The organism is Asanoa iriomotensis, from assembly GCF_016862515.1.
GTDB lineage: Bacteria > Actinomycetota > Actinomycetes > Mycobacteriales > Micromonosporaceae > Asanoa > Asanoa iriomotensis.
In genome coordinates this window covers 57,475-115,145 of the sequence record NZ_BONC01000016.1, presented here as the reverse complement: position 1 = coordinate 115,145, position 57,671 = coordinate 57,475, and the positions used below count along the sequence as shown (strand labels likewise).

The following is a 57,671-nucleotide window of genomic DNA, read 5'->3' as shown; positions in this document are numbered from 1 at the left end:
GCCGGAACACCCGGGTCGAGCTCGCGAACGCGATCTTCGAGTGCACCGAGGGCTTCCACAACCGCCGCCGGCGACACTCCGCCCTCGGCTGGCAAACTCCCATTAGAGTTCGAGAACGACCCACCTGCGCGGCAGCCGACTCTTCACATCCCTGTCCAAACGACCGGGGGATGATCAAGGTGTCCGGGAAAGCGAGTCAAGCTCATCCTGGTGAGTGGATCGAGCGCAGGTTCATGCCCCAACCTAGACGCGGCTTCACGACCCGAAACGCGGCCCCAGACGCGCCGAGGCACAGGTCCTGAGCTGGGCGGACACCGCCGAGGCGCAGGTTGATCTCGACGGCGGGATACATCCCACAACTGCGCACCCACCGGGCGGTTATCCCTGGTCACGGACGTCTACGTCGGCGATTGACCACGCCGAAGGGGTTGCTGAGGCGCCAGCTGGTGCGGGGACCTGCGCATGTGGGCGGCGTGGGGTGGATCATGGTTGCATCGCACCCGTCTGGACCCGGCCCCTTGGGTGCGATCATTCGCAGATTCGAGCCCCTCGGGGGGTCACGCCAAGCATGGGAACGGGATCCGATCAACGCTGACCTGGCGATCGTGACCGCGTCGTGGCGTTTACCCAGCTAGCGGTGCTGCCGGTGCCTTAACTGCGGGCTTAGGCTGCCCAGGCATCGAGATCGACGCGATCCGTCGCTTTGAGGCCGCCGCTGAGGACCCGGCGGGGCTGGGGAAGGCGCTCGTCCGGTTCCAGGCGACGCACAGGCTCTCGTCCGACGCCTCGGCGACCCCCGACGCGGTTACGCAACGTGGCCCCGACCCTCGACGCGCTGCGTGCGCTGGCCGGCGCGCTGGTATTGCCCGGGCTGCCGTCGATGTCGTCGTCAGTTGCGGTCGACGGTGCCTTGGCCGATGTGCTCCGCGGCCCCTACGACACAGAGGCGCGGTTGCGGGGCCGCTGGCTGGGGGCTGCGCGCCCGTTTGGTGGTTAGCTCGCTGCAACTGGAGCTCGGCACGCGTACGATCGCCAGTCCCTCGGCAATGGACAGCCGGACACAATGACCTCAGCTACCGGACGGAAGGAGGGCACGATGGATGCTCCTCAGACCGAGCAGGACAAGCGTCGCGCCGACGTCAGGGCCGCAATGAACGTGATGGACTCCCCAGTGGGCCTTGGCTTGACGGTTGACTTTGAGGACACGTACCTGCTGTCTGACGCGATTCGCTGCTATATCAATACTGCGGATGCAGGCACGATCTTTTGTGTACATGCGAGTTGCGAACGGGACCTCGCAGCCATGGTTCAGGCGTCCGGCTTCGCCCCCGCTGGGTCGCAACGCTGGGGGCTCGGTGCCCTTGTCGCGTACTGCGAGCACCACGAGCAAATGCCTCCAGACTTGCTTGACAACCTGCGCATCCTCAACGACCACCGCAAGACGCTGTATCACTACGGGCACTCGGAGTCTGATAACGCTCTGCGCCGGCGGACGTCCGACCTCATACAGGAAGTCGGATCGTCGAAGCTCCGCGAGGATTTCAAGGAACAGCGTGGCTTCGAGGGAGACAACAAGGAGGTCTATGTCTTCGCCATGGATCGCGTTCTGCAACGGAACGCTCTCGCGGCACTCACCACTGGTTTCATGCTGCGTTCTTGGCTCGGAGTCCAGCAGAGGTGACGCGCGGTCCGCGGCCGATGAGTGCTCGATCGCGGGCGTCGGGGCAGTTCGTGTCGCTGGCCTGCCGGACCCGGCTCATCCACGTGCCCTCTCTATCGGCACTCCTCCGGCGACGAGAAGCCCGGCGCGCACAAGGTCCTGCACGCAGGGTTGACTCTCGCGCCAACCGGCTCGCCACAGCGTGGGAGTATTCGTACCCGTCGTCGCCATCAAGGCAGCGCACCCCAGCGGCAGTTGTGAGAATCAGCGCGTGGGCGAGAGCGTCGGTGCTAGCCGTGACGAGGCCCTGGCGAAGTTGGCGAGCCTGCGCCAGCATCAGCGCGATGGACGGCGCTCGCCAAACAAGTGTTGGGTGTTGCCGCCGTTGCCGAGGTTGATCTGCACGCCTTGGGCGTGCCGGACATCGATCGGGCCACGGTCGGGGGCCGATGCGGTGTCGGCAGACGCGGGGGCGGCCGACACTGCTTCGGTTGGTGTGGAGCTGTGCGAGGCCGGCTGGTTGGTCGAGCGCGGGGCGTCGCGTTGGGGCGGTTCTGCCTTGTCGGTGCTTGGGCTGCGGCGGGCTAAAACCGGTCCGAGGAGCGCGGCGATCAGCGACGCTATCCCGGCCAACCAAGACAGCACCTCGATGCCCTGCAAGCCGACGATCAGCGCGACGGCCGCGAGCACCGCGGCGGCTCCTCCACACACGGCGATGATCACCCAGCGTTGTTTCGCGGTCACCTGCCCATCGTGGTGACCTGGGCTCGTCGCGTCCATCCACCGATCACCCATCCGAGAACCCGCGATGGAATCCACAGTGGCGTCAGGCGGTCCTACGAGCACCACAAGATGATCGTGAACCGGGCCGCCACACAAAAGCCGCGGAACGCGCTCCGAACCGCATTGCGCTCCGGTGCTCTGAACTGCGTAAACCTCCCTGGCACAGGTATCTGGGGTGTCGAGTAGTCATGCGCAGGTTCGAACCCCACCTCGACGGCCGAAACGCGCCCCCAAGCGCACCGAGGCGAGCCTTCTGACCTGCACAAATAGCGTCGAACGCGCAGGTCTATCTCGGCGGCGGGATACAGCCCACAACTGCGCACCGTCCGGGCGGTTGTCCCTGGTCACGGACGTGTACGTGGGGGAATGACCGCAGCGCTGGGTTCGTCGGGCTGGGCAAGCGGTGTAGGTACCTGCGCACGTGGGCGGGGTGAGGTGTCGATCATGGCCGGCGGCCTGGGTGGGGTCGGTGCCCTCAGACGACAGCATCCGCTTCTGCCGAATTGAGGGCGTCTCGACGGTCACCAGCAGGGGGCAGAGGAAGCATGCCTGCGCTGGGGTCGCGGCCGATCTGGCGGTCATGCTCGCCCACGGCGGTGAGGCGATCTCGGACCTGGCCGTCCTGCGGGTTCAGGCGGCGCTGTTCGGGCCGGTCGCGTCCGACCCGCCCGCGTAGCGACTGCTGTCCACACTGGACGGCTCGGCCCTGGACCGGTTGCTCGCCGGAGAAGGGTGCCGCACTGATACTTACCGGGCCAACCGTTCATCGAGCACCTGGTTAAACAGGAAACAGAGTTCGGCGCACTCGGCGTCGTACACCGCCATCTCCGCATCGGCGAGGACGGCAGCGTGGAACTCGCGCCCGAGCGCCACGATGAACCCCCGACGGTACAGAAAGCCATCGTACGAGCCTTCGACCACCTCGTGAATCTCGGGGCGGTCGAGGTCTGCGAGCTTGAGTTCAAGCATCTGGTCCAGGTCCCGCAGTTGCTCGTCCGACAACGTGTCGCAGTCGCCGCAGAGCAGGTCCAGGAGCGGGTCCAGCCATCGCTCAACGGCAGCGTAGTCGGGATCCTCGTCGGGATCCGGGGTGCGCCGGATCAACGCGGTTCGGTCTGCTGCCGCCTGCGAGCCGAGCCGTGCCCAAGCCGCTTCGATCATCGACCACAACCGGTCCTCGGCATTCACCCGATGATCGTAACGCCGCATACACGCACGCTTTTGCCGCTTACAGGTCGGGTCAAGCGTGCGTGCGACGCCGTGCAGCCCTGTCCGTTGTGGACCCGTCCCACTCCGGCTGGATTGAGCGAAGATGTCCGACAGGAGGCATACAAGGATGGCGCCGCCTTGACTCAGTCGTCCGGAAACGGACGCCGTCCTGCATACCAGGCTGCGAGAGCTTCCTCGGTATTGGGAAGGTTGCACTCTCCGATCGCTCGTTGGATCATCATGCCTTGCTTCAGCATGTTCGAATGAAGGACGACGCGGACGATCTCCTGCTGGGGCTCTGAGAGATCAGTGAACGCGGCGCCGTCCGGGAGTGGCCCGTCGGGGAAGGTCAGCCCGAGCAGCAGACGGAGTGCCAGGAAGTCCGCTCGATCCGGATCTGGAACCCGCATTCGGTCGAGCAGCAGATCTGCGAGCTGCGGCACAGACTCCCCGGTGATGCCGCTGAAAGCCCAAGCGGCCGCGTTGGCCATAGTGTCGGCAAGTGATTGCCACTCCTTTTGCTCCGGGTCTAGCAGGCAGTCGCTGAGTTCTGCCAAAAGCGCGGTGTCGGGTGCGGGAAGGAGGCGCACCAGTCCGATCAGTGCCGCCCGGTGAACGACGCGATCGGCGTTGCCACGCCACCGGCGCACCGCATCCACGATGCTCCCTTGGGAGGGTTCGCCGGCACGTCCGACCGCGATGCACATCGCCGTGGCTACGGCCAGGTCCGTCTCCACCAAGAGCTGCTGAGCCAGTACCGGTGACATGATCGACCAATCCTGCGGGAAGCGCCCAAGCAAATCTGCCATGCCGAGTCGAAGCTCCGGGTCGCGATCTCGCAGAACCCGCAGGTACGTGGGGACGCCAGCGTGCACCGCCTCGTACGCAGCCGCGTGGCAGGCGCTGGTCACTGGCCGTCGGTACCCGCCGTGCCTGCGCCACTCGGGCGATCTCGCCAACCACCACTCCGAGCGCTGGTCCGCCAGATCGTCCAGCGTCGGGACCACCGCCCGCCTCGGCGACTCGTACAGCTCGACACCGTCGACGATCGTCCGTAGAAGGCGGTAGGCCACCAGCCGGTCCGGCACATTCCGGTTCGCGAGTAGGTCGATCAAGTGCGGCGCGACGGCAATGCTCGGCTCATACACCAAACCCTGATGCTGGAGATGATCCTCAAGCTTTCTTTCCGCTTCCCTTCGCGCCGCCGAGTCAGGATTCCGAAGTGCGCGCAGCAGGTCTGGAACATCGGAGGCCGATCCGTATGGGCCGTGCAGCGATTGCCAGTCCACTGCTCGCAAGTGGTCATCCACGGCCGGGAAGGTAGCATCATCCGCCATCAACTCCACTCGTCGAGGGCCTTCTCCGCCCGGACGCACCGAAACCGGTACAGCTGGCGACCCAACGACGTAGTTTCCCTCGTCTCGCAGGCATCCTCTTCTGCAGCTGACCGTGCGCGCGACTCGGCGGGCAGGTCATGCGTCGCAGCGGACCCTGTCAGATGCGAACGGTCCCAACTCGCCAAGCAGCGCGCTGTCGATGCTGTGAACGTGGTCCGGAGAACCTCGTCCCGGCAATCTCGGACATGCTGAGCTCGGCAGTTACGGATGGAGCGCCCTACTTGATTGCGGCCGTCGAGGTTGCTGGGCAGGCCCGCGGCCATCGCTCTGTCGATTTCGTCGTGCGCAGGTTCGAGCCCCACCCCGACGCGCCGAGACGCGCCCCTAAGCGCATCAAGACGTACCCACTGAGCTGGGGAAACGCGATGGACGCGCAGGTCTATCTCGATGGCGGGATACAGCCCACAACTGCGCACCGTCCGGACGGTTGTCCCTGGTCACGGACGTCTACGTCGGCGATTGAACGCACTGTAGGGGGTTCTGGGTGGGCAGTTGGCGCGCGGACCTGCGCATGTTAGCGGCGTGAGGTTGGGGATCATGGCAGGCGGCCTTGGCCGAGGCCCCGAGATGTCCGTTGGCCACATCCGAGTCTGTCGACGAGAGTGCGCCCAAATTACGCGCGGCGCCGCCGGCTACACCGACCCGACCCTGGCCACGCGACCTCGACGCGGCGGCCGCCCCGGCGTGCGACAAGGCCTTTGTCCGCGCCAGCAGGGCCACGACGATCTCCTGCGGCCGGCCTACCCGTAGGGACCGACGGACATCGATGATCACACCGGCAGGTACGACACTCTTAGCCAGGTGGCACCCGTCTGTGCGCGCTCATACCTGCGGCGCGGAGGCCCGCCGACGAGCGAGCCGGGTGTATGAGCCTGCCGTTCTCCGGGCCGAGGTGAGCCGTGGCGCCAGTCGCTTGCGGCGGCGCCGGTTCGAATCGTCCAGCCAAGGCAGGCGTCGCCGACACCCGCACGGGGTATGCAACACGGCCAATACCCCGATGACGAGTTCCCTTATCCAGCTAGCTGATGCACGCCGGCCGGGATCAGCCGAAGCACTACCGACATCGCCGCCGACGCGAAACCGGCGAGCAGGGGTCGTAGCCGCACGGAGCCTCGTACCGCTTCACATCGGTCTCACGGTGCAAACGACCCGCGGACCCGGAGCGGCGGGCGGGTGCCATCCGGCCGGTCGGAGGGCACCCGCCCTTTGTCCGCCATCGTGCGCTTCGCCTGCCGCGACAGGGGTCAGTCTTCAGCCCTGGTCGACACATCCGCTGTCAACGACCGGCCTCCCGTCCCCTCAACGGTCGCCGTTGCGGCGACAGTCACGCGGACGAGTGAAACAGGGCCTATGCCAACTGGCTGGGCTTGTAAGCGCGCCATCCTCTGGCGCGTCGAGTGGCGAGGCCCCGATCGCTCGCGGCCCAATGAAGATCGGAACGGATAGGTCGTGAATGATGATCGACTACGTCGGGCCAAGATCGAGGTCTATCTGAAATCAGGTGCCGAGGGGTTACGTCGAAGCGACCGGCGCGATACCCTCCGTCGAGCCTGACATGCCTGGTGACCCTGTTGAGACTGGCTTGTGGGCAGCCCTGACTGGACACCCGGAGTTGCCATGACACCAAGCAATCGCACACGAAAACTGGAGCGATTGACGGGATTTCTTCAGGAAACAGATCGTTGGGCCCCCAGGATCGTTCGGTTGGGAGCCATCCAAGCCGTAATGTGGGGCCTTGTAGAAATGCTCGATCGCTTCGAGCTCACTACTTTCTCGAAATCTATTAACGGCCTGTTCGCATTTTCCCTCGTTGGGTTGATCATCTTCCAAAGTTTCGAGCTTTTCCTATTGTCGCGGAGCCGGCTGCAGCTAGTGCAACAGAAGAGCGCACAGCACCCCGCTGCCGTCTTCGCGGCAAGCCTAATTTCTTACGCTCGTTCGCTAAGTGAGAGCGAACCTCCGAAAGATCAAGCGATCCTTGAACTCCGCAGCTGGTCTAGTCGTCTCCTGCACCTTATGGGCGCGACGACTGAGCGAACCGAGCTCGGCCAGATCGCGCTAGCCGCTGCGGCGGCACTCCAGGAGCGTGACACCCAGATCGACATTCTCATTGATGACCTAGGCTGGTCGCTCTTTGAGCACGGTGATCCGGACACGGCCATTTCTAACATCGGTGAGGCATTGAGAATGATTGAGAACCGGTTGGTCAGTTCTCCTGGAGACGTCGTAGCACTAGGTGCAAAGGTGAAAGCCCTGAGACACCTTGCAAACATCGAGAGTCGCAATAAGGACCTTCCTTCGGCACGTGCCGACATCGGCACGGCCCGTGCAGCAGCCTCAAACCTATCGGGTGCTGAAAGGGACTTGCATCTAGCTCAACTCGACCATAGCGAGGCCGAAATAATCCTCACTGCCATCAACAAATCCGTCGGACCGACCGGCCAAGTCGATCCCTCCGGGACCCAGTCCGCCTTGCTCAACGAGGCATCCCGGCTCGCAGAATGCGCAGAGACGGTCTTCCACGGCTTAAGTGATCACGAACGAGAGGTCAAAGCGCTCAAGACCAAGGTTGACCTTTTAGTTCACGACACGAGAAAAGAAAAGTTTCGGGAAGCCGATGCGCGACTGCGTCGGCTTCAGAGGGAAGTCGCCCGAGAGTTGCGGTAGGCGGTTGACTTCCGGTAAGGCAAGATGGCCACAACGTCACACTGCACGAGCGATTGGAGATCAGGGTGGCAGAGATGATCGACATCTTTGACGGGAATCACCAGCCGATTGGAACTTTTGAGCGCGTTGCGGCTCATAAGCAAGGGTTGTGGCATCACACGTTTCACTGCTGGATCGTCGGAAGGGCGCCCGCCGAATCCGAGGGGTTTGTAGTTCTGCAACTTCGCTCCCCAAGCAAAAAGAACTACCCCAATATGCTTGACATCACAGCCGCTGGCCATTTGGAAGCCGGCGAGACCCCGGAGGATGGGGTGCGGGAGATTGAGGAGGAATTGGGCGTCGCGGTAGAAAGCGGGTCGCTTCTATATCTCGGGATAAAGCACGACGTCATGGATGAGAATAACGGCGTTCGAAATCGAGAATTTTCCCACGTCTATCTGCTTCGTGATGACCGGCCAATCGACCAGTACAGGCTGTCGGAAGAGGAAGTAAGTGGACTCGTCAGAATCTCCATCGCCGATGGCCTGGCGCTATTTTCCGGCGAGAAAGGCAGCGTGTCATGCCAAGCTATACGGGCTGACAGTGGCGGAACGGCCAACTTTGAGCGCGAGGTTCACGTCGAGGATCTGATTCCGAGAGTCGACAGCTACTACCTAAAGATCTTCGCGATCGCCGATCTTCATCTCAAGGGCTACAAGTACCTCAGTATCTAGGGCCTAGCTATCGGCTACGTCGCGATTGGTCGAGGTGGAGATGGCGGATACAAGCCTAGTTGTGGGGGGGTGCAGGGCAACTCCGGGAGGCTTGCACCTTGGTCACCTGTATGGGACGTTCTACGGCCTTGAGCTCATCGGCCAACCTTTTAATTTCTGTTTTGTAATCAGCGACTGCATCGATCGTGAGCGCGTTAACGCCAATTGCTATCGAGATATTGCTCTCTGCGTTCTGGGTGTTTCTCCGACCGACGTCAGCGTGGTCCGTGAGAGCCGTTTGCGACCCAGTCTCGCAACTTTGACCGACTACATAGAGCGATCGCTTTCATTTCGGCGTTTGCGCGAGGTGCATCCGAGACGCGACCTCTTGAAGGCGTCCACGTTCGAAGGAACTGTCGCTGATTTTGTGTACCCGGTACACCAAGCGTCATATCTGATTGGTCTGGGAGCGGAATGGGCGTCGTATAACGATGACAATGTCAACGTAGTAGGCTTGGCGAGAAGGGCCGCCAGCCAACTCAACCACCACTTCGGGACCTCTTTCCCGAACTCTCCGCGCCTCATTCCGCGCTCGCCCGGTCGATTGAATTCCTGGGATGGCCGTAGGATGGCAAAGTCAAACAACAATACGCTCGGCGTCAACTCGGGGCCGAGCCAAATAGACCGGTTCGTGAAACGCATGGTTGGACGCAGTGCTTCCGGGCCGACTTCGTTTGCGCACTCGCGACCAACCGAAATTGAGCTGGTGTATGCGAGGTTGTTCGAAGCTCCGCCAAATGCGCTCCAAGGTGCTGATGGGTTCGCGCGAATCGAGATTTTGCAACGAGCAGCAAGGGATAGACTGGGAAAGTATCGAGAGCGGATTTCAGAGCTTTCTGATCGCTACAGAGGTCATCGGATAGATGAGTTATTAGCACATTTTGAACGTGGAGCACGCCAAAGAATAGCGGACACCCTCGAAAGCTGCGGTGTGTAATGGCGAAGACGTTACTCTTGATGCGCCACGCAGAGTCGAGCAAGAACATCGAGGACCGTTTCGCGGGCGTCGAAGAGGGCGATGCGCTAACTCACCAAAGTTGGTCGGAAACGGCGGCAGCCGCAGAACATGTGCGTGACTTCATGACTCGGCTCCAGATTCAAGAGCTGCTCGTCCTGTCGTCGGACTCGCCAAGATCGATGCATTCTGGTGAGGTACTGTCGTCTATCCTCCAAGCGGAGCACAGAATCGATAGCCAACTGAGGTCCGTTGTGAATCCGGAGACCGCCGGAGTTTCCTATTCGGAGCTTGTCGCTAAGGATCCACTCATGGCCCAACAGTGGAACCTGTATCGGGGCGGCGTTTTTAATAGCTATGCGATCGGCGATATTGCACGAAACACCCGTCCTTACGAACGAGTTGTGCGGGAAAAGCTAGTCGCGCTAAAGCGTTTGGACGTTGAGCTAGCCCTGGTGGTCGGCCATCGCTCATTCATTACTTCAAGCCTGATCAATGTAGCGCGGGCGCGCCTCGGCTATCCAGCGGGATTTTTTGGATTTGTTCCGCTCGGCCACCTTTCATTGTGCGCGCTACGAAAGACTCGACAGGGGGACTGGACCATCTCCTTCGTTAATGTAGCTCCATCAGACCTTTCGACGCTCGGCGTGGCGCTCCTTCGCGCCGAGGAGCAATAGACACCGATCGCGTATGGCGGCTGCGCCGCCGACGAGCCTTCGACCGCTGCCGGGGCATTGACTCCGCCAGCCCCCGCGGCAGTGTCCGCGTTGACCACGTCCGTGGTTGCGGCAACGCTCGACCCCCGAAGACAGCGTGTCGGCGTGGTCCACCTGGTCGACGACGCGACTGTCGACCCGCGGTCAAGTCGCTCGTGCGCAGGTTCGAGCCCCACCTCGAAGCCTCGAAACGCGCTCGCAAGACGCACTGAGGCCTACCGTTGACCTGCGGAAACATCATCGAGCGGCAGGTCCATCTCGGCGGCGGGATACACGGGACAACTGCGCACCGTCTAGGCGGTTGTCCCTGGTCACGGACGTCTACGTCGGCGATTGACCGCGCCGCACGGGTTCGCCGGGTGGACAGCTGTCGCGGGGACCTGCGCACATGGCGGCGTGGCTGTGGATCATGCCCCAAGTCTTGGGTGAGCCCTCCTGCGGGGCAGTGTCCGCATACGCGGTGACGCGGCGTTGTCGCTCCGGTCGGACTGCGGGATGTCGTCTTTACCGACGTCGCGCCCGGTCCGGCCAACAAGCCTAGAACGGCCGGCGCGCGGGCAATCTGGCCTACTCCGGCTCGCCAGGCCGCAACACCAACCAAGGTGGGCAATGCGGGGCGGCGGAGGCGACGGGCTGCCGCAGCAGCCGATTCGCGCGGGGCGAGGAGCCGAGCGGAGCATCCGAGCTTGATCTCTGAGCGTCGGAGCGGTGCACGGCGCTTCGATGCCCTAGCTGGACGATCGGTCAAAATCAGTCGCCGCACGGCCCATTAACACTTGTGTACACCGCCGGGCGCGAGTGCACGCTGACAAGCATGGCGAGTGTTTATGAGCCCTTGGCGGAGTGGTTGCAGCGCCACGGCGGCGCGACGATCACCCTCGACTTCGGCCAGATCGAGACCATTCTCGGGCGTCGCCTGCCGCCCAGCGCCCACCGCTACGACAGGTGGTGGTCCAACGAGGACGATCCGGCCAGCACCCACAGCCAGAGCCGACGGGGCTGGATGGCCGGCGGATACGCTGTGTCCAGTGTGGATCGGAACTTTTCCAGTGTGACGTTCGTGCGCAACACGGAGTAGGTGAGTGACCATTGAACGACGCGGCCTGCTCGCCTAACCGAGCTGGAGCATCGGCGGCACCGCAGGGCCTGGCAGCCGAGGTCGCCTTTAGTCTGGCCACCGCCGCCACGCAGCCCGGCCACGCCGTCCTCGTCGCACTCGGTGCGTGGACCACGAACGAGAAGCGGCCGCTGCACCGAGCGGGCGTACGCGACCTCGACACGATCGTGGCCGGGCTTCGACCGGAGCCGGGGGCGTTGGCCCGAACGATGGCGCCGCGGAGACCCTTTCGCTTCGACCGAACACGCCCGCCAACCTCGAAGCGCCGAACATGGTCGCGGCCGCAGTCCCACGTCGAGGGTGGATGGATAGCGGCAGGTGATGGTGGCGGGCAGAATCTGTCGTGTGGATCTGCAGCGAGCCCTCGAGGTCGTCTCCCAGCCGTTGACCTACGAGGGTGTCAGCGATCCCCAGCTCTGCGCCCAGGTACAAGCTCTCGCCGACCGCGACCTCGGTATTGGATGCGTCCCTGTGCTGGACGGTCAGGATTCGGTGCGGCCAGTGGATGTTCTACTGCGGCTTGCGGTGGCGACCAAGCCGGAGTACCAGACAGACCTTTATGAAGTGCACCGGCATTGGTCGCTCATGCGATACCTGGGTCTCTTCGACGCCGACTCGAACGGGCGGCTGTGCTTGTCGTCCGCCGGCCGGCGGATCGTCGGGAACCAGCGCAAGGTCACGTCGGAGGAACTTGGTATCGGGTTCGCCGTGTACCGAGCTGAGCAGTGGGTGGCCAGCCGCTGGCCTAGAACCACGTCGGTCGCCGTGATCGATATCGACGTCGCGCTGACAAGCGGCTATGTCAGGGCCGGCGCGGTCGCCTCGTCGGTTGTGCAGCGTTCGGGACGTCGCCCCGACTATCTCCTGATCGCGGAGAGCCCGGACAGTCAAGACCGATACCGCTACGCGGTGATCGAGTGCAAGGGCACGAAAAGTTGGACGAACGGACTCAAGCAGATGGCGTCCGCGTGTGAGCAGTTGCGGGGCGTGTCCGTCGGAGACGGACAGCCTCCCGGGCTGGCTGTCGGTACGGTCCTCGCAGACCACCGCATACGTTGCCGGGCGCTGGAGCTGGCACCTCGATCACACGGCCGGGACGTCGAGCCGGTGGCGGACTGGGTGGAGCAGCCGCGGGTGTTCGAAGATGTGGCGGAGGTGTACATCGAGCCGGACACGTTCGAGCGGGCCGTCCATGTCGACATCGACGAGAACGTGCCCGTTTCGGCGGAGGAAATGGTGACGGTTGGCATACAGGCTTCGTGGGCGAGCCTGGCCGACTTCGCCGGCAACGACTCCGCCTTTCGGAGATGGGCGCCTCCGGTGTTCCGGGCGAACCTGGAACGGGATGTGCGTGCTCGACCTCAGCGGGTCCGGCGTCAGACGCGTGGGGGCCTGGACGTCGTAGGCGTGCGCAACCTGATCACGTTGCCCGGCGGTGATCTCGAAATTGTGTTCGGTCTGGCAGCAGAGGTCGACGATGCGCTCACCGGCCGAGACCCCGCCGCAGTGATCGACGCGCAAGGCCGGGTAGCCGAACGGGGCGCGTACGAGAACGACCTCCCGCGGCGTGAGGTCAGCGAAGAGGTCACCGCCGTGTCGGACAACGGAGCCGTGCTGATGCTGGCCCCGCGCTAACGAAGGCCCCAGCGCCGAGGGCGGCGATCACCGATTCGAGAACCCGTAACCCAGAACCCAAGAGTCGCGCCTGACGGTCGTAGGAGTCCGATGGCTTATCGAGCACAGGTCTCCGGCCTACCGAAGCCGCGGATCAGGCCCCGAAACACATCGCTTTCCAGTTGCTCTGGACCGCAAACCTCGGTGGCGTACGTGTATCTCGGTGTCGAGTCTTAGTGCGCAGGTTCGAACCCCACCCTCGACAGCCCGAAACGCGCCCCTATGCGCATCAAGACGCATGCTTTGAGCTGGGAAAACACGTTGGACGCGCAGGTCTATCTCGATGGCGGGATACAACCCACAACTGCGCACCGCCCGGGCGGTTGTCCCTGGTCACGGACGTGTACGTGGGAGATTGACCGCTACGACAGCCTCCACGGCCCTGGGAGTCGTCGCCGACGCGGCAGGAGAGACTGGGCCGCGATGACAACAACGTGATCGGCGGCGCCTCATTCAACGCATGCCGCGCTGCGTTCGAGGTTGCTGGCTGTTGCGGCGGAGCATGCACCGGATCACGCCGCGAGGCGACATCCCGGTCGGTCCGGGCGCCAAATAGTCAGTACAGTGCGGCGCGTGAAGAGATATGCCTGACTTCTACCGGGTCATCGTCGATGCAGGCCACGACCTCGCGGCGTCGGCCAGGAACATCGGAGCCTTCAGTACGAACACCTTCGACGCCGCCCGAAACCTCGGACGAGCCGACCTGCTGTCGGCCGACGAGGAGATCGCGAAGCTGCTCAAGCAGGCCAAACTCAAGCACCTAGTGATCGGCTTCGCGGCCGGTGCGGTCGCGGTCGGTGGCACCGTCCTCACGGTCAAGGCCGCGCCCCACATCAAGGGCTGGATCAACGGCCTGAGGTCGAAGCTGAGCGGCGAGGCCGATAACCAGCCGGCCCTGGATAGCAACGTCGAGACGGGCTTTCCGCAGCAGGTGGAGCTGGCGCTAGAGGACTTCCGGGCAGGTGTGAGCAGCGAGGAAGTAAAACGGCGCATCGCGATGATCATGATTGCCGCGGCTTTCATCGCGGACCAGATCCGAGCGCTGTCCCACGCTCGCGTCGAGGACACCGAGGCGCCCCGGGAACTCCGAACCGCACTAGCGAAGCTCTCCGCCGCTGACCTCACGGACACCGTCAACCGGATGCTGGAGGCCAACTCCTCGCTGCTCAGCGACGAGACCTCGGCCGCGCTCATGAAGATCTTCGAGGGCGGCCGGTTCGTCGAGGGCGCGTACGTGCCGCTTCGCAACGACAAGGTCAGGGACGCGTTCCGTCTGACGAACGGCGGCGACTGACCACGGCCCGGCCGGGAGCCACCCCGCTGGATCTTCTCGTCAACACAGCACGCTCCAGGCGCGGGCGACCACGCGACTCGTGGTTACCCAAGGTGGTTGAGGCGGATAGCCCACGCATGATTGCGTTTACGGATCTGGCCGAGATGCCCGGTGTCAGCATCACCAGTATTGTCCTTGGCGTCGTCACGGGCGCGTGCCTTGCGGACGTCGTGCTCGTGGGCTCTGCCCGCCGGCCGACCGCGATGATGGACGGCAGCAACGATCGGCCGAGGTCGCTGAGGGCGTAGTCGCCGCGTGCTGCAGGTGCCGGTCAAGCTCTGCCACCAGCTCGCACGGGGGGCCGGATCACGCCCGGGGTCCTTGTCCCGCGGGCCGCGGACAAACGAGTTTGGCGATACGCGGCTTGTCAGTACGGTGAGTCACCGTGACCGCCAGCGTGGAAGAAGACGAAGAACAGCAGAACCTTCACCAGCTCATGCGAGAGCTTGCGCCCGTACCGGGCTGGGTGGACCGGATCGGGAACGGCACGTTGTCAGCGTCGGCGGGCAGCCCTATGGCGGGCGACGATCGCCGGTCTGCGCCCTTCCACGTCTCACACTCGGTCGCGGCATCCCTGGGCGTCGCGGTCGATCACGCGCACTGCCTGCTTCGTTCGATCGAGGGTTGCACCGAGTGCAGCCCGCACCAGGTGACGCTCCTGATGAATTCGTACTACTCGTTGCTGCGAGCGGCGATGGAGAACGCGGCGCGGGTGGTGTGGATGCTGGCTCCAGACAAGCGCCCGGAGCGGGTGCTGCGGCGGCTGCGCCTGCAGGCCGGCAACGTCATCATGTCCGACGAGCTTTGCGAAGTTGGCGGCTTCCCACCGAAGAAGCCGAAGGCCGAACGGCTCCAGCGGATCAAGGACATCGCGGGGCAAGCCGGCGTCTCCCCGACGGAGGCGATCAAGCCAGCCGGAAACAAGCAGATCATCCGGGCCGCTGGGCAGCACATCGCCGGCGACGCCAACCACGCGGAAGTACTCTGGCGGGCATGCAGCGCCGCCTCCCACGGTGACATCTGGGCGGCACTGAGCCTGCACGAACGCCGAATAACCAGCGAGAACGGCGACGTGTTTACCGCGTACGCGTCCGCGTCGACCCGAGTACTCACGACATTCGTCGTCGAGACCATGGCCGTAATCCGGACCGCGGTCCTGCTGTCCGACGTCCGCAACCAGCCGCCGTACTGAACCTATGCTCCATAACCGGCGCCTCCACCGCCCGCCGTGGGGATGCCAGTGGAACACTCTGGTGCGCCTGTGGATGCATCGCGGCTGGCTGGCGATCTGACGCGCTGGACGACCCGCGCCTCGATCACCATGACGATGCGTAGCCAGGGACCGAGTAGCCGCGCTCGCGAACACGCCGATGAGCGGACAGCTCGGCGGCGCGACATCCCGGAGCCACCGACGGCGCGCCAAAAGGACTCGCCGACATCCGACGTCCAGTCGAACCCTCTCCGCGTCCGTTCCCTACAGCGCCAGGAGGGCGACAACCACTGCGCCCCAGGTGCCTATGAGCGCCAGCATCGCGAGCCAAAACATCCGCCGCTCAGACTTGCGCGACGCGTCCGCTTCCCCTTTGAAGTGCGACATTTGCTGGACGGCGACGTCGCGGTGCTCGACAGAAACACGCACCATCTCCGACATGCGCTCAGAAACCTCCAGCAATGCCTGAAGGGTCTGCTGCGGCGTCTCGTCGATCTCCCACTCTTCGGCTTCGGGCATCTCCAGCACAGTCGGAACAGGGGGACTCACCGGCTCCGCAGCGGTGGGAAATAACTTGACCTTCGGCGCAGTAAACAGATTGCCAAGGTTAGGCTTCAGCGCTGCCGCGAGATTCTCACTGATGCGGCGTAACTGATCCCCGTACACCGAGTTGACGACGCTGCCCAGCCTCTTGTTGATGTCGAGCATGGCAGCCTTCGCCGCCTCATGGTCGGGGTGGTCCGGATCAGCTTCAGCTTCCTCGATCTCATCAAGGGTCATTTGCATGCCGCGGTCGACGAGCGGGTCCCCAGTGGGCACGTACTTGATGTCATCGAGATTGATGACCTTGCGTCGATCCCTGTGGGTGTCTGTCGTCGTAGCTCCTTGCTCGTCGCTCATGCCGAAGATGTTCGCATTGTCGGGGACAGGCCCGACGCTCGGACATGCCGCGACTCGTTCGGCCGGAGAGCGTACGGCGATGACGTTGTCAAGGTGTCGGACCACCTTGGGGGTCGAGCGCGTTTCGCGCCGCTATCCACTGGTCGTGGAACGCGCGGCCGTTGATCGGCGTCAGATGCGGGTCGGCGTCCGGACCAAAGGCCGCCTCGGGCACGACGCCGTACACCCGTTCGTAGGCGCTGACCGCTTCGGTGCCGCCGGTGTCCCGCGCGTTGATGACCGCAGCGGACTCGGCCGCGGCCGTGTAGCGTCCGTCCGGTCCCATCTCGACGTGCCGACTGCACCAGCCGTCCGGTCTGATCTCGTCCCACGCGCTCACGCCTTCGAACTGCCAGGACACGTACCGGTACGCCACACCGACCAACACCTGCCAACGATCGCCGATGGGCTCGGCGTCCCATCGGGCGATACTGGTGTAGTCCTCGGCCCAGGCGACGCCGGTACCCCAGCGTTCGATGTCGGCCAACGTGTCGTCCTGCTGCTCGACGTCCTGATCGACCAGCAGCTCGTCGTTGAACAACCGCAAGACGTTCGGCTCATGCCGCTCAATCCGGTACACCACGGTCGGATGTTAGTTGGTTCAATGCCAGCGCTCTCGAACGCACTCACATGGCGCGGACGGTGCGCCCGGAACGTTGCGGTCCAGGACTCCCGAGGCGTGCTCGCCGCGCAACGGGGAGGCCAGGATCTTGCCCCGGTTGGATCATGTTCGGATGCAGATCGAGGCGTGGCTTAACCAGGAATGGCAGTTCATCCCAGGTCAGGAGATCTTCCGCTCCGAACGTGAGTTCGCGGTGTGGGCGTACACCGTGAGCCACAGCCAGCTTCTGCTGCGCGCTCGGCCTGCCGACGGGCTACCTCGCATCGACATCGTGTTCAAGCCGGTGGAGGCGATGAAGCTCCGTGCAGACTACGACGGGCTGGTCATCCGATGCGCGACCGTTGCCGAACGTGATCAGGTCGCCACCTCGTACATCCGGATCTGCCGCCGTCCGAGCGCACTTGCCCGTCGGTCACCTCGTTGCCGTCCGTGGCGGCTGTCAGGTGCGCCTGGTCAGTCGACCTTGACGGCGAACACCGACGACGCCGGCACCGGTCCGAAACACCGGGAGTCGTTCGACCGGGCGCGGCTGTCGCCCATAACGAACACGGAGTCGGCCGGCACGGTAACCGCGGCGAACCGACGCGGCCCGCAGTAGTTCGGCTTCGGCGGCTCGTCGAGCGACGCGTCCTCAATCACGTACGGCTCGTCCAGCGGCTTACCGTCGACCGTCACCGATCCCGCGGTATCGCAGCAGACGATGGTTTCGCCGCCGACCGCGACGACGCGTTTGAGCAGCGGCACTGTGCGCTCACCCCAAACGCCGCCGGGGGAACGGAACAAGACGACATCGCCGCGCCGTGGCTCATACGTGCCGGTGACCGTCCGTGCGGTGATGACTTGGCCGGCCGTGACTGTCGGCTCCATGCTGACGCCGCCCTGGGTGAACTGTTCGGTGGCCCCCGCCTCGGTCGCGTTACCGTCGCCGCAGCCGGCAACCGTCATCATGAGAAGGAGCATCATCAGCCTGCGCATCCGGCGGATCCTGCCAGAAGCGGCGATGCCGTGCGGTCCGCCGGGCGCGGCGCTACCCGGCGCTACCCCTGCGCCAAGGTCACATGCGCTGTCATGCCGCGACCAGGGCGGTTGCGGCTCGCCAGTGATCGTTACGATCCGTGCGCTCGCTCCGACCGAGCCTCCCACAGGCCGATGCGCGGTTATGTCGATGAGCGGACCGCCCGGTCGGACTCACTCTTGGGGGCGTCTCCCGTTCGCGCCAAGCGCTCGCGACTCAGATACCGAACCGGCTTGCGGAGCGACTCCGCATAGGCGGTCTCCCGTCGGGTTGACTCACCTACGTATCCGCCCGGATCCACGGTGTACACCTCGTCAGTCATGCGAATCTTTGCGGGTGCACGCCGCCGAGCCGCCCTTCAGGTCCGAGTTGTCGACTGCCCAGTCGTAGTCCGGCAGATCGGGAGGCTGAACATTCCGATGCTGATCACGACGCACCCTTCCATCGTGAGCCGCTGGTTGACCTCCGCGAACTCGGCCTCGAATTTGGTCGATCCGCAGAGCGCGATGACCTTCGCCTCACCCTCGGCCGGCTGCGCCGCCTGCTGGTCCCCCCATGAAGTTCATGATCGGTGAACCGACAGGACGCGTCCATCGCCGACCCTAGACGTCCGCTCATGCCGCGGTCAGCACCGTACGCCTTCTCATGCCTCCCGCGGCGCTGCCTGGTCCTCAGCTCCCGGGCGCGGCCAGCTGTGCCAGCAGGTTGAGCAGCTTCGGCCATGCAGTGCATCCAGCCGCCGCAAAGGGCGTCGGGCTTCCAGAGCTGATGCGCGCTGATCGGGTGCGGGCATCGACCACACGTCGTCGGCGGCGACCAAGGCGTCGGAGCTTTGTTCACGAAGCACCTCCATCCGGCGTGCGCCATCCTCTCCTGCCGCGATTCGCTTGCCTGTCTCGGCAGGGCCGGTGCTATGCGGACCTCGTCGGCGTCGACGCTCTCGGGCCGCATGCGAGCGTGTCTAAGGGCTCTGGGCGACGCCGCGGGCCGGTGCGTTCGGTCGATGTAGACACAGCCGAGGATCGCCGTCTCCTCCTTATTCAACAGCGCGTGGACGAAGCCCTTAGGCAGCCAACTCACGAGGGCCGAGGCCACCGGTCGTGACTGTTGGCGAGTCCCCGTCGTGGAGCAGGCAAAGCTCGTGCGCAGGTTCGAGCCCCACCTAGACGGGCCGAAACGCGCCCCCGAGCGCGTCGAGACGCACCCATTGAGCTGGGAAAACGCGATCGAAGCGCAGGTCTATCTCGATGGCGGGATACAGCCCACAACTGCGCACCATCCGGGCGGTTGTCCCTGGTCACGGACGTGTATGTGGGGGAATGACCGCGCGGCGCAGGGGTTCGTTGGCGGGGCAAGTGGTGTAGGCACCTGCGCACGGGGTGCGGTGAGGTGCCGATCATGGCCGGCAAGGACAGCGCTCGGCCTACAGCTCGATGTCGAAGATTGCCACGGAAATCCAGAGGCATCTGAGCGCCTGGGCGGGCGAGTTCGACGCGATCCTCGTCCGCCAAGACCCGACCCGTTCGGTGTTTCCGTCCGCTGAGGCTGAGGCCGTCTTCGTCGCTCGTGGCCGGGCATTGGCTCGCAGATGTGGGTGGAAGCCGGCGGCCGTTACGCGGTCGTCGAGTGCCTTGACGCACTAAATGACGTGCACAGCTTCTGCGGAAGTCGCGCGGCGACGCAGCTCAACGTAGGCCAACTGTGCTTCCGCGGCGTTGACGCCATCGACGAAATGCTCAAGGTTGGCAGTCCGCTGCCTGGCGCTGTTCCTAAACCGCGAGTGCCATCTTCGATCCTTGGTGAGCATCACGCGCTCGGCGACGTCGGTGAACTGGTCGGCAGTTATGTCCAGGATGAGACCGTCACGCTCAAGCCAAGCGTGTGACTGTAAGGGAACGTCTCGTTGGCCGCTGTAGTAGAGCGACTGGCCGAGCCCTTCGTCGACCAGAAACTGGCCGAGTAGTTCGCAGGTGTCGCCACAGGCGCCACGCGGAAACGCTGTCAAACTGACCAGCGGGAGATTCCCCTGTTCGAGAGCAGCGCGGAGCTTACCCGCGACTCTGCGAACAGCCTCCTCGTAGAGGGCGTCGTCATGCAAACCCACACCGCGAGGCTACAGGGAGCGCGTGATGGATGAGAGCAACGTTTCCCCCCGCATGGTAGCGGTGTCCTGCAGCGATCGAGGCCGGCACCGATCGGTGCCCCTAGGGAACATGTACGTGGTTTTCGATGCCGTTGTTGTTGATCCACCATCCAAGGGCGGTGACGCCCGCAAGCTAGATCGGGGACGTCTGCTGCCCGCACCTAGAGCACGCGACAGGACCGAGATGGAGTCGATCGGGTACGCGGATTTAGACTGGGCCAGTCCGGCCGAACTCGAGCTTGGCCAGACCGTGAGGACTCGCAGCATCGAGCTGCTATGTCCCAAGTGCCGCCGCAATCCACAGTTGGCTGCCGAACGGGCCGTCGACCTGTGGCATGGGCTTGAGCTGCTGGAGGTTAACGTGTTGGATATCAGCTCGTTGCCGGTCTAGCTGGTACCGTCCGTCGTGGCAAGTGGCCGTACGTCTGAGGCCTAGTAATCAGGCGCTGCATCACCCGCTCTCCGGTGGGTCACCTTTGTGTACCCGGAAGCAGGGCGATCAACATGCATACGTCGCGACCAGCGACCCGCCAGCATGCACGGTATGCCTTGGGCAGCTTATCCGTCCAAAGTGCTTGGCTGCGCCTTGGAAGTCCGCGGCGCGAGGTACCGCGGTCACGTTTCGAGGTCACGGGACCGACCGGGACGTCGACACGACGACCGAGTCCAGCGACGAGGTCGCGCGGCTGCGGCTGGCGATCGTCTCAGGCGCACAGCTGCTGGATCTGGATCTTGGCGAACGCATTGGAGGACTATCGTTGCGGCGTGCTCTGCTACGCCATCGCTGAACGCCCGCAGGATCTGACGACGATCAGCGCGATCCTGTCTGACTTGGGCATCGAGGTGGTGGAGCCAGCTCAGGCCTTCGATAGAACGTCCCAAAGGGCACGAGGGTGGCTTCCCGAAGTGGACTTCGTGTGTGTGCTCTTCCAGGCTGAAAATGGATGGGAGACGCCAGCCGCCGTGTACCTGGAGATCGGCGAGGCCGTCGGCGCTGGCACTCCGGTCCTCCTGATCGCCGAACCACCTCGACGCTTGGACCCGGCGCTGTCCACGTTGCCGGTCGTCCGCGTTCCTGCCAGCAGCCGTGCTGCGCTGGCTGGTCACATCTCCCTTTTCCTCCAGTCAGTAGGGCGCAAGCCTGCGCGAGCTGCGCCGCCACGTGCTCTGGACAGAACGGAGCTCGATTCCGTTCGGGACGAGTTGCAAAACCTCCGAGTCGAGGTCGAGAACCCTCGCTACCCAGCCCAAAGAAGACTGGAGCAACTCGCGCTGCGACTCTTGCGAGCGACGGGCGCCGAGGCCGAAGAAATCACCGGGACGCCTGGGATCGGAGATTTTGCTGCTTGGGTGCCGGGAACGGAGAGGTTCATCCCCGGCCCCCTACTGGTCGAGCTGAAGATCTTGCAACGAGGCCACATCGATAGGGCCGTTCTTGACCAACTGCAACTGTACGCCTTAACGCGAGATGCTCAGTGGTCGATGTTGATTTACTACCGCTGGGAACGCGAGCAGGAGGTCCACCTGCCAAGAGGCGGGGCGTGGCCCATGGTTATGGTCTTTGACATCGAAGATCTTGCGGGCCGCTTGCAGGGGCAGAGCCTCGCGCAGCTTCTTAACAATGAACGCAACGCGATCGTCCACGGGGTGGAGCGTAGGTGACCCCGATTTTCCAGGCGCGAGTGGGCGCCTACCTCCGCCGAGCCGCAGAACCAAGGCATCCAGCACACCGCCGGGGCAGATACTACGAGAACATGCTGGCATACCTCCTCGAATCTGTTCCAGGATGTTACGTTCAGCGGAATACACTCAATTACTTCGGCACTGAGGAAGTAGATATCACCGTTGCCAACGAGAAGGCCGACGGCGGTTTAAGGATGCTACCCGGGATCTTCCTCGTCGAGTGCAAGAACTGGTCGCAGCCGGTTGACAGCACGACCCTCGGGTACTTCGTCAATGTCGTGGTTGATCGGGGCTGTTCTCTGGGAATTTTGGCAGCCGCAAACGGCATCACCGGGCACCAGGAGCATCGTAGCCGCGCCTACGCAATCGGCGCCGCTGCGCTTGTCCGAGGAATCAGGATCTTGGTGATAACCCGCGACGACCTTCTCGGCCTAGGGAATCCTAATGACCTGGTTTCGCTTCTGCACAAGCGCAATCTTTCCCTGACGGCGCATGGCTCGATACACCTGGGCTAGATTTGCCTGTCGGCCCGGGTGTTTTGGTGGCCGGCGGGTCGGAGCGCATCAGCCTCAGGGCTTCGCCGGGAAGGGCGGGATCCGCCAGCACGCGCCGTTTCCAGACGAACGCGGCAGCGCTCGCCGGCGACCAGAGCCCGGCCGGCGTTGACGAACCGTCTTGACCGAGCGGTTCGCCCTGCCGTTCGATGATGCACGGCTCGGCGAGCTCGACCGTGGCGGCTACACGATCACGGTGCCGTCCTGGTGCACCTCGGCGACCAGCCAGGTCTTCTCGTCGCCGTTATCGGACGGGGAGTATCGGACGATGACTTCAGCCTTTGGGGTTCGGAGGGACACCCGGGCATCGCTCGTGGAAAACGTGCCGTCATTCGAGAAACGGTCCACCGATACCAGGAGTCGCGAGGGGCGGGCGACGCTGACGCTCTCCGGCCCGTAGCCGGTGGTGATGTCCTGATCGAGCCGCGCGAAGGGTGGAGAGTCAAGAGCGCCGGGCATCTCGTAGCTGACGATCGTGGCAGGAGGGCCGCCTACGGCAACATGCAAGTCAAGGTCTGTCGGACGATCCGACCACTCAAGCTTGATCGTTGCCCACGGGCTGCCGGCCTCTGACCTCTCGCTCTCTTGTGCGAAAGCGCCGTTCTGCTGGACCAGGCCGAGTGCGTCACACAGCCAGGAAGAAAATTGCGCCTTTGCAGCCGCCTCGTCGGCACGGAGGTGCGCCACGATCGCGCATCGGGGCCGCTCTACCAGCGCCACGCGATCGAGGATCGACTTCCGGGCCGGGCCGTGGTTGACCAGCAGCACCCGCGCCGTTGGATGGCCCGCGGCGTAGTCCTGGAGGGCGGCGGCGAAGTTTGCGGAACCCGCCCGCCGGCACTGCTTGCACTCGACCACCGCGAGCGCGCTGACAGACTCAGTGACCGGCGCCTTGAGCAGGGTGTAGTCAGGTTGGATGGCGGATTTCCGGCCTTTCCCTACGAGATGCGCCGAGGGCGTGCGCAATTCTGCCCAGACGGCGACAGGCCCGTGATTCGGTGTCGCGATCGTGGCCACATGGCTTCCGCGAAATGAGAAGCTCAACCGGCCATCGGTGGTCGAGTGCAACTTGCAGCGCTTCGGCCCGGCGGCGCCGACGATCTGGGTCAGCACCCATGCGGCATATAGATCGTGGCGCCGGTTCCAGGCGGGCAGGGAAAGCAGCTCGACAAGCACCTTCTCCGGTTGCTCAACCCACGATCTGGTGGTTGGCGCTGACTCAAACACTGCAGACAGTTCGCGCTCCAAGACGACAGTGTCCAGCCCTGGGTCCGTACGCGCGCGGTCGGCGACCCGGTCGAGCGCGTCGACAAGCTCACCCAACCAGCTGTCGCGGTCGACGTTGGCGAGAGTCGCCAAGTCGCCTTCGGCCTCGCCGTCATCCATGCGGCGGCGCGGGTCGAGAGTCACCGGGTCACCTTCCGCCTGGCCGCCACCGGCACGCCGGCGCAGGTCGATCCGGTCGGTCGACATTGCGCGACAGCGCCGAAGCACATCGACGGCAACGGCTCGGGCTCCCCGCAGCAGATCGTCGAGTCCGGCACGGCCCGTCCGGGTGAGCGCCGGAACACTCGCCGGCCAGGCGCCCGCCTGGTACTCCCGGGCCCACTCAGCCGCCGCACGAGTCCGGGTAAGGCTGCCACGGTCAGCGTTCCGCAACGTGGCATTGAGCCGCCAGAGTTGGTCGTCGCTCCAGACCCGCGCCGGCAATGCACGAGTTGCCTTCGCGGTGACAGCAGCCCAACTGCGAAACGTCTCCAGGTCGAACGCGAGCGGCGGTCGCCGCGCGCCGAAGTCGTACTCAACAAGCAGATTCGGATGGTCCGCCCGGCCTGCTGCGGCCGTTTCGTAAAGCGCCAGCAAGTCTCTCACCATGGCGGCGAACGAGGCGAGACAGACCAGCACCGCATGCAGCAGAGCCTCGACGGTCACCCCATGCGTCTTCAACGCCTCGCCCACGTCGCCGGCAGGCAGCCCCAACACGGCCCCGATCTCATCGACCAGTTCGCGGTCGTAACCGGCGGCGTCCAAGCCGTACCTGGACGCCAACGCGCTCCATAGCTCCACCGATGTCCGCGCGATTGCCGACGGCGCTTCCACAGCCGTGCCTCCCGGGTTTTGCAGGTGAATGCCGTGAGATCAGGCAGTGCGATCGGCCGGGCCCGGGTGGCCGCGGCCAGACCGAGCACGACGACCGCCGCAGCGTGAGTGCTAGGGCTCGACGCATCGGGACTCCCGTCCTAGGCAGTCGCCAACCTCAGACCACGCATAATCCCGCAAGGGCATCGAGTCGGGCCATAACCATTCGTGTAAACCTCACGACCAAGCCCGTCACAGACCGGCGTGACATTGCCTGGGGGAAGAGCTCGGCGTGGTTCGAGCGCGCTGCCTTTCGCGCGATCGTGTGCCCAGGTTCGAGCCCCCTCCACGGCCGAAACGCGCCCCCACGCGCATCGAGGCGATGCCTATGACCTGCGCAAATAGCGTCGAGCGCGCAGGTCTATCTCGGCGGCGGGATACAGCCCAGAACTGCGCACCGTCTGGCCGGTTGTCCCTGGTCGCGGACGGGTACGTGGGCGCATGGCCGCGCGTAGGGGATCGCTTGGGGTGGACAGCGGATGTGGAACCTACGCGGATGGACGGAGTGAGGTGTGGATCATGGCCGGCAGCCTTTAGCGGGGTTCTGACCTCGATGGAGAGGGAACAAAAACTGATTTGCAGCTTCCGTCGAGGTGGGCGCGGCGCACGGCTACCGACAACAGGACGCTTCGCTCGCGGACTAGGGGATCGGGTGTGGTCCTCGGGATGCCGCGGATGCGGCCGCCGAGGGCCCGTGGGAGGCTGGTGCCGAGGACGAAGACATCGACGCCCCTGTTGGTCAGGTAGGCGTAGCGGGTGGGGCGTTGGGGAAGGTTTGGCGTTAATCCGCCGCCGCGGCCGCCAGGGGCGAGCGGAAGCGGGACGTTACTCGCCACCTTTGTGGCCCGTCGCCGTCGTCGGCTCGCTCTACGATCCCGAGTTCATCAAGCTTTTGCATCGTGTTGTATACGTTGGGCTGGTCGTACGCAATCAGCCGCGACACCTCGCCGGTTGTTATCCCATGTAGCGTCCAAAGCTTCGACAGCGAAATGATCTGCCTTTGCCTGTGCCCCGTGACCGGGATCGACTCCGGAGCCACGCTTGTCCCTTGCTCGGTCGTCCACTCGTGGGCCGGCTCGACGTCGCCGAGCGGACGGGCAGCGTCCTCCACGGAGACGGGACTGACCTCTACGTCAAAGACTCGTGACCGCTGCAACAAGCTGCGCGGAGTGAGCAGGAACAGGCGTCGGCCACCGCTGAGATCGAAAAACTCCTTGACCATCTCATGACGCGGGCCGATGGCGAAGTTGCGATGTCGCCACCACCAGTCTTCCTTCTCATCCCCGGTGATGATCGCGAGATCCAGGTTCCGGCGGGCAGCCTCGTTGGTCGCCTGTCGGAAGACAAGGAAGTCGCCGGCGGCTCCCTCAGCGTTGGCATCGCCCTTGTCAGCGTCACGATATCCAGGCGGAACCCTAGCTTCGACTCGTCGGTTGCCTTCGGCGATGAGTTCCGCCTCGTCAGCCGGGCAGGCGAGCACGCGCCCATTCAGGATGAGGGAAAGTCGACACAGCACGCGATCCTCCGCAGTTGACGTGTCGGCGCGCACCCGGTTCGGCTCGCCGCGGCCGACCGCTTCGCGAACAACATCAAACGCCTCGTCGACTTTGGTCTGGAGCCGGTCCAACTCTTCGTCGTCCAGCGCGACCTGTTTCGCCCATCGGGCAAGCGCGTCGTGCGAGGACCGCTGGTTCCTCTCTAGCGCAGTCCGCACCTCTTGCGCCGCGCCTGCGGGGTTGCCGATCGCCGCCAGGCGGTTCCTATGAAACTCGCGCATCGCCTGATGAGGGACGACGAGCCGATCCGCGACCCTTTCGAAGATCGTCATTAAGTCCTCGGTAGTGCGCTCGTTATAGCGGTAGAGGTTGAGCAGCACGTTGGCGTCCACCGCGATCAAAGCCGAGACAAGCGCCTGATCCACATCGGAGTCGCTATGGACCAGGTATCCCTCGAAGCCGTCGAAGAGGCCAGGCATCGTTGCAGACTACGCCCCATCTGCCCAGCCGCGTCAGGTCCAAAGATGGAACCCATCGATAAGCCCGACCCGCACCGTCGCAGCCTCGCGACCCGCAGCCGCCCGGACGATCGACTTCCCGCCGTGGGAAGCGGCGCAGGCGCTCTCCCATGTTGGAGCGTGCGAGCCATGCCACACCCACTGACCGACCGGGTGTGCTCGTCTCCCGCCGTGCGGCTGCCGAAGGCGGTGGTCAGCACAATGGTTATCGGAAGAACACTTCGACGTGCCTGATCTCATCCTGGACCACGTCGAGGATGAGGTTGCCCGGCCATGGTTGGTCGAGGCAGACATTTCGGTGGGCGGTGCCGTAGCGTGAAGCGGCTAGAGCGCAGTGTGAAGCTCTGGCCGAAGTTTGTCCCCGCCGCAGGTCTGCGCGACTCGCAGCCGCTCGACCTGCTCGAGCAGCCCTTCCCTGCCCGCTACCGCGGGCGCCGCCGCGAGTGCAGCGGTGAAGACCGGCCACCTGGTGACGGCAACGGCGCGTGCGGCCGATCGCGCTCCACGAGGAGGCAAGCTAGCTGCGCGAGGCTCGATCACAGACTCTATTGCTGCTGACGCGCGTCGCGGACAGCTAGATCAAGGCCAGTCGGTTGAGCGCGGCGGTGTAGTGATCGTGGCTCACCCGGCCGGCGCGTGACGTGTAAACGTCGCTCGGCGCGAGGCTCTGTCTGCCACGACGGTATATCCGGCTGCCATCCAACCAAGGCGGCTTTGACTATGGGTGCTGCCGGGATCATCTTCGTTGTTCCACCACGCGTCATGACGGTATGCACTGGGTGGCAGTCCGCCGGGAACAAGGTCGCTGATCTCCTCAAAGGACATGCGTACCTCAGCCTTGCCGGAGGTGCGAAGCCGGTCACGAAGCGCGGCGTATTTGCTCACCTTCGTAATCTGTCTGACCCCGGTCCGTGAAGCAATGCCTTTGTCGGAGGGCCCTCCCTGGCCACGAAAGCCTGTAACTGTGCTGCCGGTTCCGACGCACTCCTGCCGCGAGGCGGATCCGGAGGCGGACGCGTGACACGGAGCCTGCGTCGATCGGCGCGGTTGGTCGTTTCGAGTCGGGGTTCGTCGGACTGATCCAATCCCGAGAGCAGCCTGCCGGCTACAACCCTAGGTCGCCCGTCCACCGCTGGTGGATCGTGGTGGCCAGGGCAGTGACTGCCTGCTGCCCAAGCTCCACTCGCATAGGTGCGGCGGTGGTGGAGGTCCGGACGGCTAGGGTCGGAGAGCCGGCTGGCCGACGGTAAGAGACGACGGTGGACGGCAAGGTCGCCACAAACCGCCCTTGGGAGGCGGAACGGGTTGCTCCGCGTGCGCTGGGCCTCGACCGCCTCGCGCGCTAAACATCGCCTCCTGACTGCCCATCGCTGGCCAGCCGAGCTGCGGGGTCGGGCCGACGCTATCCGGCGTCCCTCAACAAGCAGAACCGTGTGCGGTAGAAGAAATCGGTGCCCTTATGCCACTGCTATCACGTGATCCGCGTACGGCGCCACTGTTCGTCGAATCAGGCTGCAAGGATTCCGAGAGCCATTACGTCCTGGAGGCGATTGGCCATGCGAAATCGGTGACGGCCCTGGCAAGAGGCCGACAACGCACCGATCCGGTGGCCCTGGTGGTGGCCGACGGGTGGGTTCACGTGGTGTCAGTCGGTTTCCGCGCCAACATGGGACATGCCTTCCGCGGAACGGGACCTGTCCAGCTCAAGGCGTCGGTCGAAACGCTGACGCTCGCCGTCGATCCGACGCCAGCAGGCGCCTACCAATCCCTGCTGCTGCACTCGCGCCAAGAGGTGTTCCGCATCCAACAGGTGCCTGCTCTTGCCGCCGGACGCCTACGGCGTGCTCTTTCGCTTGGTCAAACGACGTACTCGGCGCCGGAACCTGACCGGGGTGGACGGCCTGAACCACCGGCCCACGAGTCCGATCGTGATGTCGCCGGCCCACAGGACCTGCCGTCCGTTGGGCCGTCGGCGATGGACTGGAGACAGGCCGAGCAGTTGGCGGTGTGGCACCTTCGCCACCTCGGCTACCACGACGCACGCGCGACCCAGGCCGGCGCTGACCCCGGAGCGGACGTTAGCGCTACGGGAGCCGTCGCACAGGTGAAGCACTGGGCGCAGCCGGTGGGCCAGCCTCCGCTTCGTGACCTGTTCGGAGTAGCGCAGGCCGCAGGCGCTCGACCGGTCTTCTATAGCCAGTCCGGCTACACCGTCGCCGCGTTGGAGTGGGCATCGGCGACAGGCATAGCGCTGTTCGGTTACTCGACCGACGGGCAGGTCATGGGGCAGAACACAGTCGCACATGACCTCGAGCGAGCCGCGCGACCGGACGCCAGCAAAAAGGCTGGGCTTTTTCGCACGGGCGCGCGCTGACGGATACCGCCAGGAGCAGGAAAACTGCGCCGCCAAATCGAGCGGCTGACGAGGCTGATGCAGAAGCGCACCCAGTCCAGGCGACCCGCGTCCCGGCAAGCCGCAGGTGTGGCTGCGTCCCTCCTCACCGATGCAAGCCGCACCCTCGACGCCGGTGACGTTCTCCCGCCCGCCGACCGCAGGCGAGAGGACACGTACAAGGTGGTGCGGGACGCCCTGACTCAGGTCAGGCGGATGTTGTAACCAACGTCTGGTTCCCAGCACGGATCCAGGGCTGGACTTGGGGCTGTGGCCCAGCAGAGCTAGGCACCACCGGCCGTTGCCGATTTGCGCCTGTACCTGCTATGAGCCGCTTGAGCGGAGACTCCGAGATCGTCACCGATCTGCTTCCACGTACGTCCATGGACTCCTAGCGTTCGGTCCGGGAGGTCTTCGGCGTTGCGTGTCACGTCCTTCCATGGCTAGCCGGTGAGTGGCTGGCCTTTGAAGACTTGGTCGCGGTGCCACTCCAGGTGCGCCGGGGCGGGGTGTGGTGTTCCGGGGCGCCCATGGAGGCGTTGGTCGTGTAGGTCGTAGACGGCCCTGCCGGCTGGAGTTCTGGCGGTAAAGACGGTGGAGACGCATAGGCGCAGGTTGGTGTCGATGCCGAGTACGCCGCGGTCGAACAATTTGTGGTGCAACGTGCACAATGCCAAGCCGTTGTCGAGACTATCGGGGCCGTCGAGGGCAAACCAGCGTACGTGGGCGGCGTCGATGCCGACGGTGGCGCCGAAGAGCTGACCGTCGAAACCACAGAACGCGCATTGCCGATCCCAGGCCTGGATCACCGCGTCGCGCCATCTAGGGTCGCGCTTGCGTTGGCTGCGATCGGGGGTGGGCACCGTGTCCGGAGAGTGGAGAACTGCGTCGACGTCCAGCCCGACCGCGGTCAGGACATCTGATGCAATCGATGTCGGGAAGTGACTTTCTACCAGTGCGCGAGCCGCGGAGGCGATCAGGCCGGGGTCTGCGTGCAGTAGCTGCTCGAGTTCTGGGGCGAATCGGCCGACCGTGTGCGTGGCGTTGAGCGGGCCGATGTTGTCCATCGGCACGTCGTGGTCCAGCGTCCAGATCCCGTCGGCGCGCAGCCGAGTGAAGGGGTAGGCCGCACTCTGGACGCGGCTCGTCTTGGAGGCGGGCCCGAACTCGGCGACCAGGTTGCCGAGCTCGGTTTGAGCGTCCCGCCAGGGCAGCTGGCTCGAGCCGGTGGCCGCGACGCGGCCGAGCGCGAGCAAGACCAGCAGGGGCTTGTGCGGTGAGCGCCGTCCATCGCGCTGATGCTGGCGGAGTCGCGCCAACCTCGCCAGGGCCTCGTCACGGCCAGCACCGACGATGTCGCCCACGCGCAGATTCTTGCAGGTTGCCGTTGGGACGCGCTGCCTTGCTCACTGGAAGGTCATTGCAGCATGGGAATCGGGATGATCGTCACCAAGAACGCGTCTACAAATCATCCAGAGCCGTGCCGAACCCGGAGATCGAGCGGCTCGGGCATCGCGCGGTGCCTGCGTTGGGGCTCGACGACTTCGCTGCGAGGGCGGGCTCGCTGGCAGGAGCCGTTCGCGTACGCGCGGCGAGGTTCGGATACTTATGGGGCTGGCCTCGGTGATGTCATCCACAAACCTTCGCCGAGGCCGCCCTCTGCGAGGGTCATGTCCTAGTTGCTCGGGGCTGACCGCTGGGCAAGTCCGTAGTGCGCAGGTTCGAGCCCCACCTCGACGAGGCGAAACGCACCCCGAAGCGCGTCGAGGCGTAGTCATTGAGCTGGGAAAACGCGATGGGCGCGCAGGTCTATCTCGATGGCGGGATACAACCCCACAACTGCGCACCGTCCGGGCGGTTATCCCTGGTCACCGACGTGTACGTTCGGCGATTGACCGCGCCGTAGTGGGTTGCTGGGGTTGGCCGCAGGCGTGGGACCCTGCGCAGCAGCGTGAGGTGCGTGCACCGCCGGGAACCCGCAGAACTTCCTCGACAGACGATCAGCACTTGGGCAAGGTCGTGATTGAACAACGCGTCGCGCTGTCATCTTGGCAACGCGGATAGGGCCTAATCGCGCTGACGAGCGGTGGACCTGTCGAACTGTAGAGCAACTGGCGCAGGGCCGCGGACTGCGGATTCGATCTGTCCGCATCGGAAGATACTGCACGGGGCCTCGAACCGAGTGGACCCAACGCGGCCAATCCGAACCGCGCCTTTCCCGCAGCTCAGGGCGAGTTTGTGACCGTCACACCTGTACGAATGCGGCGGTCGTAGCTCAGAACGGCGATGGTTGAGAGCGCCGGCGGGCATCTGGAGGACTACGGAGCGAACCGTTCACCAATCGGCGGCGCCGGAGACGGCTAGGCGCAATGCTTGGTCCCGAATCACGCTAAAGACGGCTGGCGCCGCGCCGCCCTTGACTGTCAAGGCCACTCGTTCGATGTCTTCCCAGACGGGCCCTGTCGTGCCAGTTAGCAGGTGAGCGAGAAGCCGGGCGAACAGCCCCGGTGCCTGGGCCAGACGTTCGTCGGTCCAGTCGTCGAGGGTGTGACGTTCTGTAAGGCCAGCTTGGTGCGCAGTGGCCAGTTCAACGCCCGCCTCCATCGAGTCCGTGAGGCGCGGTACCCAGGTCGCAAGCGCGGAGGCCTCCTCGAATGTGAGTCTCGTAGGCAAGCTGTTGAGACGATGCTTCCAGTACTGCTGCATCCACCGGTGCCATTGCTGCTCCACGGCATCTGGCACCAGATTTCCGACTGCCTGCGTTATCTCGCCCAACCATTCGGTCCGCTGTTGTTCGTCAGCCGCAGCGGTAAACGCATCAACCCATGTCAGCGGATCAGTCGCGCTGTGGATCGCGATGGCGGCAAGATGCTCAAGGAGGGCACGGCCGAGGTCGTCCGGCAGACGGTCGGCATGGGCGACTGTCTCGAGATAGGCGCTACGAAGTCCGGCTTCACAGAGGTCGTCATTGATGCGACCGCCGGTGAGGTAGCCGGTCCACGCCCGCACCGCTCGGTCCTCGTCACCTGCCCAGGTCATCAGTGGCAGCAGGAACTCCTCGCACCAGCCCCGGTCAGCGGCGAAGAAGAACGCGAGGTGCCCGGCGAGGACGGTCTGGGCTAGCGACGTCGGGCCGTCTGGTCCACCGAGCATGGTTTCGAGAGGCCGCCGGAGTCCGGATGGCAGACCGTTCCACGCATCACCGGCGTTGGCCCAGTCGGCCGAGACCGCGCGGATCCAGAATTCCGCGATCTGTCCGGCAGGCCGATTGATCGCCAAACTCAGCCAGTCGCTGCGGTCGTCCGGCGGGTCCTCAGGACCGAGCACCGTCCACAGGGCCTCGGCCAGTTCCCGCGCCTCCGAGATCAGGTGCCACTTCGTCGCGTTCGCTGAGTTGGTGGAGCCGCCGAGCAGCAACCGCGCGACGCTTTGGGTCACCACTTCCAGGTCCAGGTCTCTGATGCGGTGGACCACCGCAACCGCGGTTGCTTCGTCCAGCGGAGCCGATGACCATCCGCTGATGACGGCGGAGATGATGTCCGTGGGGAGAGGTTCGGCGTGCGCCAGGACGGCTAATCCGTCGGCGGGGTGGTCGTGAATCGTGGCTGTAAGCGTGTGCAGCGCGTCGTCCCAGCCGGGGCCGTCGAACGGCACCTGCACGTGCTCGTACTGCCGAAGTTCCGCGATCGCGGCCGGCGGGTCGGCCGCGATCCGTTGGTGCAGTTCGTCGACAGTCATCGGCGGCTGCTCCGGGACGGACCCGAACTCGAACCGCCCGCGGAAGAGGTCGGGATGTTCGCGGGGCTGGAAATGTGGGTACGCGGCACGGAGCTCGTCGAGCGCGGTCCGCGCAGAAGTCAGGTTTGGCGCGGATCGGACCAGCCACGTCAGGGCGTTGAATCGCAGGTACGCGATGTGTTCGGCGTCGCGACCCCTGACTGGCAGGGTCTTGGCGTCGAACACCAGCCTTTCGGCTTCGGCCGCCCCGGCGTTCGCCAGCGTCTCCGCGATCAGGCGGTAGATCTCGGGCCGGAGCTGATGCTCAAACAACCAGCCTGTAGTGCGTAGCCAGGCAAGCTTGGCCGTTGCATCGATGTCGATGCGACGTCCCCAGCCGTGCAGGGCAAGGCGTTGCAGGATCGGTACCCCAGAGATTGCCCAGGTGTCGAGATAGCCGAGTCCGGACGGGCGGCCACTCGCCAATAACACCTCGATGCAGTCTCGGGCGGCGTCGATGAGCGCGTCTACGGGGTTGCGGAACTCGTCGCCGGCGTCGCGCTCGATCGCGTATCGGCCAAACGACACCGGGTCCGAGGCCGGTCGCGCAGCTCTTGCGATCGTTAGCAGGTCGCAGATTCGTCGGAGTTGGCGGTCTGCGATCGCCAGGAGCGCCGTCGCCGCCGTAGGGAGGATCGGAAGGAAGACCTCCGCCCAGGCACGGTCGAGGTGATGCACCGATCCGCGTAGGCTGACGTCAAACGATGGGTCCGGTCCCGCGTACAGGCGTTGCCGAAGGCGGGGTTCTGTCAGGCTCGCGAACAACAGCAGGGCGGCGGCTCGGTCTTCAGGCTCCGCAGATTTCAGCAGCGCGTACTCAAGCCATCGCGTGTGTTCCTCACCGGCATGCTGGATGAGCACCGCGAGCCATGGGCCGAGCCAGCCGGGACGTGGTCCGGAAATACGGTGCAGGTGCTGTCCCAGGAATCCGCACAGCATCGAGGTCGGCCGCCCTCCGCCGTCGTGCAGGACCCGCAGTGCGGCCCCCGTCTGCGCTTCATCCATCACAAATCGCTCGACAAACCAGTTGGCGAGGACGACGGTGCATGGGTCGTGCGGGATGTCTGCACGGAACATTGCCGCGAACTGTGGGCGCTGCGCCGTCCACGACAGCCATTCCGTGCCCTCAGCGAGCTCGGCGAAGAACCGTACACGGTGCAGGTCGCCCAGGACATCCTCGAGGTACGAGATCTGCTCAGGCACGAGCGGCGGCGGTGCTGCAACCAACCGGGCGATCCGCTGACGATGGTCGTGCAGGCCCATAGCGGTCAGCTCCGCCCAGCCGTTGAGCGTGTCAGCGAGTGCGGCGTGCGAGCGGTCGACGACCTCGTAATTGATTGGTAGGACGCCGTAGGTTTTCCAGACGTCCCGGTCTGCCTCATGCGTGAGTGCGTACCGCCGTTGTGTCGCGCCGCCGATGCCTCGGGCGATCAGCCGCATGACGGTGTCGTTGTGGCTGTAGCCGATGAAGAGCACCGTGTACCTGGCGAACATCCGCTCGACGAATCGCGCTGCCCAGGCATCGGTCAGGTAGGCGCGTCCAAGATCACCCTCGGTCGCGATGAGATGCCTGGGCTGCTGTGTCAGGTCGCCGTGCAGGTAAACGATGCCATCGAAGTCGTCGCCCATCGGCACTGCCGGACCGCGGTACTCCGGGAACGCGACGTTGAGATCTCGCAGCGCCGATGATAGGTGCAGGTCGTAGTTCGTCGTGACGATCCGTACCGGCGAGCCTGCTGCGGCTAGTCCTGCTATCGCCCGGTGTAGATCGTTAGGGACGGACGCGGGATCTCCGATGATCGTCTTGATGACGTGGTGAACATCCACACCCCTGTCCTCGATCCGCCCGAGCAGGATGTCGGGGTGATCCAGATCTAAGGCAACGAAATCGTGTCGAGCGTCCGTCGCAATCTTTTTCGTGAGCCCCACGAACGTTGGCAGGCCCGCTGGCGGGTCGATCGAAGCGCCGGCGCCAACGAACAGCACCACGTTGCCGGCCCGGAACTCGCTGACAAGGGCGGCGGGCACATCAACATCACGAATCCACATCGCAGCCAAGGGTAGGGCAACGGGCGAATGCGGCGCCCCCCGCGTCAACGCTTGACGATCCGGGCCAGCTCGACCACGACTGCAGAGTGCGGTCTGGGCGGCCATCCTGCTACTGGATCCGGCGGAGGCCGTCCATGAAGCGCTTGCCGAGGACCAGGCCCAGCTCTACACCTTTGCCGGGCAATCGCTTGGTAGAGATATAACCCGGACGGCTCCGCAGGCGGTCAGAGACAGAATCAGCTCGTTAGAGCAGGTCCATGCGGAGGGCTCGACATTCAGGTGTGAGAGCACCAGGATCGCGCTTGATCAGCAGTGCCTCCATGTGCGGACCGGTGTTGCCGAGGCGTTGCTGATATTGCCCGCGGAGCCCTCGGACACTCATCTCGTTGAGCGGCGGGAGTACTACCGGTCGGGGCGGGGAGGAAGCGGCTACCGACTCGTGCCGGGTGAGGCTGCCGGCGGTCGAGGACTCGAAGTCACGACATCGCCCGACGGCTGCATGCTGTCGGTCTCGCTAGAGTAGTCGTCCAAGTGGTCATCGACGTGCGCGTTCTGGGGGACCATGTCCCGCTCGCGCCCACCAACCAGGCTCGCGAGTGACGAAGGGAACGGCGTGAGGCGCTACACGATCCCGCGCGGCGAGGACGTCGCCAATCTCAACGCAGCGCTGCTGCTGGTATTGGACCACTCCACTGTCGGTCGTCCGACGCGCCAACGGATCGCACGAACACTGAAGATAAATGGCCTTGCCAATGCAACTCAGAAGGCGCTGGTGCTGCGATCGGTGCCGTTGCGCTGCCACGCAGAGATCAGGGCCGCGCTCGATGAGGAGGGGCGACAGTTGTACACACTGGTCCTCGTTCGAGCCGGGGAACTACTGAGGCAACCGCCCGGCGTCCTCTGACCCGCCATAGCGGCATCGCTCTGGGTGGGGTTGAAGTCCCATCGCGGCCAGGGGATCGACGACCGCGTCAAAGACATGTCGCGAAGAATGCTTGATCAACGGCCCGGCTAGCATCACCCGTCCGGGTATGCGCACGCGAGGTGAACGCGCGTCACCGTGCCGAGTGAGATCGAAACACGGGGCGGTGAGAGGTTCTCTCCGCCTGCTGACATCTAGTGCTGCGCCATCCGATGGTGACGACATGCATCGTTTGACAAGCGTCGGTATGCGGTTTGCTTTCTACGGTCGAGTCTCGACCGAGGATCATCAGGATCCTGCCGCGTCTCGTTCATGGCAGATTGAGCGCGCCCAGACTCTGGTCTCGTCGGCGTCCGGCAGGATCGTCAAGGAGCACTTCGACATCGGAGTGTCACGGTCGTTGCCGTGGAAACGACGTCCGAACGCGAGTCGTTTGCTTGAGGCCATCAAGAGTCGGGGCCGGCTCTTCGACGCGGTGGTCATCGGCGAGCCACAACGGGCGTTCCACGGCGAACAGTTCGGCATGACCTTTCCAGTTCTGGTCCACTATGGGGTCGAGTTGTGGGTGCCCGAGATTGGCGGACCGGTCGATCCTGGAAGCGATGCCCACGACCTGGTCATGGTCCTCTACGGCGGACTAAGCAAAGGCGAACGCAACCGCGTGCGGCTCCGGGTCCGCGCCACGATGGCGGCCCAGACCCGCATCGAGGGTCGTTACCTCGGTGGCCGGCCGCCCTACGGCTACCGCATCGCCGATGCCGGACCCCACCCCAATCCCGCCCGAGCCGCTGACGGCCGCCGGCTTCACCGGCTCGAGCCGGACCCGGACGCCGCTCCTGTCGTCGTCAGGATTTTCGCCGAGTGCCTCGCCAGGCGAGGGCTCAGTGCAATCGCCCGTGGTTTGACGCGCGACGGCGTCGCCTGTCCCTCCGCGCACGACCAGGCCCGCAATCCGCACCGCCGGGGCGAACGCTGGCAGCCCGGGGCGGTGCGAGCGATTCTGACCAACCCGCGCTACACCGGCCGGCAGGTCTGGAGCCGGCAACGCGGCGACGAGGTCCTCCTTGATGTCGACGACGTCGCCGCTGGCTACACCACCCGCCGCCGCTGGAACCACCCCGACGACTGGGCCTGGTCCACCGACCTAGCCCACCCGCCCCTCGTCGACCCCGAGACCTTCACCCAGGCCCAGACAGCCCGTCGCACCCGCGGCGCCGCCGGTGACACCGGCCGGCAACCCCGCCGCAGCGACCGCCCTTACCTGTTCCGCGGGCTCCTGTATTGCGGACGATGCGGGCGCCGAATGGGCGCCGGCGTCCACCACGGACACGTCTACTACCGCTGTGTCGCCCGCCAGCTGGCCGAACCACCGGTTGACCACCCGCCCACCGTCTACGTGCGTCAGGACGCCCTGACCGCCCCGGTCACAGCGTTCCTGCGCCAGGGCCCACCATTTCCAGCCGATCTCGCCGGCGACCGGCTTGCCCCCGCACTCGTGGCGAGCGAGGCCGAGTTGCGTGCTGCCACGGCGCGCCTGGCCGACACGTACGCGCGGTGCGGACTGCACCTGATTTACCACCCGGACCGGGAGACGGTCACGTTGACCATCCCGAACGGGGCGGCGCCGGCGACGCCCGGCGGCAGAGCAGAGGTACGCCAGGCCGAGTTCGTCGTCTACTGAGCGCGGGCCGCCGGTCAAACATCTACGGCCCCTTGCAGCTCTTAAGCGTTGAGAACGGCAGCACGGCCTCGTGGGAGGCCGGCCGGTTCAGCGTTGCAATCGCACACATTGCAAGGTGCGCCCGCACGCGGCGGGCATTCATGGCCCTGTGAGAGCGGCTGGCCCGGCGTCGAGAGGCAGGGTCGACACCGATCATCGCCGCCACCGCTGGTGGACCGAGGTCGCGAGGCTACGCAGACTACTGAACCCAAGGCTCAGTCACTCGTTAACGCCTATGGACGGACGCTTTGGCGTCTACAAATCATGATCAGCACTCGTAGCGCGTCTTTGAGGTTCACACTGAAGACAGTGGAGCCAGGACGGGGCGGGTGAGATGGCAACTGCGAGGGAAGTTTTGCACGTCGGGGTCCACGGCACGACACGAAGTTCACAGCGATGCCGTCCACCGGATAAGTTGGCCTCTCGTCCACCAAGGAGCCGGGAGAGCGCCGTGACCGCCGAAGCGCCTGGGTACAGATGGCCGAACGATATGCCTGCTCAGTGTCCGCCATCCTCGGCAATGCCCGCGACAGGAACGTTTTACCGCTTTGTAAGGACCGACCCTTGCACGGAGACAGATTTCGTGCGCCCGCGGGATACACCTAGGCATCAAGGCGCACCAGCCGACCGGCTGTGCGCGCTGTCAGCCCTGTCAATGTACGAAATTCTAGATGACGCCAGGCGTGCTCAAAGCCTTATACCACCCATGCGTAAGCGAAAGATAGCAAAAGGTACACTAGAGGCCGTACATGGAATGATCGACAACTCCCCGTCAACACTCGGCAAAGAAGTACTTGAGTCTCACCATGATTGGTGGGTTCCGGTTGGCGTTAACGTCACTTCGCTCTTTGCGGTGGTGGACTCATGACCGATCTCACGCCCGTCGGGTCTCCTCTAGGCGAGTTGACGATAGAGGATGTCCTGATCGACTATGACGGCCCCAAGCTTTTCACATGCACAAATCACCTCGGGTACCACTACTTAGCTTTGCTTGTCGACGACGACGAGGAACAACGGCATGAGGTCTTTCTCTATGCCCCAATCGATCCACCTGTCCTCCGCGCCATCACGCATGGTCGACTACCGCTCAGGTACGCCTACGAGCAGCCGTTAGAGCCGCATGTATGGGTTGCCAGCCTTGATTACCTTTCAGGGTCGAGTGATGTGCGTTCGATGCTGGCTAGCAGGATTCCGGAGGATTGGCTGCCGCTTCCCTCGGCCAGACTCCAAAGCACAGTTACACTCGATTCGTCCAAGGGGAGTTCGCACGCGGGCGTACTGGTCGACCGGACATATGGCTCAGAAAAGGGCGCATCTTTTACGCTCCGCATTCATGCGGAAGGGGGCGCTCTAAGCGGGCCTAGCCTTACGTGTCAAATAGGACTCTCGATCCTCGGCAAGCCCGTCTGGGGATCATCGCCGACTTCGGACGATGGCGTATTCGCCTCTCCCGAGGAGGCATGCCTATTCTTTGCGGGTATATGGCAATACGTCTCCTGGGAAGAGCGGCTCCCGCAAGATCTGCCGCTCGATCGGCTGGAAAGAATTCGAGCAGCATTCAACTCGCGCCGGAATAGCCTGCCGCCATTCGAAAGACAAGAGTTTGAAGAAGCGCTTGAGGGTTTTTACGAAAGGCATGACCTCTCTAGGTTCGTCAGCACGACGGCATTAAAGCCTGTACTACTGGTTAAGGAAGGCCGCTACGGATGGCTTCTCGAGGACGAGAGTTCGCACAAGTTCGGCCTTAACGAGGTCCTTCTTCCGCTAGAGGAACTCGTTACTGATCTCGCCTCCCAGCTTGCGCGCGTTGATGAACCGACCTCTCGCGAGGCGGCCAACGCATGGGACACAAGGTGGCAAGCGGCAGGCGACAACGTCGCGTCGATCGTATCCGGTCGGACGTTGGAGGAGGTCAGGAAGCTCCGAGCAAGCTCCGCAGCCTTTGATGCCGAAGTGGCGAGCATCCCGCGTGATCCATCTAAGAGCGAGCTTTTCGCAGCTGCGCGAATGTCGCGTGGCCTGACAGACCTGCAAACCTCAGTAATCTTTTCCCAAATCTCTTCAGTTGGATTCACGAGACCGGCAAAACTCGACGATCTTGAGCGTGCAATCTTCGCCTCGATTGAGGCGAGCACGTACGCGTACGACGAGGGACTTGCCGCCGCGCGTGCCCTTAGATCGCTTCTCAATATTTCGCCGAGTGAACCAATTGACCCAAAGACAATACTAGAGCGGGAACTCGGAGTGACGGTCCGTGATGTCTCCATTGACGACGCAGACAGCCTCGATGCCTTTGCTGCTTGGGGTCCCACCCATGGACCAGCCGTGTTTGTTAACCGTAAGGGAGCCCACGGCAAAGGTTACGGGCGTAACGCTACATTGGCCCATGAGATATGCCACCTCCTCCTCGATCGCAATGGCGCGTTGCCCGTTGCCGAGGTCCTTAGGGGCCGTCAGAGCGGACACGTTGAAGCAAGAGCCCGAGCGTTCGCCGCCGAACTCTTGCTTCCTCAAGCGGTCGCAGGTGAGGAGTACCTCAAGGCGACCAAGGACATGCGGAAGCTCGTGAAGGAGCTCTCTGCGCGGTTCAAGGTCAGTAAGGAAATAGTCGCCTGGAACATCTGGAACTCGAATGTCTCCGTCCATCCGGAGCACTGGTCCGTGCTACGGAGTATGACGAGCCAGTAGTGCCGTCAGGACTACCGACTCGAGTCGCCCATGGGCGGGGCCCTTACTGCAACCGACGCGCGTTGGTGTCGCCCGTGGCGTTGGCATCTCCAAGCCGCGACGCCTGGTGGAAGTACATACTCGGTCTTATGGTGCATCCAGGATCCCATGTCCGGTACAACCGGTCCACAAGCCGCTGTCGGTCGGCAACGAAGCCTCATTGCGAATTCCTATGAACGACGGAGCACTCGACCGAGCGCCACGGCGACGGTCGTCGTGAGGACCCAGCCCATGACGATCAAGAGCGTGGCGACCCAGGCGCCGGCTCCTGTGGGTCGGTAGAGAGCCTCTTGGCGGAGATTGACGACCGGAAAGAGTAGGTCGCACGCGTAGAGCATTGCGACGAAGCTGTTCGGTGGAGCGTCGCGGCTCGGTTCGGGCGGGAATTCTGAAAAGAACAGCGAGCCAGCCACCGCAAAAGCGATGAACCAGCCGGCCGCTCGGCTAGGCAGGTACCCGTAGCCGAGAAGAGCGTCCTGCAAGTAGCCCCAGGACTTCGCGGCCGCGCCACGGGCAGCACGGGCCTGCCGTTCGGCGGCGAGTAGAACTTGACGTGCTGCATCGTTCCGACCGGCGCCTCGCAACACCGACGCCAGGTGTTCGTACGGCTGTGACTGATGGCCGGACGGGTCCCGTCTTAGCCAGTCGATGCGCTCCCGAAGGCTTGCGCCGCTGTCAAAGCTCCGATAGGTAAGCCCGTCGAGCTTGATACGTGAAGGCCATGTCGCGGGGGCGTCTTCGATCACATCGATGTTGGCGTGACGTAGGTCGAGTTCACCGCCGATTGGAGCTCTTGGGAGCAGTTGCAGGCGACCTGTGCGAAGGTTCCTGCAGGTCAGTGCCCTATCCTCGGAACTCGAAAGTTGTGAGTCATAGAACGAGAGCCCGTTCCTAACGACCGCTCCGGTCAGGCTGATCTGCCCGTCGGCAGCGAAGCCATCAGAACAGTTCATGAGCGCTCCTATGGTGGCGCCACGCGCCGTAAGCGAGCGACCAAGTGTTGATCCGAGGGCGGCGCCTTCCAGAAACAGGCAGCCTTCCACCTTGCTGTCCGATATGAACACTTCCCCCCGCAGTTCGTAGAGCTCGCGCCGTGATGTCGTGCTCAACCTGAAGGCGCCGCCCAAGCAGGGATTGTCCGTCCGCAATGATCGTCGTCCCGTTGAGGTTGAGGATGCCGTTGATCCGCGTTCCTCTCAGGTCGACCTGGCCGTTGATCGCCATGGCGTCGAGTTCCAGGTTCCCCGCGACGGTCGCGTAGGGAGCGTGGACTCCAGGAACGCTTGAACCTGTGAGATTGAGGACCGAGACTTTGGTCCCAACCAGCGCGATCGGATGCTCAAACACGCATTGCGTCATCCTGACTGGGAAGGCCACTGCCGAGTACGACAGGTCCAATGTCCCTGTGACCTCCGCTCCGACCAGGATCAGTGCAGCGAGGTGTCCTGCAGCGGGTGGTTGTGCCCCAAGCAGCAGGGCGCGCAGCACGTCGCTGCGGACCTTCCGATCGCTCGACTCGGAAAGATCCACGGTGACGCGCCGAGAGAACGCATCCCAGACCTGCCGCTCGGCGCCCACAAGGTCGTCGGGGTCCATAGACCCATCGTCCAGCATGGACGCCACCTCAATGCATGAAGCGATCCATCCCACCCTGTCGTACCGACGCCGGCGTGTGCGACACGGTGACGCATTGTGCCTATAGTGCGACAAGTTCCTGGGCGAGGTCACCGTATGGCCGGCCGCAGGGCAGCTAAAGCAGCGCCCCCAGGCATTGCGGGAAACTCACAACGGAAGTTTGACGTTGCGTCACGGTCGGCAGAACGAGGGCGACGTCGCGATAATGCCGCGGTGGAGTTTCTTGGCGGACAGATTTGGGATGATCTGCAGGAGCTGATCGCCGGTGCGGCACGGCGGAGGGTCGCCATCGCGTTCGCTGGTCGCGGCGCTCCTCAGATCCTTCCGCTCGAGGCGGGCGACGTGGTCGTTGTGAACGGCGGCGACGCCGCTCTGGCTGATGGTGCCCTCCACCCCGATGCCGTCGCGGCTTGGCTTAAAGCTGGTGTTCAGGTGTGGTCCTTGCCTGATCTACACGCCAAGGTCGTTCTTCTCGATCATTCCCGAGGCTCTCGCACGGCAGTGGTTGGGTCGGCCAATGTTTCGGTCCGGTCTCGGGACATCTTGTACGAGGCCGCGATCGTGACTGACGACGAGGCAGTGTGTGACGACGTCAGTTGGCAACTGGACGAGTGGGTTGGGCTGGCGGACGAGATCGACAAGGATTGGCTCGCGCATGCGAGGAGCGTGTACCGCGAGCCGCGGCGAACGCCCCGGTCCTCCACCCGGCGGAGGCCCCGCCCTAGTCGCAGAAAGCCCTTGTGGATCGGGATGAACGCGCCGACGAACGAGACCTTAAGCCCGACGGCGGAAGCAGCACGCAAGCAATTGGTACGTCGGTACGGCGCGAGGACGGAAGTCGGATGGTGGTTCCTCCGTCGTGGCGATGAACGCTTGGTCTCGCCTGGCCAAGGCCTTGTGTTGGTCAACCACGCTACTGATCGCGCCGAGCCACACGGCAACGCTCTGGCCGGGCCTCCGGCGAAAGTGGTCCGGGTAGACGCCGGAGACCGGCAACACCCACCCGTCGCGTTTTACATCGAAGATCCAATATTAGAACCGCGCCGGTTCGCTGACGTGCGGAGGGCCGTGGAGAACGCCGGCGCGACGGTGGACTGGGACGCGGCAATCCAGCCTGGGCAAGTCGGGGATGCGGTCTACGCCCTTTGGTACACAGACGGAAGCCTGACGTGACCAGCAGTAGGGCAGCACATCCGATGCCCTTTTCCGGTCCCCCACCGAACCGCGCCATCTGGGTCGAGGAACAATCCGCGGCGTTTACGGCGACCTGGTGGAGAGCCGCGCTGTCGGCCGACCTGAGGTGGTGGCCTGGTGAGCTCGACGACGCCGGATCGACTATCAACCGTCGTCGGGCGCATCTGATCGGTCGCGGCGCGGCTGAGCCGGCTGAGGCTGCCCACACCCTCATCGCGGCGACCGTCTGGGGAAGCGGCAACCGCCAGATCAGGCTGCGCACGAAGGCGTGCTCGCTGGGCTTCGAGGTCGTTGGCGGTCATTTGGCCGCCGCGGTACGGATGCTCAACGACAAGGGCCCGTGGTTGCATACGCAGCGTTGAACCGGGGCGGAAGACTGCATGTCAAAGGTTTGGGTCCGTCGTTCTTCACCAAGTTCCTCTACTTCGCCGGCTACGACTGCGGCGCGCACCGACATCGGCCGCTCATCCTCGACCGCACGGTTCGCAGCGCCCTGGAGATGCTGTCTGGCTTGGTCCTGGACCCCAGTTCGGCCGACGACTACGGCCTCTACCTGGAAGTTGCCCATTCCTGGGCGGAGGAGTGGCACACCGAGCCCGACGTCGTTGAGCGTGCATTGTTCGCTGTCGGTCAATGCGGACCACTCGCCGTGAACTTGCTGCTTGGACGCCGGCTCTAGCAACACAGCAGCTAGACCCGTCCGCTGGGAGCGACGCACAGGCGAACTATGCCAGCGCACCGCGCGGAACCGCCTGACATTTGGGCGCGGTGCGGGCGATCCTGCCAAACCCGCGGTACACCGGCCGACAGGTCTGGAACCGGCAGTCGCGGTGCCAAGGTCATGCTCGACATCGAGGACGTCGCCCTTGGACTACACCACGGTCCGTCGCTGGAACCACCCGGACGACTCGGTCAGGTCCGCGGGCCAGGTCGGTCCACCCGGCACTGGTCGACCGCGACACGTTCGCCCGCGTCCAGGGCACCTTCCGGACGCGCGGCGCCGTCGGGAAGCCGGCGGCCTCCCGCCGCAGCCGCCGGCGGACCACCCATCCACCGCCTACCTCTGGCAGGACACCCCTCACCGGCCCTGTCACCGCGTTCCTCAGCCAGACCGGGCACCCCCGACGCGGCGGTCGGCCCTTTGCGCTGGGCCACGACGGGACCGAGCGCGTCGCCGCGACGAGTCACGCGGAGGCCAACGCGCCGCGCGGACTGCGCCTGACCAATCACTGGGACCAGGACACGGTGATCGTCAGCATCCCCGCACAAGCGGAGGCCGGCCCCCTGGGCGGCGGGGAGTCGGGGGTGAATCAGGCGAAGTTCGTCGTCGGCTGACGCCAGGCCGTCAGCCGTTCGAGAACGTGAGGGGGCACATAATTGGCCTTATGGTGTAAGCCCTTGCGTTAGCCAACAACCTTGATCGGAAGCGGTTCCAGGCTCGCTCTCAAGGATTGACACCCGCATCGCGCTGACCCGCGGGGCTACTCATGAGACCCATGGTCACCCGGCGCCCATGCTGATCTCGCTGCCGAGCTCCGCGGGAAGCACCGTGCACGGAACTGCTGGCGCACCCGCCCTTCGGCGCGGCGTTATCCGACAATCGTGCAGCCCTCCCCGATGCGCCTATCGAGGATTGGAGCTAGCCCTCAACGGTCCGGTGTTGGCGTTTGAGGGCAAACCAACGGTCCCCTACGCCTCTGAGTTGGAAGCCGGGAATGCGCGCGTGACCACCGGGACGTACGCCACCGCAGGTGAAGCTTCTTCGCGACCCTCGGCGGCGTGGTGGGACCGAGCGGTGAATCAGAACCTTGAACAAGCCGGCGTCGGAGGTGGTGCGCTTCGTACCGGTCGACCCGCCGCTGATGGGGCACGTCTTCGTCGTGTGGCCGCCCGCACCGCCCGGCCGGGCCGCCCGCACTGCGCCGCGCTGGACGCGCTCACGACCGCCGCGACGGGCGGGCTCAGGCTACGCCGAGTTCGAAGGCCCGGCGTCCGATCGCGGGTGGCAGCCCGGCGCGGTCGCGTCGTCCGCTTGCTCCGCGACGATGGTCTCGTCAGCATCACTGGGTGGCTATCGCGACACGAACCGTGCACCCCGCGCCTTAGAGCGGCGAACGGCGAGGTGTTCCCGCCAGAGATCCTCGCTGAGATGGTGTTCGAGGTAGCGCATCTGGAAAGCGGAGACCACCCGCCGCTCCTCCTCGCTTCCTGTCGTCTCGCTCATGACTTTCAAAACCTGGTCGAGGTTTACGGCCGTCACGAGAAAGGGAGAAAGGAGAATCTGCCGATATGATTCCACCGCCCGTTCCCCAAGGCGATCGCCAGGAAACGTAACAACCATGATTTGAGGCGGTGACAGCTCCGGGAATCGTCGGCTCCAGACTGCTGCGCCCAGGGCATGACAGCGCAGTAGTTGGTTTACCGAACGCGCCTGGGTCCTGTTGTCATCGAGATTCCACAGCTGGGTCCTTTCCGCGAGGGCCCGATATGCTATCCGCTCGTGCAGCAGTATGTGTCGACTATTGAAACGATCAGCATATTTGATCTCCACCACAAGCGCAAGGGGCCCGTTGGAGGTTTGTAGAGTCAACCATCCGTCAATTCGCGTGGAGTCGCCGAGGTATTCACTTGGTCGAGTGGGGGCGTACTCAAGGCTGAATTCCGCGACCCTATAAACGTCGATGGAAAGGAGCGCACTCAACACCCGAGCCGCCCACATCGGGTGAGCGCATAACGGGCCAAATAGGTTTAGCGTCAGCGCCTGGCTGGATGTCATATAGCTGCTGCATCGAATGGGATCAACGCCCCAACCTTGTCGGCGGCGCCATGTGAACAGCGACTTCGCGGACTGCGTGATGAAGTTCAGTCCGGCATCGGCGTCCTCCGGAGCGAGAATACTACCGAGGGCGCGCGCGCCTGCAAATGAAGGCGTAACCCCGAATCGTACACGATCAAGCACTTTGCGGCGGTACCAAGACTGATGGAATCTGATTCGTGCAGGCAGCCCTGACTCGGCAGGCGACTGTGGCCCAAGTTCTATCAGTCTGGGATCGACAGGCATTCGTGGCTCCGATGAAGGGGAGGCTTAGCCTCGGCCCATTACGTATGCGGACGACCGAGCATACCCTTCCTGCGGCGCGTGCCTTGACCACTGCAGACCGCCCAAAGTCTATAGAGACAGGTTGGCGCGGCGGATCGTTGTAGCTGTAGCGTTCAGTCGGTCTCCTAACTGAGTTGAGGCTTGAGGCACGAGCACCGTCATCCCGGCCATTCCTTCCCAGGCCACCCGCGGAACTCCATCCACACAGGGTGAAGGTTCGCTGTCCGGCGCAGCCCTTTCTGGATTAGACGCTCAGCACCGCGACGTGTTGAGCCTCGGGCGACTCCGCGGGTTGGGCAACACGTCGGCTGATCCGCCGCCGTCGAACACCACCTCGTCCAGTCTCACAGCAGATGGCCCCGCCTCGGCCGGCAACTGACTGAGCAACATGGTCACCGGCACCTGATCGAGGACGCCTACGACCCGGCAGCGCAGATCGAAGCGATCGCACGCGGCGGCGACCTCGGCGGGTGTCTGCCGGGCGACGCTCAACGCAGACAAAGTGGCCACGAAAGTACCCATTCGGGTGGTGTCGATAAGCTAGGAAACCGGCTTGAGTGGGTCATTATGAGCGCGCTTGGTGGTGGCAGAACGTGAATCAGGATTCGCCGCGGTGGGAGGAGATCAACCCGAGCGAGCATTCGCACGAGAAGGACGGGCTGCGCGCGCTCGCCTCCTACCTGCCGGATGCCGATCCTTATCACGTGTGGGCCAACGTCGAGTTCGTCGGCACCGACGGGTCGATCAACGAGATCGACGCCCTGGTGCTGACCCGGTCCGGCCTCTACATCGTAGAGCTCAAGCACTGGGCCGGCACAGTGTCGGGTGACGGCACCCAATGGGTGCGGCGGATGGCCAACGGCCGCCTCGTTCCCCAGGACAACCCGTTGGTCGTCACCAACCGCAAGGCCCGCCGCCTGGCCAGCCTCATCAAGCACTATGCGAGCCAGAAGAATCGGCAGAATGACGCTCCGTTCGTCGGCGCCGTCGTTTTCCTGCATCACCCCTCGACGGTTTCGCAACTCGATGAGGTCGGCCAGCAACACATCTACGGTCTGGAAACCGGCAATTCCCGACTGCCGAGCCTGAAGAGTTTTCTGCTCGCGCCGGCCCGCAGCGCACGCGGTGTCGTCGACGAGGAGCGCGGCCGGCGGATCGTAGATTACGTCCGGGGTGCCCGCATCCGGCCGTCGATCGCCAACCGGCGCGTCGGGCAGGTGCTGCTGCGTTCGAAGCCGTTCGCCGAAGGTGTCGGCTGGCAAGACTTCCTCGGCGGCCACGTCATGGACAAGTCGTTGGTGCGGCGCGTCCGGTTCTACCTGAGCAGCCGCGCAGCGGCGGAAGACGTGCCCGCGATCGAGCAGGCGGCAGAGCGCGAGTTCCGGCTCCTGCAGGGCATTAACCACCAAGGCATCGCCAAGGCTCACGACTTCGAAGAGCATGCTTTCGGCCGCGCCGTCGTCTTCGAGCACAACGAGGAGTGGGTGCGGCTCGACCATTGGCTGGCTGAGCACGGCCCACAACAGACCATCGCCCAACGTCTCCAGATGGTGCAGGATCTGGCAGAGATCATCGGCTACGCCCACGCGCGGCGCCTCGCGCACCGGGCGCTCAACCCCCGGGCGCTTTACGTCGCCAACCCCGGGTCGGCGCAGCCCTCCCTGGTCGTCACCGACTGGCAGGCCGCCGGTCGGCTGTCGAGCTCGGGCCGGATCACCCGGCTGACGTCTTCGGTGTCGACCGACCCGGCGAGCCTCGAGCTCTTCTTCGACGACTCGGTGCGTTCCTACCAGGCGCCGGAGGCGGTCAGCCGGGACAACGTCCCCGGTCCGCAGCTCGACGTCTTCTCGCTCGGCGCTCTCGCTTACCGGATCTTCAGCGGCAAACCTCCTGCTGAAACGCCCGAGGACCTGATCGCGGCGGTGCGTGACGGCGGCCTCAGCCTGGCCGGGGCGGCGGACGGCATGCCCGACGCGTTGCAGATGCTGATCTGGGAGGCCACCCGGGGCAACCCCGGTGAGCGCACCGTGCGAGACGTTGCCGAATTCCGGGCCCGGCTCGAGCGGGTATGGGACGAACTGACCCGACCCGAGGCCGAGCCGGTCGTCGATCCGCTCGACGCGCGCAAGGGAGTGGAGCTCGAGGGCGGCTATACGGTCGTGCGGCGCCTCGGCACCGGCGGGACCGCCACGGCACTGTTGGTGACCGAGGAGACGGCAGACGGCCCCCGCGAACGTGTCCTCAAGGTCGCCCGCGACGAGCAGTTCGCTGACCGACTCGAGGCCGAGGCCCAGGTTCTGCGCGGGATGCGCCACCACTGGCAGGTCGCCGAACTGCTCCGCGGCCCAGTGCAGATCGGTGGGCGCACCACGTTGGTGCTGGAGAGCGCCGGCCAGCGCACCGTCGCCGACGAGTTGTCCGGTGGTCGCCGCCTCGCGATCGAACTGCTCGAACGCTACGGTCGCGACCTCATCGACATCGTCGACTTCCTTGAGGGCGAGGGCGTCTGGCATCGCGACCTCAAACCGGCCAACCTCGCCGCCCGCCCCCGCCCCAAGGACCGCAAGCCCCACCTCTGCGTCTTCGACTTCTCGCTCGCCGCTGCGCCCGCCGACCAGATCACCGTGGGCACCCGGCCCTATCTCGACCCGTTCCTCGGTCCACCACGCCGGATGCGCTACGACGCGGCCGCCGAGCGGTTCGCCACCGCCGTCACTCTCTACGAGATGGCGACCGGCGAGGCGCCGCGGTGGGGCGACGGGGCCAACCCGGCCGCAGTTAGCGACGAGGTCACGCTCGATCCATCCACATTCGACGCGGCGCTCGCCGACCGGCTGGTGCCGTTCTTCGCCCGGGCGTTACGTCGCGACGCGACCGACCGGTTCGACACCACCGAGGAGATGGCCGACGCGTGGCGCGCCGTCTTCAAAGAGTTGCCGCGGGTCGCGGTCGACCCGCAGGGCGAGGTGACCCGCCGGTCGCCGCTGGAGAGCGCCGGCCTGACCCCGCGCGCCCTTTCCGCGCTGGAGCGGCTCGGCGTGCACACGGTCGGCGAGCTGCTCGACTACGAGCCGTCGAAGCTGACCAAAGCCGCCGGAGTGCCCGACGCCACCCGCAAGGAGATCCTCCGAGTGGTCGGCCAGCTCCACGAGCGGGTCGCGAGCGAGCCGGAGGAGCAGCCGCAGCCGGCGCCAGCGTTCGGGGTCGAGGCGCTCTGCCAATCTCTGCTCCCCGGTCCGATGGCGAAGGACCACGCGTCCCTCGCCACACTGCTGGGGCAGGCACCGACCGCGAGGGGTCGGTATCTGCGGTGGCTTTCCCAGGCCGACGCGGCAGCGGCAATGGGCGTGACTCAACCGCAGGTCTCGAATCTGCTGCGCAAGCACGTCAAGACCTGGGCTGCCAGCAACCCTCTGCGCCAGGTGCAAGATGCCCTCGTCGCGCTTCTCGACGTCCGCGCAGGCGTCATGTCGTCGACCGAGCTAGCCGAGGCCCTGATCGCCTCGCGCGGGTCCTACTCGGACGAGCCGCGCCGCACCTCGCAGGCGATCGGCCTGGTACGGGCCGCCGTCGAGGCGGAGCTGAGCCGGGGCGGTGCCTCCCGCGTCGCCATCCACCGCTTCCGCGGCTCCGACCTCGTGCTGGTCGGCCGCGAGCCGGACGACGCCGACGCGGTGACCGCGGCCGCTGACCTGCTCGGCTACGCGGTACAGCTCGGGAAGGTGGCCGTAGATCTAGCGAAGAAGGACCCGTTCTACAGCTCGACCCGCGCTCTCGATGCGCTCCGCCAGGTCACCCGCCCCGACGGCGCGGCGCCGATCGGTGACGCCCGGCTGCTCCAGCTCGCTGCGGCCGCCAGCAACAGCGGTGCCGGGCTGAGCGCGCAGGGCCAGTTCTATCCCGTCGGTATGCCGGCCGAGCGCGCCGTGCGGCTCAGCCGCAACGCGCTGCTAGGTCAGACCATGGCCGCCGAGCAGCTCCGCGCCCGGGTCGCATCGCGCTTCCCGCTCGCCGCGCCGCTGCCGGCCGGCATCCTCGACCTGGAGGCGCTGCTAGCCCGGTGCGACGTCCCGGTCGACTGGGACGCCCAGCTCAACGCGTTTGTCGGCCGCCGGGCCCGCATCACACTCAGCAGCACCAAGATCGCCAGCTCCGGCCCCGTCGCCGACGACCACGACGCCCTGGCCGCCGAGACCAAACTGCGCGCCGCCGTCGAGCGAAATGGCTTCCTCAGCGTGCTCGTGCCGATGCAGCGGCTCGTCGCCGCGCGCACCGCCCTGCTCAACGGGCTCGGGCTCACCGAGGTCAACGTCACCGGCCTGCTCATGCGCATGTTGCGCGAGCTCGGCTTCCCTTGGGACGCGATCGTCGCCGCCGACAACGGCAACCCCGACGATCCCGACTTCCGCAGCCTCGTCGAACTCGTCGCCCACGAGGTGATGCCCGCGCTCACAGACGCGCTCGCCGCCGAGACGCATCTCCTGCTGACCGACGCGACCCCACTCGCCCGCTACGGCCAACTCTCCGTGCTGCAAGAACTCGCCGATCCGAGCCGCAGCCGCCCCGGCGCCCGGCTTCTCCTGGTCGCCGCCCGCCGCCCGGAACCTGCCATGCTCGACACCGCGCAACTCCCGCTCACCTCCCCGGCCAGCCAGTCGCTTTGGCTGCCCGGCACCTGGCCGCTCCGTACAGCACCCGAAGGGATCGCTTCGTGATCGCGCTCAAACCGCTGCAACACCAGGTGACGCTCCTGGTCGACGACCTTCGCGCGCAGGTCGCCGCCGACGACACCTTGCGGTCGGAGCTGCACCGCGAGTACGAGGGCGCACGCACCGCGCGTCGCCTCGGCCGCACCTTCGAGTCGTACCTGGAGGACGTGCTCGACCAGGCCGCCGTCGCCTGGGTGCTGTGCTGCGTGTTTGTCCGCTTCTGCGAAGACAACCGGCTAGTCGTCCCGGTCTGGCTCGGCGGCCCTGACGACCGGGCGCCGATCGGCCGCGGCGTCCAGGAGCGGCAGCGCTACCTGATCGACAACCCGACCCACAACGACCGCCATTTCCTACGCAGCGCCTTCAGCCATTTGCGTGACAAGGCCGCCACCGGCAACGTCTTCGACAGCCACAACCCGGTCTGGCGCTTCGACATCTCCGGCCGCGCCGCCGAAGACCTCTCCGACTTCTTCCGGCGCGGCGAGGGCCTCGCCTCGTTCGTGGACGACGACGACCTCGACACCCGCTTCCTGGGCGATCTCTACCAGGATCTATCGGTCCACGCCCGGGTGACCTACGCCCTGCTCCAGACACCAGAGTTCGTCGAGGAGTTCGTCCTCGACCGCGCCTTCGAGCCTGCCTACGCTGAGTTCGGGCTCGCCAGGATGAGCGTCATCGACCCCACCTGCGGATCCGGCCACTTCCTGCTCGGCGCCTTCGACCGGCTCGTCACCCGCTGGAAGCAGCGCGAACCCGCCACCGATGTGCGATTGCTCGTGCAGCGTGCACTCGACCAGGTCACCGGCGTCGACGTCAATCCGTTCGCGGTGGCCATCGCCCGCTTCCGCCTCGTCGTAGCCGCCCTGAAGGAGTGCGGCCTGCGCAACCTCGAGACCGCCCCCGACTTCAACCTGCGGCTCGCTGTCGGCGACTCGCTGCTCGACTGGGGCCGCAAGTCACGACACCAGGGCGATCTGATCGACCTGGTCGAGGGCCGGTCGGCATTCGCGTTCGCGACCGAAGACGCCGACGCGCTTGGCAAATATCTGGAGCAGGGGCTTTACACCGTGGTCGTGGGCAATCCGCCCTATATCACCGTGAAGGATCCGGCCCGCAACGCGGCTTATCGTGAGGCATATCCCGAGGTCTGCCACCGCCAATATCAGCTGACCGTGCCGTTCGCGAAGCGCTTCTTTGACCTCGCCAAGCGCGGCGACGGTGACGGAGTTGGCGCTGGCTGGGTCGGGCAGATCACGGCGAATGCCTTCATGAAGCGCGAGTTCGGCACGAAGCTCATTAATGCCTACTTCGCACATCAGATTGAGTTGACCGAGGTTATCGACACCTCCGGCGCCTACATCCCTGGTCACGGCACTCCGACCGTAATCCTGGTCGGCCGTGCGAATCATCTCAAGCGAAGCGGTACCGTTCGGGCGGTTTTGGGTATGCGGGGCGAGCCGGGCCAGCCCGCCGTGGCCAGCGAGGGTTTGGTGTGGAAGGGAATTGTTCGGCAGATCGACTCTCCGGGTTCGGAGTCGGACTGGGTTTCGGTACTCGATATAGGCCGTCGGCTGCTCTTGACGCATCCGTGGAGCCTCAGCGGAGGCGGCGCCAGCGATGTGATGGGGCGCATCAACAGTGCTTCCTCTACGAGCCTGTCCGATATTGATGCCGTCGTTGGATTCTATGCGATCACCGGGGCTGACGATGCATACTTCCTTCCGACTGTGGAGACAGCCCGTCGGCTCGGAGATCTCCCAGTGCGTTGGATGATCGAGGGCGACGAAGTGCGAGACTACGGGCTGAACCCAGGCAACCTCGCGGTGTGGCCCTATGATGACTCTCTCCGTGTGGTCGACTACCTCGCACCGAAGCTGGAGCAGTTTCTGTGGCCGAGTAAGCCGATATTGCTAGACCGGAAACGATTCGGCACCCCCGTTACGGAGATCAAGAATTTCGCATGGTTTGAATATCGAGAATTCTATCGTTCGAGGGTTGAGGTGCCCCTGACGATCGTTTTTGCTTTCGTGACCACCCACAACCATTTCGTGCTCGATCGAGGTGACAAGCTCTTCAAGCAATCGTCGCCGGTGATCAAGTTGCCAGAGGGGGCTGGTGAGGACGCGCATCTGCGGTTGCTGGGGTTGTTGAACAGTTCGACCGCGTGCTTCTGGCTCAAGCAGGTCAGCCACGACAAAGGCGGCCAAGGCGTCAATGAGGGGTTTAAGAGCCAGGACTGGGAGCGCTTTTACGAGTTCACGGGGACGAAGCTCAAGGAGTTTCCGCTGCCGGCGGCGTACCCGCTGGAACTGGCTCGTAGGCTCGACGCGTCCGCGACCCGCCTCGCGGAGGTGAGTCCCTCGGCGGTCGCGAGCGACGGTGTGCCGACCCTGGAGCGGCTCGCGGCGGCCAAGGTGGAGTGGCTCGCGACGCGGCGACGGATGATCGCGTTGCAGGAGGAGATCGACTGGCGGGTCTACCGGCTCTACGACCTGATGCCCGACGATCTCACAGCGCTCGACGCAGACGTGCCGGAGCTCGCGCCGGGCGAGCGGGCGTTCGAGATCGTGCTTGCGCGCAAGATCGCTGCGGGTGAGACGGACACGGTCTGGTTCGCGCGGCACGGCTCAAGGCCGATCACGGAGTTGCCGGCGCACTGGTCGGCGGGTTATCGGGCGAAGGTGGAGAAGCGGGTCGCGGCCATCGAGTCCGACCGCAACATTGAGCTGATCGAGCGGCCGGAGTGCAAGCGGCGCTGGTCGACCGACGGGTGGGAGGCGTTGGAGCAGGCCGCGTTGCGCGGCTGGCTGCTCGACCGGCTCGAGGCGACGGAGCTGTGGGGTGGCGCGCCGACGCCGATGTCGGTAGCGCAGCTCGCCGACCGGGTGCGACACTACGACGACTTCCGGCACGTGCTCGATCTCTGGGTCGGCACCGACCAGCACGATCTTGTGCGGTCGGTGGCCAAGCTGGTCGCCGACGAGCACGTGCCGTTCCTGCCGCGCCAGCGTTACAAGGCGGCGGGCCTGCGCAAGCGGGCGCAGTGGGAGCGCACCTGGGCGTTGCAGCGCCGCGTAGACGCCGGCGAGAGCTTCGACATCGCGGTGCCGCCGAAATACAGCTCGACTGACTTCGTCAAGCAGAGCTATTGGCGGCATCGGGGCAAGCTCGACGTGCCCAAGGAGCGATTTGTCTCCTATCCGAAGGCCGGGCGCGACGGCGACGCGACCGAGCTGATCGGGTGGGCCGGCTGGGACCATCTCGCCCAGGCCCAGGCGCTCGCGACCGTCTATCTCGATCGCAAGACCCAGGGCGGTTGGCCGCCGGATCGGCTGCTGCCGCTGCTCGCTGGCCTTGCCGAGCTGGAGCCATGGCTGCACCAATGGCACCGCGATCCGCGGCCGGGCTTCCCGGGTACGCCGGCCACCTTCTTCAGCGGGCTGATCGACACCGAGCTGTCGGCGTTGGACGCGGACCGGGCCGCGCTCGCCGACCTCCGGGGCGTGGAGGTGCCCGCATGACGTTGCTGCGTGAGGTCATCGACATTCCGACGTCGGTTGGAGACGCCGACTTCGTGGTGCGGGCGTCCGAGAAGGCCGACCTAAGCCGATACGTGGTCACCGACGACCTCCGGCGCAACTTCGACGAGGCGCTCGCCATGGTCGGCCATGCGGTCCGCAGCGGCCGGTCGCAGGCGAAGTTCCTGCATGGCTCGTTCGGCTCGGGTAAGTCGCATTTTATGGCAGTGCTTCGGGAGATTCTGCGGCACAACCCGGACGCCCGGATGGTGGCCAACCTCGGTGAACCGGTGGCGCGCGCCGACGAGTGGCTGAGGGGCAAGAACATCCTGACCCTCACCTTTCACATGCTCGACGCGCGGTCGACCGAGCAGGCGATCCTCGAGGGCTATCTGCGGCAGGTGACCGCGCTGCACCCGGACGCGCCGCCGCCGGCGGTGCACCGCTCCGATCGGCTCCTCGACGATGCCGCCGGCCTGCGCGACGAGCTCGGCGACGAACGGTTCTTCGCCCGGTTGCGGGCCGGTCGGGAGGCGCCGAGCGGCGGTGGCGGCGGGCTCGCCGCGCTGCGTGCGCAGGCGGTGGGCTGGACGGCGGAGAGCTACGCCCGAGCGGCCGCGGCCCAGCCCGGCACGAAAGAACGCGACACCCTGGTCAGCGCGCTGACCACGTCCTTTTTCACCGGGGCGGTGCACAGCGGCGAGTACCTCGACATCGACACCGGCCTCGCGGTGGTCACCCGACACGCAAAGGAGCTCGGGTACGACGCCCTGGTGCTCTTCCTCGACGAGCTGATCCTGTGGCTCTCCACGAAGATCGCCGACCACACGTTCGTGCAGACCGAGGGCTCCAAGCTCAACAAGCTCGTCGAGTCGGCCGACACCGCGCGCCCATTGCCGATCGCCTCGTTCGTAGCCCGCCAGCGCAACCTGGAGGAGTTCCTCGGGCCGCAGGTGGGCGGCACCGAGCGGGCTGCGCTCGCCGACGTGATGCGCAGCGTGCAGGGGAGGATGGGCGAGGAGATCGTGCTCGCCGACACCAACCTGCCCGAGATCACCGAGAAGCGGCTGCTCAAACCATTCGACGGGCGCAAGCAGGTGATCGACGACGCGTTCGCGGCCGTGCGGAGCCGCCGGGACGTCTGGGACGTGCTGCTCCTCGGCGCCCAATACGGTGACGCCGGCATCGGGTCGGACGCGGCGTCGTTCCGACGACTTTACCCGTTTTCGCCGGCGCTGGTGGCCACGCTCGTGGCACTCTCCCAGGCGTTGCAACGGGAGCGCACCGCGCTGAAGGTGATGACCCAGCTCCTCGTCGAGAGGCGGGAGACGTTGCGGGTCAACGACCTCATCGGCGTCGCCGCCCTCTTCGACCCACTGGTGCTCCGCGGTGAGCTGCCCGACCGGCCCCAGCTCCGGCAGCTCTTCGAGGCCGCGCGCAACACCTATCAGGCTAAACTGCGGCCGTTGCTGCTCGCCGCGCATGACCTCACCGACGCGGAGGCGGACCGGCACGACGAGTTCGCGCTCGACGACCGGATCGTCAAGACGCTCATCCTCGGCGCACTCGTCGCCGAGGTGCCGGCGTTGCACAACCTGACGGCGGCCAAGTTGCACGCGCTCAACTTCGGCTCGATCCAGACCCCGATTCCCGGGTACGAGAACCACATCGTGCTCGACCGGCTCCGGCGGCTGGCGGCGGACGCGGGACAGCTGCACCTCGGGGACGGGCCGGACCCGGTCGTGTCGATGACGCTCTCCTCCGTCGACTACGACCGGCTGCTCGACCTGGTGCCGCACAACGAGACCGCGACCGGCGTGCTCCAGCAGATGGTCCGCGAGATGATCTCGAAGGAGCTCGGGCTGGAGAGCCGCGGGGGAACCTTCGGCGAGGTGCCGTTCGCTCGCGAGTGGCGGGGGCGCCGCCACTCGATCCTGGTGCGCTTCGGCAACGTCCGCGACAAGGACACCATGCCCGACAACGCGCTCATCGGGCACGGCGACGGCTGGCGCGTCGTCATCGACTATCCGTTCGATCCCGGGCACCGGCGCAACGAGGACTTCGCCCGAATCGAGACCCTCGAACGCGACCACCGCACCGTGCTCTGGATGCCGCTCTTCCTCACCGACGAGGTGATGGGGCGGGTCGGGCAGCTCGCGAAGATCAACTATCTGCTCGGCAGCAACGGCACCAACGACCGCCTCTCCACGGTTGCCGCCGATTGGTCGCTGGCAGATCGCCAACAGGGCAAGGTCTATCTTCAACAGCGCCAGCAACAGCTCGTGCTCGCGATCACCGAGGCGTTCAAGCAGGCGTACGGCGCTGCGGCGCCGACCGCCGCGAATGTGGAGCCGGACAGCGTGCCGGTGCTGCACTGCCTTACTGACGGCGTGCGGCTCGGCGACTCGCGGGGCGGCACCCTCCGCGACGCCTTCCACGACATCACCGGCACGTTGCTCAAATGGACGTTCCCCGGCACACCCGCGCTGCCCGACGACGAGAAGCCGATAAACCGGATCGAGCTGGGCAAGGTGCTCAAGTACGCGAAGCTGGCGGCGGCCGACCCGACGCGCGGGGTCGCGGTCGACCCCGCCGACCAGCGCACGATCCGCCGGATCTGCAACCCGCTGCGGCTCGGCGAGCTCCACGAGCACCGTTACGTGCTCAAGCCGGAGACCTGCTGGTGGACCGGCCACCTGACGAAGGAGGCCGCGAAGCCTGGACGGGAGTATCGGGACCGGTTCCCGGTGCACGCGCTCCGGAAGATCCTCGATGAGCCCGACCACCGCGGCTTCGAGCGCGACCTGCAGAACCTGATCATCGCGGTGTTCGCCGAGGAGCAGCAGCTCGCCTGGTATCGGCACGGCTTCAAGATGCCCGTCGACGCGGTCGCCGGCGTCGAAGACGACATTGAGCTGCGGAACCCGCCGATGCCGGAGCAGGACGACTGGGACAAGGCCATCCCGCGCGGTGAGGCGGTCTTCGGGCGGCCGCTGCCGACCTGGCGCATCCCCAGCAACCTAGGCGAGGTCGCGAGCACGATCCGGGGCGCGGCCCGTCTGCACGTCGCCGCAGCGTCCACCCTCAGGGCCCGGCTGGAGGAACGCGTCACCGAGCTGGGCCTCGACCCGCTTGCCACGACCGGCCGGCTCGCGACCGCGCGGCGGGTCGCCGCCCTGCTGGAGACGCTCGTCGGCGAGCCCGACGACGTGAACCTCGTCGGCCGGCTAGCCCGCGCCGATCTCGGCGAAATCGACGACGCGGTCGCGAGCCTTTCGTTCACGTCGGCCGGCCAGGTGATCGACGCGCTCGCCCGGGCCCAGTGGGGAGTCCTCGCGGCGGTGCG

39 protein-coding genes and 2 pseudogenes (2 of these 41 only partly in view) are annotated in these 57,671 nt (G+C 65.2%); 26 read left to right on the top strand and 15 right to left on the bottom strand.

Going from position 1 to position 57,671, the window contains the following annotated elements:
- The 4 genes and pseudogenes from Air01nite_RS41105 to Air01nite_RS13970 form a co-directional block, all read left to right on the top strand.
- Positions 1 to 101: pseudogene (locus Air01nite_RS41105) on the top strand (transposase); its annotated part reaches 252 nt to the left of the window's first position; the annotation flags it as partial.
- A gap of 995 nt (positions 102 to 1,096) precedes the next feature.
- Positions 1,097 to 1,681, top strand: coding sequence for a hypothetical protein (locus Air01nite_RS13980; RefSeq protein ID WP_203702586.1), 585 nt, complete (start codon positions 1,097 to 1,099; stop codon positions 1,679 to 1,681).
- A gap of 250 nt (positions 1,682 to 1,931) precedes the next feature.
- Positions 1,932 to 2,093, top strand: a pseudogene (locus Air01nite_RS41915) (phosphorothioated DNA-binding restriction endonuclease); the annotation flags it as partial.
- 819 nt (positions 2,094 to 2,912) lie between these two features.
- Positions 2,913 to 3,119 (top strand): hypothetical protein, encoded by a 207-nt coding sequence (locus Air01nite_RS13970; protein WP_203702619.1) that lies wholly within the window; start codon positions 2,913 to 2,915, stop codon positions 3,117 to 3,119.
- A gap of 71 nt (positions 3,120 to 3,190) precedes the next feature.
- On the opposite strand, the gene Air01nite_RS13965 is transcribed toward Air01nite_RS13970, so the two are convergent.
- Entirely contained in the window at positions 3,191 to 3,631 is a 441-nt protein-coding gene (locus tag Air01nite_RS13965) for a DUF4240 domain-containing protein (RefSeq protein ID WP_203702583.1), read from the bottom strand.
- 164 nt (positions 3,632 to 3,795) lie between these two features.
- On the bottom strand, positions 3,796 to 4,962 hold the full coding sequence (locus tag Air01nite_RS13960) for a hypothetical protein (RefSeq protein ID WP_203702582.1): 1,167 nt from the start codon (positions 4,960 to 4,962) through the stop codon (positions 3,796 to 3,798).
- A gap of 1,791 nt (positions 4,963 to 6,753) precedes the next feature.
- Here Air01nite_RS13960 and Air01nite_RS13955 point away from each other — a divergent pair.
- The 7 genes from Air01nite_RS13955 (at position 6,754) to Air01nite_RS13925 (ending at position 15,455) form a co-directional block, all read left to right on the top strand.
- Entirely contained in the window at positions 6,754 to 7,716 is a 963-nt protein-coding gene (locus tag Air01nite_RS13955; protein ID WP_203702580.1) for a hypothetical protein, read from the top strand.
- Between the two features lie 74 nt (positions 7,717 to 7,790).
- On the top strand, positions 7,791 to 8,429 hold the full coding sequence (locus tag Air01nite_RS13950; RefSeq protein WP_203702578.1) for an NUDIX hydrolase: 639 nt from the start codon (positions 7,791 to 7,793) through the stop codon (positions 8,427 to 8,429).
- Between the two features lie 996 nt (positions 8,430 to 9,425).
- A complete protein-coding gene (locus Air01nite_RS13945) occupies positions 9,426 to 10,100 on the top strand; it encodes a histidine phosphatase family protein (protein ID WP_203702576.1) in 675 nt (224 codons plus the stop codon).
- Between the two features lie 853 nt (positions 10,101 to 10,953).
- Positions 10,954 to 11,217 (top strand): DUF7662 domain-containing protein, encoded by a 264-nt coding sequence (locus Air01nite_RS13940; RefSeq protein WP_203702575.1) that lies wholly within the window; start codon positions 10,954 to 10,956, stop codon positions 11,215 to 11,217.
- A gap of 384 nt (positions 11,218 to 11,601) precedes the next feature.
- On the top strand, positions 11,602 to 12,891 hold the full coding sequence (locus Air01nite_RS13935) for a hypothetical protein (protein ID WP_203702573.1): 1,290 nt from the start codon (positions 11,602 to 11,604) through the stop codon (positions 12,889 to 12,891).
- Positions 12,892 to 13,513: 622 nt separating this feature from the next.
- Complete coding sequence (locus Air01nite_RS13930) at positions 13,514 to 14,224, top strand: hypothetical protein (protein ID WP_203702572.1); 711 nt, start codon at positions 13,514 to 13,516, stop codon at positions 14,222 to 14,224.
- Between the two features lie 424 nt (positions 14,225 to 14,648).
- Entirely contained in the window at positions 14,649 to 15,455 is an 807-nt protein-coding gene (locus tag Air01nite_RS13925; protein WP_203702570.1) for a hypothetical protein, read from the top strand.
- Between the two features lie 282 nt (positions 15,456 to 15,737).
- On the opposite strand, the gene Air01nite_RS13920 is transcribed toward Air01nite_RS13925, so the two are convergent.
- From Air01nite_RS13920 to lepB, 3 genes are all read right to left on the bottom strand, one after another.
- Entirely contained in the window at positions 15,738 to 16,373 is a 636-nt protein-coding gene (locus tag Air01nite_RS13920; RefSeq protein WP_203702568.1) for a hypothetical protein, read from the bottom strand.
- Positions 16,374 to 16,461: 88 nt separating this feature from the next.
- Positions 16,462 to 16,995, bottom strand: coding sequence for a hypothetical protein (locus Air01nite_RS13915; RefSeq protein ID WP_203702567.1), 534 nt, complete (start codon positions 16,993 to 16,995; stop codon positions 16,462 to 16,464).
- A gap of 492 nt (positions 16,996 to 17,487) precedes the next feature.
- The gene (gene lepB / locus Air01nite_RS13910; protein ID WP_203702565.1) at positions 17,488 to 18,009 is read right to left on the bottom strand and encodes a signal peptidase I; all 522 of its coding nucleotides are present in this window, start codon (positions 18,007 to 18,009) and stop codon (positions 17,488 to 17,490) included.
- Between the two features lie 1,473 nt (positions 18,010 to 19,482).
- Here lepB and Air01nite_RS42085 point away from each other — a divergent pair.
- Entirely contained in the window at positions 19,483 to 19,692 is a 210-nt protein-coding gene (locus Air01nite_RS42085; protein WP_505606719.1) for an immunity protein CdiI family protein, read from the top strand.
- Here the strand turns inward: Air01nite_RS42085 and Air01nite_RS13905 are convergent.
- Positions 19,689 to 20,153, bottom strand: coding sequence for a hypothetical protein (locus tag Air01nite_RS13905; protein WP_203702564.1), 465 nt, complete (start codon positions 20,151 to 20,153; stop codon positions 19,689 to 19,691). The two genes, Air01nite_RS42085 and Air01nite_RS13905, sit on opposite strands and share 4 nt — an antisense overlap.
- Positions 20,154 to 20,178: 25 nt before the next feature.
- Here Air01nite_RS13905 and Air01nite_RS13900 point away from each other — a divergent pair, with 25 nt between their 5' ends.
- From Air01nite_RS13900 to Air01nite_RS13890, 3 genes are all read left to right on the top strand, one after another.
- Positions 20,179 to 20,583, top strand: a complete 405-nt coding sequence (locus Air01nite_RS13900) for a hypothetical protein (RefSeq protein WP_203702562.1) — start codon at positions 20,179 to 20,181, stop codon at positions 20,581 to 20,583.
- Between the two features lie 374 nt (positions 20,584 to 20,957).
- Positions 20,958 to 21,854: a hypothetical protein gene (locus Air01nite_RS13895; RefSeq protein WP_203702560.1), complete on the top strand. Its 897-nt coding sequence runs from the start codon at positions 20,958 to 20,960 to the stop codon at positions 21,852 to 21,854.
- A gap of 92 nt (positions 21,855 to 21,946) precedes the next feature.
- Complete coding sequence (locus Air01nite_RS13890; RefSeq protein ID WP_203702558.1) at positions 21,947 to 22,390, top strand: restriction endonuclease; 444 nt, start codon at positions 21,947 to 21,949, stop codon at positions 22,388 to 22,390.
- 222 nt (positions 22,391 to 22,612) lie between these two features.
- Here Air01nite_RS13890 and Air01nite_RS13885 read toward each other — a convergent pair whose 3' ends face one another.
- The 3 genes from Air01nite_RS13885 to Air01nite_RS42040 form a co-directional block, all read right to left on the bottom strand.
- A complete protein-coding gene (locus Air01nite_RS13885) occupies positions 22,613 to 24,529 on the bottom strand; it encodes a DUF8600 domain-containing protein (protein ID WP_203702557.1) in 1,917 nt (638 codons plus the stop codon).
- A gap of 820 nt (positions 24,530 to 25,349) precedes the next feature.
- Positions 25,350 to 26,543, bottom strand: a complete 1,194-nt coding sequence (locus Air01nite_RS13880; RefSeq protein ID WP_203702556.1) for a PIN-like domain-containing protein — start codon at positions 26,541 to 26,543, stop codon at positions 25,350 to 25,352.
- A 660-nt stretch (positions 26,544 to 27,203) separates the two neighbouring features.
- Positions 27,204 to 27,467, bottom strand: a complete 264-nt coding sequence (locus Air01nite_RS42040; protein WP_425546818.1) for a DUF7662 domain-containing protein — start codon at positions 27,465 to 27,467, stop codon at positions 27,204 to 27,206.
- 574 nt (positions 27,468 to 28,041) lie between these two features.
- Here Air01nite_RS42040 and Air01nite_RS13875 point away from each other — a divergent pair.
- A complete protein-coding gene (locus Air01nite_RS13875; protein WP_203702554.1) occupies positions 28,042 to 28,956 on the top strand; it encodes a restriction endonuclease in 915 nt (304 codons plus the stop codon).
- 461 nt (positions 28,957 to 29,417) lie between these two features.
- Here the strand turns inward: Air01nite_RS13875 and Air01nite_RS13870 are convergent, their stop codons facing one another.
- Both Air01nite_RS13870 and Air01nite_RS13865 read right to left on the bottom strand, forming a co-directional pair.
- Complete coding sequence (locus Air01nite_RS13870; RefSeq protein ID WP_203702553.1) at positions 29,418 to 30,338, bottom strand: phosphorothioated DNA-binding restriction endonuclease; 921 nt, start codon at positions 30,336 to 30,338, stop codon at positions 29,418 to 29,420.
- Between the two features lie 970 nt (positions 30,339 to 31,308).
- Positions 31,309 to 34,800, bottom strand: coding sequence for an SIR2 family protein (locus Air01nite_RS13865; RefSeq protein WP_203702551.1), 3,492 nt, complete (start codon positions 34,798 to 34,800; stop codon positions 31,309 to 31,311).
- Between the two features lie 613 nt (positions 34,801 to 35,413).
- Here Air01nite_RS13865 and Air01nite_RS13860 point away from each other — a divergent pair.
- The 3 genes from Air01nite_RS13860 (at position 35,414) to Air01nite_RS13850 (ending at position 40,130) form a co-directional block, all read left to right on the top strand.
- Positions 35,414 to 35,704 carry a hypothetical protein gene (locus Air01nite_RS13860; RefSeq protein WP_203702550.1) on the top strand — a complete coding sequence of 97 codons (291 nt, stop codon included), beginning with the start codon at positions 35,414 to 35,416 and terminating at the stop codon, positions 35,702 to 35,704.
- Positions 35,705 to 35,945: 241 nt separating this feature from the next.
- Positions 35,946 to 37,403: a recombinase family protein gene (locus Air01nite_RS13855; RefSeq protein ID WP_239090706.1), complete on the top strand. Its 1,458-nt coding sequence runs from the start codon at positions 35,946 to 35,948 to the stop codon at positions 37,401 to 37,403.
- A 903-nt stretch (positions 37,404 to 38,306) separates the two neighbouring features.
- Positions 38,307 to 40,130, top strand: a complete 1,824-nt coding sequence (locus Air01nite_RS13850; protein WP_203702548.1) for an ImmA/IrrE family metallo-endopeptidase — start codon at positions 38,307 to 38,309, stop codon at positions 40,128 to 40,130.
- Positions 40,131 to 40,339: 209 nt separating this feature from the next.
- On the opposite strand, the gene Air01nite_RS13845 is transcribed toward Air01nite_RS13850, so the two are convergent.
- Together Air01nite_RS13845 and Air01nite_RS13840 are read right to left on the bottom strand one after the other, a co-directional pair.
- Positions 40,340 to 41,122: a hypothetical protein gene (locus Air01nite_RS13845; protein ID WP_203702546.1), complete on the bottom strand. Its 783-nt coding sequence runs from the start codon at positions 41,120 to 41,122 to the stop codon at positions 40,340 to 40,342.
- Positions 41,109 to 41,765: a hypothetical protein gene (locus Air01nite_RS13840; RefSeq protein ID WP_203702545.1), complete on the bottom strand. Its 657-nt coding sequence runs from the start codon at positions 41,763 to 41,765 to the stop codon at positions 41,109 to 41,111. Before Air01nite_RS13840 ends, Air01nite_RS13845 begins: the two co-directional genes overlap by 14 nt.
- A 252-nt stretch (positions 41,766 to 42,017) precedes the next feature.
- Here Air01nite_RS13840 and Air01nite_RS13835 point away from each other — a divergent pair, with 252 nt between their 5' ends.
- From Air01nite_RS13835 to Air01nite_RS41910, 4 genes are all read left to right on the top strand, one after another.
- Entirely contained in the window at positions 42,018 to 42,977 is a 960-nt protein-coding gene (locus tag Air01nite_RS13835) for a phospholipase D-like domain-containing protein (RefSeq protein WP_203702543.1), read from the top strand.
- Entirely contained in the window at positions 42,974 to 43,360 is a 387-nt protein-coding gene (locus tag Air01nite_RS13830) for an 8-oxoguanine DNA glycosylase OGG fold protein (RefSeq protein ID WP_203702542.1), read from the top strand. Before Air01nite_RS13835 ends, Air01nite_RS13830 begins: the two co-directional genes overlap by 4 nt.
- A 29-nt stretch (positions 43,361 to 43,389) precedes the next feature.
- A complete protein-coding gene (locus Air01nite_RS13825) occupies positions 43,390 to 43,677 on the top strand; it encodes an 8-oxoguanine DNA glycosylase OGG fold protein (RefSeq protein ID WP_203702541.1) in 288 nt (95 codons plus the stop codon).
- Between the two features lie 89 nt (positions 43,678 to 43,766).
- Complete coding sequence (locus tag Air01nite_RS41910; RefSeq protein WP_203702540.1) at positions 43,767 to 44,333, top strand: recombinase family protein; 567 nt, start codon at positions 43,767 to 43,769, stop codon at positions 44,331 to 44,333.
- A gap of 736 nt (positions 44,334 to 45,069) precedes the next feature.
- On the opposite strand, the gene Air01nite_RS13815 is transcribed toward Air01nite_RS41910, so the two are convergent.
- Positions 45,070 to 46,059: a PGN_0703 family putative restriction endonuclease gene (locus Air01nite_RS13815; protein ID WP_344384805.1), complete on the bottom strand. Its 990-nt coding sequence runs from the start codon at positions 46,057 to 46,059 to the stop codon at positions 45,070 to 45,072.
- Between the two features lie 291 nt (positions 46,060 to 46,350).
- Positions 46,351 to 46,620: a hypothetical protein gene (locus Air01nite_RS13810; protein ID WP_203702538.1), complete on the bottom strand. Its 270-nt coding sequence runs from the start codon at positions 46,618 to 46,620 to the stop codon at positions 46,351 to 46,353.
- A gap of 71 nt (positions 46,621 to 46,691) precedes the next feature.
- On the opposite strand from Air01nite_RS13810, the gene pglW reads away from it, so the two are divergent.
- The 3 genes in view from pglW to Air01nite_RS13795 are tightly spaced (each overlapping or abutting the next) and all read left to right on the top strand, a layout consistent with a single transcriptional unit that may run on beyond the window.
- Positions 46,692 to 50,813: a BREX system serine/threonine kinase PglW gene (gene pglW, locus Air01nite_RS13805; protein ID WP_203702536.1), complete on the top strand. Its 4,122-nt coding sequence runs from the start codon at positions 46,692 to 46,694 to the stop codon at positions 50,811 to 50,813.
- Entirely contained in the window at positions 50,810 to 54,328 is a 3,519-nt protein-coding gene (pglX, locus tag Air01nite_RS13800) for a BREX-2 system adenine-specific DNA-methyltransferase PglX (RefSeq protein WP_203702534.1), read from the top strand. The genes pglW and pglX overlap by 4 nt, the downstream gene beginning before the upstream one ends.
- On the top strand, positions 54,325 to 57,671 hold the 5' portion of the coding sequence (locus Air01nite_RS13795; protein ID WP_203702533.1) for a DUF6079 family protein. The gene runs 379 nt beyond the window's last position; only the first 3,347 of its 3,726 coding nucleotides appear in the window; the start codon lies at positions 54,325 to 54,327; its stop codon lies off the right edge, out of view. The genes pglX and Air01nite_RS13795 overlap by 4 nt, the downstream gene beginning before the upstream one ends.

Bases quoted from the DNA above. Each gene is read 5' to 3' on its own strand.
- Air01nite_RS13980 (WP_203702586.1), top strand. From the start codon at position 1,097: ATGGATGCTCCTCAGACCGAGCAGGACAAGCGTCGCGCCGACGTCAGG.
- Air01nite_RS13950 (WP_203702578.1), top strand. From the start codon at position 7,791: ATGATCGACATCTTTGACGGGAATCACCAGCCGATTGGAACTTTTGAG.
- Air01nite_RS13945 (WP_203702576.1), top strand. From the start codon at position 9,426: ATGCGCCACGCAGAGTCGAGCAAGAACATCGAGGACCGTTTCGCGGGC.
- Air01nite_RS13940 (WP_203702575.1), top strand. From the start codon at position 10,954: ATGGCGAGTGTTTATGAGCCCTTGGCGGAGTGGTTGCAGCGCCACGGC.
- Air01nite_RS13930 (WP_203702572.1), top strand. From the start codon at position 13,514: ATGCCTGACTTCTACCGGGTCATCGTCGATGCAGGCCACGACCTCGCG.
- Air01nite_RS13920 (WP_203702568.1), bottom strand. From the start codon at position 16,373: ATGAGCGACGAGCAAGGAGCTACGACGACAGACACCCACAGGGATCGA.
- lepB (WP_203702565.1), bottom strand. From the start codon at position 18,009: ATGCGCAGGCTGATGATGCTCCTTCTCATGATGACGGTTGCCGGCTGC.
- Air01nite_RS42085 (WP_505606719.1), top strand. From the start codon at position 19,483: ATGTCGAAGATTGCCACGGAAATCCAGAGGCATCTGAGCGCCTGGGCG.
- Air01nite_RS13900 (WP_203702562.1), top strand. From the start codon at position 20,179: ATGGATGAGAGCAACGTTTCCCCCCGCATGGTAGCGGTGTCCTGCAGC.
- Air01nite_RS13890 (WP_203702558.1), top strand. From the start codon at position 21,947: ATGCTGGCATACCTCCTCGAATCTGTTCCAGGATGTTACGTTCAGCGG.
- Air01nite_RS13880 (WP_203702556.1), bottom strand. From the start codon at position 26,543: ATGCCTGGCCTCTTCGACGGCTTCGAGGGATACCTGGTCCATAGCGAC.
- Air01nite_RS13875 (WP_203702554.1), top strand. From the start codon at position 28,042: ATGCCACTGCTATCACGTGATCCGCGTACGGCGCCACTGTTCGTCGAA.
- Air01nite_RS13865 (WP_203702551.1), bottom strand. From the start codon at position 34,800: ATGTGGATTCGTGATGTTGATGTGCCCGCCGCCCTTGTCAGCGAGTTC.
- Air01nite_RS13855 (WP_239090706.1), top strand. From the start codon at position 35,946: ATGCATCGTTTGACAAGCGTCGGTATGCGGTTTGCTTTCTACGGTCGA.
- Air01nite_RS13850 (WP_203702548.1), top strand. From the start codon at position 38,307: ATGACCGATCTCACGCCCGTCGGGTCTCCTCTAGGCGAGTTGACGATA.
- Air01nite_RS13845 (WP_203702546.1), bottom strand. From the start codon at position 41,122: ATGAACTGTTCTGATGGCTTCGCTGCCGACGGGCAGATCAGCCTGACC.
- Air01nite_RS13840 (WP_203702545.1), bottom strand. From the start codon at position 41,765: ATGGACCCCGACGACCTTGTGGGCGCCGAGCGGCAGGTCTGGGATGCG.
- Air01nite_RS13815 (WP_344384805.1), bottom strand. From the start codon at position 46,059: ATGCCTGTCGATCCCAGACTGATAGAACTTGGGCCACAGTCGCCTGCC.
- Air01nite_RS13810 (WP_203702538.1), bottom strand. From the start codon at position 46,620: ATGGGTACTTTCGTGGCCACTTTGTCTGCGTTGAGCGTCGCCCGGCAG.